Genomic DNA, 57,671 nt, shown 5'->3' with positions numbered 1-57,671 from the left:
ATCAAGTCGACAAAGCCGAATGAATTTATATCCGCAATGGAGCTTTGGCATATCCCGGAATCATTCATCATTCCGGTTTCCGTCGTCTTCCGCTTTGTCCCGACCCTGAGAGAGGAAAACCATTCGATCGGAAACGCCATGCGGATGCGGGGAATTCGTTTCGGAACGGCAAAGTTCTGGAAAAACCCGACGATGATTCTGGAATACAGAGTAATCCCGCTGATGATGTCCGTGGCGAAGATCGGAGATGAACTTTCTGCGGCGGCCCTCTCAAGAGGACTTGGGGGATCCAAGAAAAGGACTTGTCTTTTGGAGCTTCATTTCGGGATTTATGATGCGGGAATCGCGGTTCTGTCAGGTGTTTTGATTCTATGGACGCTGCTGGAAAGAGTGTAGAGATATGATTGCATTAAAGAATGTCTCCTTTGAATACAATAGCATAGAGCGAAGCGCCGGGGTCTATGATATCAATCTGGAGATTCCATCGGGACAAGTTCTCATGCTCTGCGGTGCCTCCGGCTGTGGAAAGACGACGATCACACGGCTGATAAACGGGCTGGCGCCGGCATACTATCCCGGGGATCTGCGGGGGAAGCTCTTGATTGACGGTACAGACTCTTCCGGTCTCAGCCTATATGAGCTTTCACAGAAAATCGGTTCTGTTTTTCAAAATCCGCGCTCTCAGTTTTTCAGCGTGGATTCCAGCAGTGAAATCGCCTTCGGCTGTGAAAATACCGGGGTAGAGCGAGAAGAGATGTATCGGCGGATCGGGCGGGTCGCGAGGGATCTGCACATGGAATCGCTGCTGGATCGGAATCTCTTCGCGCTGTCCGGCGGAGAGAAGCAGAGGATCGCCTGCGCTTCTGTCGCAGCGATGCAGCCGGAAATCTTTATCCTGGATGAGCCCTCCTCCAATCTGGATCTTCGTACGATCGCCGATCTGAAGGAGGTGATCCGGCAGTGGAAAACGCAGGGGAAGACCGTTATCATTGCCGAACATCGCCTGTATTATCTCATGGATCTCATCGATCGGGTGATTTACATGGAGAAGGGAAGAATCATCCGGGACCTGTCTGTAGAAGAATTCCGGAATATGGATGAGAGAGAACTGCATCAGAAGGGACTTCGCTCCCAGAAGCCAATTCACTTCGAGGTGAAAGAGGATAAGCTGTGCGAGGAAGATGTCCTTCGCTTTACCGGACTCTCCTTTTCCTATGGGAAAAACGAGTTTCTGGACATTCCGGAAATGCAGATTCCCTATGGTGCGATCGTCGGAGTCTTAGGATATAACGGCGCGGGGAAGTCGACTCTCGCAAATGTGATCTGCGGACTCGAAAAAGGAGTGAGGGGAAGCCTTCATTATAAGGGAAAGGAATTCTCTGCAAAGAAGCGGCGGAAATGCAGTTATATGGTGATGCAGGATGTGAATCATCAGCTCTTTACGGAGAGTGTGCTGGAGGAAATCCTTCTCAGCATGAAAGAAGAGGGGGAAGCTGCGAAGCAGAGGGCAGGGGAAATTCTTCGCGATCTGAACCTCACGGAGTTTCAGGAGCTGCATCCTATGTCCCTGTCCGGCGGACAGAAGCAGAGGGTGGCGATCGGCAGCGCGATCGCGGCTGACAGGGATCTGCTGCTTTTCGACGAGCCGACGAGCGGGCTGGACTATCTGCACATGCTGGAGGTCTCAGAACTCCTGAAGCGCCTGGGCAGGGAGGGAAAAACCGTGTTTCTCATTACCCATGATCCCGAGCTCCTGCGGGAGTGCTGCAATTATCTGCTTTTTCTGGATAAGGGAAGACTTTCCTGGAGTGGAGCATGGACGAAGGAAAACACGGGCAGAGTCAATCGATTTTTTTCGGCGGAATAGGGAGGGCGCGCTGTCTCTCAAGGAGCGATATCAGCCGGCTCCGGTTATAGCGCTGCATCACAACAAAAATCATGTCAAAGCAGCCGGAGGCAAGCGAACTTAAGACAAAGAACCAGAGCATGCCAAACGGTATCGCACCGAGGAGCGCGCTCACACTGATCAGCACATTGCTCTCGTGGATGATTTCCGCCTGGCACGTCACCTGGGCGAGCTCCTCCAGGCTGTGCTTTCGCAGATTGAAGTATTCCGGGAAGGAAGTGGGCATCTTGTCCTTCCATTTCCTGACGCCGATGCACCGGTAAAACTTTCGTTCCCACGGGCGAATCCGATACCAGCTTCGCATGATATTCGCGCGGTTTTGCTTGGCCTTATCGATGAAGATCCCAAGAACGAGCCGCACGAAGAAGTGGTAAAAGATAGTGCCAAAGACGATGGCCAGTATCCTGAAGATATCGCTCATCGTCAAATGATACAGCAGCAATGCACTTGCCAGAGCGATAAAGCTGGCGGCAGATACGGTCTTCATAATCTTGAGTGGTGTCATTTCTTATCCCTGTTCTTTCGATTTCTTTCCGTGAAATCTCATTATTCTCTGCAAAAATCTTATCATTCTCTGCATCCGAAGCTCAGCGCGTGAGACTGCTCTTTAAGCGAAAAATTCCTGAAACAAAGCGTGTTTTCAGCATACTTCGTTTCCGGCAAAAAAACAATTTCTTTTTACTCTGTGTAGATGCAGCCCTTTCTCAACGGAAGCTTCGTTTACATCGCCTTATAGGTTGAATTTAACCTATTTATCCGTTACAATAAAAATCATCAAATACTAAGGGAGGTCGTATCAATGAATGTCAATACTGAAAACCTTGTTTCCATCACGGAAGCAAACCAGAACTTTTCCCGCGTCGCACGCATGGTTGATGAGAAGGGCGCTGTTGTTATTCTGAAGAACAATTCTCCTCGTTACCTGCTGATTGAGTTCAGTGCTGTCGAGCAGGGGCAGAACGCCGACACGGAAGATGTTCTCACAGTGTCCAGGCGACTGATCGCCAAGAACCGGAAAGCCTATGAGATACTTGCCAAATGATTGTTCTTTCCAGGGAGCAGATCATTGTGCTCCATTCCCAACTGATCCAAGAGACAGGCGGGACAGAAGGTATCCGGGATGAGGGTCTGCTGGACTCTGCGCTGGCCGCGCCGTTCCAGTCATTTGCTGACACAGAGGTTTTCCCATCTATTCAGCAAAAGGCCGCTCGTCTTGGATATGGTTTAGTCAAAAATCACGCCTTCATTGATGGCAATAAACGGATTGGGGCGCATGCGATGCTGGTGTTTCTTGCGCTCAATAAGATTGAACTCGACTACACGCAGGATGAACTGTCCGATGCATTTTTGAGGATTGCCACCGGAGAAATTTCGCAGGATGATCTTCTCCAATGGATTATCATCCATCAATAGACTAATGATTGTCCCTCTCCACACCGCGATCTTTATGAATCTTCTCGTGACATAATGATTTGTTCCTTTACTAAGCTTATTATACTCATTAAGTCACTGGCATTACAACGTTAGTATATCACCTCACTTTTATAGTGCTAAATCCTAAAGACGGGAACGGAAGCTTCGCCTGCATCACCTTAGATCAGCTTGAATTTCCAGGGCTTTGAGCATATATTAAGGGAGAAGTTTAAACTTGGCATTACGCGGATAGAAGAAACTGCACAGAGATATAAAGATAATAATAGAGAGATGATGAGCGGGCGGTGGGCGAATGGATGATTCAAAAATACTGGATAATATCACAGAGACTGTCCGTGATGACCTGCGGGCGGAGATGAAACGTGGGAGCAGGGTTTCGGTCGCGGCGGCCTACTTTTCTATGTATGCCTATGAAGAGTTGAAGAAACAAATGGAAGGTATAGAGGCGTTTCGCTTCATTTTCACGTCCCCAACCTTTGTGAAAGAAAGGACTGAAAAGCAGAAACGCGAGTTTTATATTCCGCGTCTTTCCAGAGAAAGCAGCCTGTATGGGACGGAATTTGAGATTAAGCTCCGAAATGAAATGACTCAGCGCGCCATCGCCAAAGAATGTGCAGAATGGATCCGCAAAAAGGCGAAATTCAAGTCAAATGTCAGCGGTGAAAACATGGCGAGCTTTATGACGGTAGATACCGGTGAGAAACAGATGGCATATACGCCGATCGGCGGCTTCACTACGGTCGACATCGGCTGTGAGCGCGGAAACAACAGCTATAACTTTGTCAATCGTATGGGAGGCTCGCTGGCACAACAGTATATGCAGCTATTTGAAAATCTCTGGGATGAGCAGGAGAAGATGCAGGATGTCACAGAGAACGTCATCGAGAATATCAGCACCGCCTATATTGAAAATTCTCCGGAGTTCATCTACTTCATGATGCTGTACCATGTGTTCAGTGAATTCCTGGATGATCTTTCAGAGGATGAGCTTCCCAATGAGGCAACCGGCTTTAAGCAGAGTAAAATCTGGAGCATGCTCTACGACTTTCAGCGGGATGCTGTCCTGGCTATCATCAACAAGCTTGAAAAATACAATGGATGTATCCTTGCGGACAGTGTGGGACTGGGCAAAACCTTTACGGCGTTGGCTGTTGTGAAATACTATGAGAACCGCAACAAATCGGTACTGGTGCTCTGTCCCAAGAAGCTGGCGGAAAACTGGAACACCTATAAGGACAACTATGTCAACAACCCCATTGCCGCCGACCGTTTGAATTATGATGTACTGTTCCATACAGATCTTTCCCGTAACGGCGGGACATCTAATGGCCTGGATTTAAACCGTCTTAACTGGGGAAACTACGACCTGATCGTCATTGATGAATCCCATAACTTTCGAAATGGTATCGGCACACACAGCAATACTCATGAGAACCGCTATCAAAAGCTGATGGACAAAGTGATTCGCTCCGGTGTCAAGACGAAAGTCCTGATGCTCTCTGCTACGCCGGTCAACAATCGCTTTGTGGATTTGAAGAACCAGCTTGCTATTGCCTATGAGGGAAATTCAGAAAGCCTGGATGAACGTCTCAATACTACAAAAAGCCTGGAAGATATTTTTAAGCAGGCTCAGAAAGCCTTTAATGCGTGGAGTGAGCTCGATCCGGGACGGCGCACAACAGACGCATTGCTTCACATGCTTGATTTTGATTTCTTTGAGCTTTTGGACAGTGTGACCATTGCCCGCTCGCGGAAGCACATCGAAAAATACTATGACACCAACGAGATTGGAAAATTCCCGGAGCGCCTGAAGCCGATCTCGGTCTATCCCAGTTTGACGGATCTGGATGATGCCATTAACTATAATGAGATTTATGAGCAGCTGATGCAGCTCTCCCTGTGCGTCTATACGCCGTCGAATTATATCTTTCCAAGTAAGCTTCAAAAGTACAAAGACCTCACTCACAATAAGGGAGAAAATCTCACACAGATCGGGCGTGAGCGAGGGATCCAGAGGCTGATGAGCATCAATTTACTCAAGCGTCTGGAAAGCTCGGTCAACTCTTTTCAGCTGACTCTGACACGCATTATGGAGCTAATAAGAGGGAGAATTGACGCAATCAATCGCTTTGAGAAAGACGGCTTTACGGACATCGCCATAGATGAAGCGAATGGCGGCGACTGGGACTTGGATGACGAGAATGCAGAATTCTTCACCGTAGGCAGAAAAGTAAAAATTGACCTCGCCGACATGGACTGGAAGAGCTGGCGTGCGGAGCTGCAAAAGGATGCCGATGTGCTGGAGCTTTTGACACTGAAGCTTGCTGATATCACACCGGAGCACGATGTAAAGCTGCAAAAACTGTTCCAATTGCTCGATGAGAAGATCTGTCATCCCATCAATCCCGGAAACAGGAAGGTATTGATTTTCTCCGCCTTTTCGGACACCGCAGAGTACCTGTATGATAATGTCAGCAAATACGTGAAGGCGAAGCATGGATTAGACAGCGCGGTTATCACCGGCTCGATCGATGGGCGTACGACGATAAAAGGCCTTCAGGCAAGTCTTAACAATGTGCTCACGTGCTTTTCGCCGCTTTCCAAAGGCCGTGATGTGCTGATGCCGGACAGCAATGCGGAGATTGACATTCTGATTGCGACGGATTGTATCTCGGAAGGTCAGAATCTCCAGGACTGCGACTATCTCGTCAACTACGATATTCACTGGAATCCTGTGCGCATCATTCAGCGTTTTGGACGTATCGACCGCATCGGGAGTCGGAACCGGGTGATACAGCTTGTAAATTTCTGGCCGGATCTGACGCTGGATGATTATATCAATCTGAAGTCCCGCGTGGAGACTCGTATGCGGATCAGCGTCATGACATCCACCGGGGACGACGATCTGATCAATCCGGAGGAGCGGGGGGACCTTGAATACCGCAAGGCACAGCTTAAGCGTTTACAGGAGGAAGTCGTCGATATTGAAGACATGTCTGACGGTATTTCCATCATGGACCTGGGGCTGAATGAATTTCGCCTGGATCTTTTGGATTACATGAAAAGCAATGGTGACATGGACAAAAAACCGCGCGGGTTGCACGCCGTTGTGCCCGCCACAGACGAGTTGCCAAAAGGCGTAATCTTCGTTCTGAAAAACGTCAATAACAGCGTAAATGTGGATGACCGCAATCGGATTCACCCTTTCTATATGGTCTATATCAGTACGGACGGGGAGATTATCTGCGACTACCTGAATCCCAAAAAGCTGCTGGATGACGTTCGCCTCCTGTGCCGAGGAAAAACAAAGCCTATACCGAAGCTGTATGAACGCTTCAACCGGGAAACGGATGATGGAAGAAACATGGCGGGGACATCGGAACTTTTGAGCGAAGCGATCGATTCCATCATTGATGTCAAGGAAGAAAGCGACATCGACAGTCTGTTCTCTGAAGGAGGGACGTCGGCGCTGATGAGTCCGGTATCCGGACTGGACGATTTTGAATTGATTTGTTTTCTGGTCGTCAAATAGGTTTTTCTCAGGGAGGTGCGGATCTTGCTGGGCTTGCCAAAGTCAACGGAGTTTAACAAACGGATTCCGAAGCAGAAGTTTTATGAAAATTTATCGCTCACACCTGCCATTAGAAAGGCGTTTACAGAGCAGATAAAGATGATTTACTGGAGAAATAAGTTGTCTGCGGCCACGCTGAATCTTGCGTCCGGCGAGAAGGTGACAGAGATTGAGCTGTTCGAGCTAAAGCTTGCCTCGTCTGATCTCGAAGAGAATGTCCTTGGCTTGATTGACCGGGAGATACCGTATCATATTCTGTTTCTCCTGGAAAGAGAGGGAAAACATCAGGCGGTCATGGGATTTAAGGAGGCCGCAGCTTCCGGAAAAATGGCGTTTAAAGTGGAACGCTACTATCATACGGAGTGGATGGACGAGGCGGAATTACCGCTGTATTTGAGGGGGCTGACGCTGGATGCGGTATACGAGAATTTCATCCGGCAGATTGCAGGAAGCTCTCTTGAAAGCAGTGGAAATGTCACACTAAAGGAGAGCATAGAACGACAGAAACAGAGAGAGCAGCTGGAAAAGCAGATCGCCGCGCAGGAGGCAAAAATCCGAAATGAAAAGCAGCCGAAGAAGAAGTTTGAGCTAGTACAGCAATTACATTTACTTCAGGCTCAAAGAAATGTGCCAAAGAGAAGAGGTGAAAAAAATGTACTATTCCCCGCTGAGATATCCGGGAGGTAAAGGGAGGTTAGCGCCTTTCGTGAAACTATTGATAAAAAAAACCGGACATATAAACGGTATATATATAGAACCCTTTGCGGGTGGAGCCGGAATTGCCATTGATTGTTTGCTAAATGAAATAGTCTCGGAGATTGTTATCAATGATTTAGATAAAGGGATATATTCCTTTTGGAGAGCAATATTAGAAGAAACAGATCGGTTTATAGACGATATAATGAATGTGCCTCTAACCATTGTGGAATGGGAGAAGCAACGCCAAGTATACCTAACGAATAATCGGCGATATAGCTATAAACTTGGATTTGCTACGTTTTATTTGAACAGGACAAATCGATCTGGAATAATTAAGGGTGGAGTGATAGGTGGTAAAGAACAAACCGGCAAATGGACGTTAGATGTTAGATTCAACAGAGAGGCATTGGCGTTTAGGATCCGTGATGTGGCTTCGCGCAAAGGCCAGATTCATATATATAACAAGGACATTAGTAGCTTCCTTTCACATTACGTACCAAAGTATGCAGGAAATGCTTTGATTTATTTTGATCCGCCTTACTATGAAAAAGGAAAGGAGCTATATATGAACTTCTTTACTCATAGCGATCATGTTAGAATAAGGACGGAAATCGAGCAGCTGCAGGACATGGACTGGATTATTACATATGATAATTGCCTGGAAATTCTCGACCTGTACAATGAACATATATACCGGTATATGAATTGGAACTATTCTGCTGCAACAAAGAGGACCGTCAATGAAATTATGATTTTTCAAAATGCGGAAATGATTCCAACGGAACAAGAACTAAGGAAAAACATGGTTAAAACCGTGCTTTTTGATGTGGATGAATGTGAGGTGTGATTATGACGCTTAAGTTGGCGAAAATGGAGATTGATTTTTTCCGAAACTTTCACGATGTTCAGTTTGATATTGGACGAAAGATTACTGTAATTAGTGGTCAAAACGGCGTGGGAAAATCTAATATAGTATCTTTGATTGCCTCCGGGTCAGGCTTAAATAAGAAGGGTGAGCTTGGAAGCAATTTTCAACCAGAGTTCTATGATTTCTTCAATGTCGAATCAACGGAGAATTTCACAGAATACAAATTGTTCCTTACGTATAAAGAGGACGGTAGAGATGAAACTGTCTTAAAAAGACTATCATTTAAGGACGATACTGCAACGAATAGAGGTATCCGAATTATTCCTCGAACCTCTAACAGAGATATGCCTGGGGTTGGTTCCAAAGACGCAGAGAAGAGGGCAAAGGATATTTTTGGTGTTGGTGGTGCGGCAAGAGTACCCATCCCTACAATTTATCTGAGCATTTCGCGGCTATATCCTCTTGGAGAAAGAAGAGAAACTGTCACCATTAAAGAGCTTAAAAAGAACAGTAAGCTTTATCAGAACGAGGCTGATGCAAAATTCCGGGAATGGTACAATTCAGTTATTCCCGGCTCAATAAAGAGAGATGCTTCTTTGAGCATAGTCGAGAAAAAAACAAGTTCACGCTCTTCCTTACACATGGATATGGAGCGCACACCAACTCTTTCGCAGTCCGTGGGACAAGATAATATAGGGAATATTATCAGTGCTTTGGTCGATATCTATCTGCTTTCTAAGCAGGAGGATTATGCGGGAGCTATTTTATGTATTGATGAGGTGGAAGTATCTCTTCATCCAGACACTCAAATTCACTTGCTGACATTACTAGAAAAGTTGGCAGATGAGTTAAATATTCAGTTTGTTTTCAGTACTCACTCTTTGACTATACTCAAAGAGTTGCTGAAAAAGCAAATCCGAAATCCTGACGACTATACCGTTGTATATCTGAAAAATCCGTCTTCCCCGATGGTCACAAAGCATAATAAATATGGAATACTTAAGGCGGATTTGCTTGGGAAAACTACATTTGATATCCCAAAAACAAAGATGTATTTTGAGGACGAAGTGGGGCAACATGTATTCCATATGTTGGTTGCTTCTTTGCGGTATCAGTGCAAAGCACTCAAAAGCGGGAATGGTTTAAGAGCCCTTGATGAAGTAACCGATTCGGATAAGCTTCAGGCTGAGTTAGAACGCTTAGAACGCTTTAGTGGAATTCTTCCTGACCTTCAAGAGATTGTAATGCATTTGGGATGCGAAACGTTATTGACGCTGTCTACTCAGGATCGAACATATTTTCAGCGAGTTGTTTTTTTGCTGGACGGCGATGCACGTTATAAAGGGTCAGAAAAACCGCATATTAGGGAGTATCTGGGAAAAGAATATGATTCAACTGGACGGAATGACCGGAAGCATCCTATTAATATCTGTTTTTTGCCAGAACATTTTGCTCCTGAATCGTACCTTTATCGAGTTATATATCAACTTGTGAATAACGAGACTGATCATTCTGTATTCTGGAGAACGCTTGATGACAGCGAAGAAACTGCTCTTTATACGGCGACAAAGATTCGTGACATGTTTTCTGCTTTGCCGCCAGAATTTAACAACGATAATCTGAAGACTGTTTTCAAACAATATCAGCCAGACCCTGAAAACAGCGGAATCTGGAAATTCATAGATAAATCACACATTCTAGATTACTATTACAACGATTACAGAAATGTCGGCAAGCTAATAAATTTCTTTGATGACTTTGAGAAAGCATATGACATAGCTCATGCAAAAACTCTAGAAAACCGGTTTGGATAAGAAGAAGGAAGTAGATAATGGACAAGCTGAAAATGCACAGCCTTGATGGTGTGGAGCGAAATATAGAACAAATCGGCAGATTGTTCCCTAATGCTGTTACGGAAGTGATGCGGGACGGCAGGGTAGAACATGCCATCGATTTTGATGTGCTGCGGCAGGAACTTTCGGATTCCATCGTAGAAGGCCGGGAGGAACGCTACCAGTTTACCTGGCCGGATAAGAAGGAGGCGGTGCTTGCGACGAATGCGCCAATTACAGCTACTCTCCGGCCCATTCCGGAGGACAGTGTCGGAAAGGATGGCACACACGGTGGTTTTGACAGTGAGAACCTTTATATTGAGGGAGACAATCTGAAGGTGCTGAAGCTTTTGCAGGAGACCTATCTTGGAAAGGTCAAGATGATCTATATCGATCCGCCGTATAATACTGGAAATGATTTTGTCTATGAGGATGACTTTTCGCGGAATACTGCTGATTATATGAAGGGCAGCGGGCAGTATGATGAAGTGGGAAACCGCATGGTGACGAATACTGAAAACAATGGACGCTTTCATACGGACTGGCTCAATATGATCTATCCGCGCTTGAGGCTGGCGAAGGATCTGTTGTCGGATGACGGGGTTGTTTTCATCAGTATCGACGACAATGAACAAGAAAATCTGAAAAAATGCTGCGATGAGATTTTTGGTGCAAAAAATTTCATCGCACAACTTATTTGGGAACGGGCTTATGCCCCTAAAAATGATGCAAGATTTATTTCGAATAGTCATGATTATGTATTGATGTTTGCAAGAAATATAAATAATTTTATTATTGGTAGATTACCCAGGACAGCGGAAGCTAATGCTCGCTATCAAAACCCTGACAACGATCCTCGCGGCGTATGGAAACCAAGCGATTTGTCTGTAAAAACATATAATGCTGCATGCGATTATCTTATTACCGCCCCTTCGGGGCGGATAATAGAGCCTCCAGCAGGGCGCTGCTGGAGTCTCTCCAAAAAAGCGTTTTTGGAGAGACTCCAGGATAATAGAATTTATTTTGGTGCAGATGGAAACAGCGTCCCATGCATGAAAAGATTTTTAACGGAACTTAAATTTGACGGGATGGCTCCAACATCTCTACTGTTTTATAAAGATGTCGGACATAGCCAGGAGGGTGCAAAGGAAGTAACCGCTTTAATGGAAGCAGGTGTATTTGATGGACCGAAGCCTGTCAGATTACTAATGCGGCTTCTTACTCTGGCAAATCTTTCGAAAGATTCAATCGTTTTGGATTTCTTCTCGGGGTCCGGGACGACTGCCCATGCTTTGATGCGATACAATGTGGAAAGGGAAAAAAGATGCAGATTCATTGTTGTTCAAGCCCTTGAAGCAACGGAAGAGGCGGGAATAGCCTACAAGGCCGGTTACAGGAACATCTGCGAGATCGGAAAGGAGCGCATCCGCCGCGCCGGGAAGAAGATTAAGGAGGAGGCCGGGCTGGCGGTTCCGGCTGATCTGGATATCGGCTTTCGCTGCCTGCGTCTGGACGAAAGCAATATGGACGATGTGTATTATGCTCCGGAAGAGCTGAGGCAAGAAACTCTGTTCTCTTTGGTGGATAACGTTAAGCCTGACCGAAGTCCGGAGGATTTGCTGTTCCAGGTCATGCTGGATCTGGGAATTTTTCTTTCGAGCCCGATTGAGAGGAAAGAAATCTCAGGGAAGAAGGTGTTCGATGTGGCGGACGGTTTTCTGCTGGCCTGCTTTGACAGGGATATAAGGGATGAAACTGTCAAGGCCATTGCGAAGAGGAAGCCGTATTATGCTGTTTTCCGGGACAGCGGTATGGCAAATGACAGCGTGGCTGCAAACTTCGACCAGATTTTCGAGACCTACAGTCCGGATACGGTGAGGAAGGTGCTGTGATATGGCGGAAAATAAGAGAAAAGAGCTTGATATTCACAGCTCCGCAGCGGAGTATCTGACCTTTGTGGCCTCCACCGGGGAAAGCGACACAAGCTTTGAAATGCGTTATGAGGATGAGAATATCTGGTTGACACAGAAGATGATGGCAGCGCTGTATGATGTATCTAAGCAGGCAATTTCCCAGCATATCAGCCGCATTTATGCAGATGGTGAGCTGACACCGGAGGCAACGGTAAAGAAATACTTGACGGTTCAAACCGAGGGCAGTCGGCAGGTCAGCCGCAATCAGGATCATTATAACCTGCAAATGATTATCGCCGTTGGATTCAAGGTGAATAATCCGCGCGCCGTGCAATTTCGAAAATGGGCCGGGCAGATAGTGAAAGACTACACGATCCAGGGCTGGAGCATGGATGTGGAACGCCTGAAAAAAGGCCACATGTTCACGGATGAATACTTTGAGCGGCAGCTTCAGAAAATCCGCGAGATACGCTTGTCCGAGCGAAAGTTCTATCAGAAAGTCACGGACCTCTACGCAACGGCCTTTGATTATGATAAAAATGCGAAGACGACCCGCCTTTTCTTTCAGGCCGTGCAGAACAAGATGCATTTTGCCGTCCATCGGCATACGGCGGCGGAGCTGATCTTTGAGCGTGCGGACGTCGAAAAGGAGCATATGGGTCTCAGCACATGGGAGAATGCCCCGGATGGAAAGATCCTGAAGGCAGATGTGACGATTGCCAAGAACTACCTGAGCGAGCAGGAGATGCATTATCTGGAAAGAATTGTCTCGCTCTATCTGGACTATGCGGAGCTTCAGGCGGAGAGGAAGATCCCCATGAGCATGGAGGACTGGGCAAAGCGTCTCGACGGCTTCCTTGAGTTTAACGGAAATGAGATCTTGACCGGACCGGGCAAGATCAGCGCGGAGCAGGCCAAGCTCCATGCGGAGACAGAATACGAAAAGTATCGAGTGGTGCAGGATCAGCTTTATGAGAGCGATTTCGATCGTTTTCTCACACTGGAACGGGGGCTGAGGCGCAAGGATGAAGTTTAGTTTTAAAATCCAGCAGTATCAGACGGATGCCGTGGACGCTGTCGCACGGGTTTTTCAGGGACAGCCCTATCATGCGGGGGTATCCTATATGCGGGATGTCGGGACCCGGAAGGAGAGCGGCAGGCAGCTCAGCCTGCTGCTGTCGGAGGAGGATGGAGACCGGCTGGAGCTGCAGGACCCGGGCGATGATTCCGGCTTTAAGAATGAAGCGCTTTTACTGACGGATGAGCAGCTTCTTCAAAATATTCAGACGATTCAGAACGAGAGCGGCATTCATCAGTCCGCTTCGCTCGTCGCTCCGATGGGACGCTGTTCCCTGGATATCGAGATGGAGACCGGCACAGGCAAGACCTATGTCTACATTAAGACCATGTTTGAGCTGAACAAGCGCTATGGCTGGAGTAAGTTCATCGTTGTAGTTCCGAGCATTGCCATCCGCGAGGGCGTAAAAAAGTCCTTCGAGATTACGGCGGATCATTTCATGGAGTGCTATGGCAGGAAGGCCCGCTTCTTCGTCTATAAGAGCAGCAGCCTGAACCAATTGGATTCCTTCTCCGGGAGTTCCGGCATCAATGTCATGATTATCAATACACAGGCCTTTGCCGCCTCCCTGAATGAGGACAAGAATGTAGAAGGCCGCAGGGGTGATGCCGCTGCGAGAATTATCTATAGCAAGCGGGATGAGTTCGGATCTCGAAGGCCGATCGATGTCATCGCCGCGAACAGGCCAATTCTGATACTAGATGAGCCACAGAGGATGGGAAAAGAGGATTCCGCCACACAGAGGGCGCTGAAGAGCTTCCATCCTCTCTTTACTTTGAATTACTCTGCGACTCATAGAAAGCAGCATAATCTGATCTATGTACTGGATGCACTGGATGCGTACAACAAGCGCCTGGTGAAGAAAATCGAGGTCAAGGGCTTTGAGATCAAGAATCTGCGAGGCACCGACCGATATCTCTACCTGGAGAGCATCCTTCTGTCTCCGAAGAATCCTCCTCAGGCGCGGATCGAGCTGGAAACAGCGCACGGCAATGCCGCAAGGCGTGAGTTCAAAAAGCTGAATGTGGGAGATAATCTCTACTATCTCTCCGGGGAGATGGAGCAATATAAGGGCTTTGTCGTCTCGGAGATCGACCCGTTTACCGGCAGTATGAGCTTTACAAACGGCGATACGCTGCGAAAGGGCGATGTGGTCGGCGATGTATCGGAGGAAGATATGCGCCGGGTACAGATCCGGGAGACGATCCTCTCTCACTTTGAGAAGGAGCGGGAGCTCTTTGGGATGGGGATTAAGACGCTGTCCCTCTTCTTCATCGACGAGGTCTCGAAATACCGCCGATATGACGAGGAAGGCAGAGAGCTTACGGGGGAGTATGGGAGAATTTTTGAGCAGGAATACCTCTCTGTGATGAATGAGTACAGGACGCTGCTCGATCCGGCCTATACGGCCTATCTGGATTCGGTCGATGTCCATGAGGTGCATAAGGGCTACTTCAGCATTGACAAAAAGGGGCGTATGGCGAACAGTTCCGTCAAGCGCGGCACGGATCTGTCGGACGATATCTCCGCCTATGATCTGATCCTTAAGAACAAGGAGCGGCTTTTATCCTTTGAAGAGCCGACTCGATTTATCTTCTCTCATTCTGCGCTCCGTGAAGGCTGGGACAACCCGAACGTGTTTCAGATCTGTACCCTGAAGCACAGTGACAGCACGGTGCAGAGGCGCCAGGAGGTGGGGCGCGGTCTGCGCCTTTGTGTAAATCAGAGCGGGAACCGCATGGATGCGGAGGCTCTGGGGGATAAGGTACAGGATGTCAATGTGCTGACTGTCATCGCCAGTGAGAGCTATGCGTCTTTCGTAGACGGTCTCCAAAAGCAGACAGAGGCTGTGCTCTATGAGCGCCCGCGAAAGGCGTCGATTTCGTATTTTTCAGGAAGGACTATCCAGCGGGACGGAAGGTCTGTCAGGGTGGACGAGCATCAGGCGCGGGCGATCTATCAATATCTGGTACGAAATAATTATGTGGATGAGGAAGACAATGTCACCGGGGAATACCGGGAGGATGCCGAGGCCGGGAATCTGGCCCCGCTTCCGGAGATATTGAGATCGATCGAGGTCGGTGTCCACGCGCTGGTACAGGCAATTTATGACGACAGTCTGTTGAAAGCCATGTTCGAGGACGGCAATAAGCCAAAGGTGCTGGAAAATCCGCTGAACGAACGCTTTGAGAAGGCTGAATTCCAAAGGCTCTGGAAGAAAATCAACCATAAATATGCTTATACGGTGGATTTCGATTCGGAGGAGCTGATTCAGAAGGCCATTAAGCACATTGACAGCGAGCTCTATGTCAGTGAGCTGCAATATACCGTGAGATCTGCGGGACAGAGGGAGATGCTGAACGCCGATATGCTCCGGGAGCGCTCCGGCTTCTATGATGCGAAGAGCAGGACCAGTGTCCTGAAGCATGCCAACAGCAGCGGGCTTCGCTATGATCTTCTCGGAAAGATCGCGGAGGCCGCGGTTTTAACCAGGCGCACTGCGGCGGCGATCCTTCAGGGAATTCGCCCGATGACCTTTTCCATGTATCGAAATAATCCGGAGGAATTTATCAAGAAGGTGATCCGGCTTATAAAGGAGCAGAAGGCCGCGATGATCGTGGAGCACATTAGTTACGACACGATTGAGGGACAGTATGACAGCAGCATCTTTACCGTGGAGAAGCATAAGCTGACGATGGACAGGGCTTATCTTTCGAAAAAGGCGATTCAGGACTATGTCTTCACGGACGGCACGGCGGAAAAGAGCGTGGAACGCCGCTTTGCGGAAAGCCTTGACGGGGCGGAGGAGGTGTTTATCTATGCCAAGCTGCCGAGGGGATTCTACATTCCCACACCGCTTGGGCATTATTCTCCCGACTGGGCGATTGTATTCTATGAAGGGAAGGTCAAGCACGTCTATTTCGTCGCCGAGACCAAAGGAAGCATGGAAAGCCTCGATCTGCGCCCGATCGAAAAATCCAAGATCGACTGCGCGAAAAAGCTGTTCGAAAAGCTGTCGGACGGCCTTGTGAGCTATGACCATGTGGACAGCTATCAGGAGCTTCTCAATAAGGTGATGCAGTAGCATCATCTGCCGTCCGGAGGACTTCGTGCCGCTCCGATGAGGATAGAAATAGAGCCAAGTGATATCCGCTCCGGTGGACTCTCCGCCCTTCCTGTGCTATAATATCTCCACGGATGTAAGCGCTTACGGAAACGGCATTTTCCGCCTCTTATGGGGGACTTTCCGGGCCGGGAGCGCGGAACGCGGAGACTGAGAAAGCAAAAATGGAGGGAAGAATGAAGCTGGACCTGAGAGATGCGAAGGATTGTAAATTCGATGCGGTTTCACTGGGGGAGGTAATGCTCCGCCTGGACCCGGGAGAGGGCAGGATCCGCACGGCCCGTTCCTTCCGGGCCTGGGAGGGGGGAGGAGAGTACAATGTCGTCCGCGGTCTCCGCAGGTGCTTCGGTCTTAAGACCGCGGTGATTACCGCTCTTGCGGAGAACGAGATCGGTTATCTCGTGGAGGACTTCATATTACAGGGCGGCGTGGATACCTCTTTGCTTCGCTGGATGCCGACGGACGGCATAGGGCGGGTTTGCAGAAACGGGTTGAATTTCACGGAGAGAGGCTTTGGGATCCGCGGCGCGAAGGGCTGCTCTGACCGCGCAAATACCGCGATTTCCAAGGCGAAGCCGGAGGATTTTGACTTCGATCACATTTTCGGAGAGCTCGGTGTGCGCTGGTTCCACACGGGAGGGATCTATGCGGCTCTCTCCGAGCAGGCCTCGGAGACCGTCATCGCCGCGATCAAGGCGGCGAAAAAATACGGGACCATCGTATCCTATGACCTGAACTACCGTCCCTCCATGTGGTCCGCGATCGGAGGGCAGGAGAAGGCGCAGGAGGTGAACCGCGAGGTCGCGAAGTATGTCGATGTCATGATCGGAAACGAAGAGGATTTCACGGCCTGCCTCGGCTTCCGGATCGAGGGGCAGGACGAGTCCTTAAAGGAGCTCAATATCGAGGGCTACCGGAAGATGATCTCCGAGGCGGCGAAAACCTATCCGAATTTCAAGGCGGTCGCGACGACGCTCCGCACGGTCCGAACGGCGACGGTCAATGACTGGTCCGCACTTTGCTGGGCGGAGGGAAAAATCTATAAGGCAAAGGACTACAAGGGACTGGAGATCATGGACCGTGTCGGCGGGGGGGATTCCTTTGCCTCCGGTCTCATCTACGGCCTTATGACGAGCGGGGACGCGGAGCTTGCCGTAAATTACGGGGCGGCGCACGGTGCCCTGGCCATGACCACACCGGGAGACACCAGCATGGCGAGAAGGAAAGAGGTGGAGGCCGTCATGGGAGGAGCGGGAGCCAGAGTGCAGCGCTGAGTGAATCGGGATAGAAGCGGGATATAATATAGAAGATAAGAGGTCTTCCCGGGGGGAAGCGGACCGCACTGCATAGAAGAGGCCTTGATGAAGAGGTTTTGTTGAAGGGGCTTTAGGAGGAGCTGGAGTGCCGTATATGAGAGAGAAAGGACAGGTGATAAAATGAAGGTTTTGATGATCAATGGGAGTCGGAGGGAAAAGGGCTGCACATACACGGCCCTGACAGAGATCGGGAAGGTCCTCTCGGAGGAGAAGATCGACTCGGAGATCCTCTATATCGGAAAGCGCGCAGTCAATGGGGAGATCGACGAGCTGGTGAGAGAGGCAGCGGAGAAAGCGATGGAGGCCGATGCTCTGATCGTCGGATCCCCGGTCTACTATGCCTCCCCGAGCGGCGAGGTCCTCAGCTTCCTGGACCGCTTTTTCCAGCTCGGAGGAGCGGTGTTAAAGCACAAGCCGGGCGCCGCTGTCACCAGTGCGAGAAGGGCAGGCACCACGGCCTCCCTCGATGTCCTGAATAAGTATTTTCTCATCAATGAGATGCCTCTGGTCTCCTCCTGCTACTGGCCGATGGTCCATGGCAACAGCCCGGAGGAGGTCAGGAAGGATGAGGAGGGAATCTTCGTTATGAGGACGCTTGCCCGGAATCTCTCCTGGCTTCTTAGGCTGATCGAGCTCGGAAGGAAAGAGGGAGTGACGGCGCCGGAGAGCGGGCCGAAGCCAAAGACGAACTTCATCCGCTTCGAGCCTTAGATGGCTGCGCTGTATTTCTGAAGGCATCTTATCATGAATTTGAGCCTCTGCGCCTATGGACGGGAGGCATCTTCCGCCCCGGTGCTTTGCCGCCTCATCCCTCCGCCGCCTTGCAGGCGGGGGTGGGCCATTTGCCGCATCATGAGCGGGACGTTTGCTTCCCCGGCGCTTGGCCGCCTTGTGGGCGGGTACGGGTTATCTGTTGTCCCGGCGCTCAGTGATCCTTTTTTGGGATCGCTGAGCGCCGCGGTTTTTCTCAGATTCTTCCTCCCGTAAGCATCTCATATGCTTCTGCATAGAGAGCGGCGGTTTTGGTGACGACCTCCTCCGGGAGTACGCCGTGGTTTTCCGGATTTTCTTTCAGCCAGTTTCGGACATACTGCTTGTCAAAGGAGGACTGCCCTCTACCCGGCTCATATTCCGAGAGGCGCCAGAAGCGGCTGGAATCCGGCGTGAGCAGCTCGTCGGCGAGAACGACATTTCCCTCCGGATCCAGGCCGAATTCGAATTTCGTGTCCGCGATGATGATGCCGCGGCTTAAGGCGTAGTCCGCGCATTTTTGGTAGATGGAGAGGGAGGCGTCCCGGATCCTTTCCGCGATCCTCTGCCCCTGTCCCGGGAAGCTCTTCTCTAAATGAGGGATGCTCTCCTCATAGCTGATGTTTTCATCGTGCTCCCCGAGCTCCGCCTTTGTGGACGGCGTGTAGAGAGGCTCCGGGAGCTTTTCGCATTCCCTCAGGCCTTCGGGTAGTTTTCTGCCGCAGATTGTGCCGTCTTTTTTGTAATTCTCCCAGCCGGAGCCCGTGATATAGCCCCGGACGATGCATTCGATCGGAATCATCCGGAGCTTCTCACAGAGGGTGGAGCGCCCCTGAAAGTACTGAGCCTGGAAAAACTCCGGCATATCCTTCGGATCGACGGAGATGAAATCATTGGGAAGAAGCTCCCTTGTATAGTCGAACCAGAACCTGGACATCTGGGTCAGGATCCTTCCCTTCCCCGGAATCTCATTTTGGAGAATGATATCAAAGGCAGAGATCCGGTCTGTCGCAACCATGATGAGCCTTGTCTTGGAAAGCTCATAGATTTCCCTCACCTTCCCCGCTCTGACGGCCTTATACTCCCTCATCCTGTTCCTCCTTTCGCATTCCGGCTTCGAAGCGGAGCCGGATTTTTAGCACCGGAATCAGTATATCTTATTTTGGCTTTTCGGAGTAGGGGCTTTTCCTCGCCGGGCTGCGGGACTGTTTCTCCGGAAGAACAAAAAAGGGCTTGACTTATCAGAATTACTGCGCTATGATCTGCCATGTTGATAGTAATTATCAATTTTATTTTTCGGAACTGCAGGAGGTTCGAAAAATAAATCCGGCTTGGAAAGGAAATACGATGAATTATTCGAGACAGCGGGAAGAGGTGCTGGATCAGCTCCGGATGCATAAGGATCATCCCACAGCGGATGTGATCTTCTCGGAGCTCCGGGGCCGCGACCCAAGCATCAGCCTCGCAACAGTTTATCGGAACCTGAAGCTTCTCTCAGAGCTGGGAGAGATCAGGAAGCTCTCCTTTGTTTCGGGGGCGGATCGCTTTGATCCCACGGTCAGTCCGCATTATCATTTTGTGTGTGAGCGCTGCGGCAGGGTACTGGATCTGCCAATGCAGGTGGCGGAAGGACTGGACGCGGAGGCGCAGGATTTTGTCAGCGGCAGGGTGACGGGACATGATCTTGTCTTCCGGGGAGTCTGCGGGCAGTGCAGCGCGGAGGAGAAGGGGGATTTGTCCCCCGGGCAGGAGAAGAGCTGAGAGAGCTTTGTTGAGTCTATCTATATTAAGCCGAGAGGACGGCGGAAAAGGAGATTAGCTTATGAAAACATGGGTTTGTTCTGTCTGTGGTTATGTCTTTGAGGGCGAGCAGCCGCCCGAGAAGTGCCCGGTGTGCAAGGCCCCGGCATCGAAGTTCGTGGAGCAGACCGGAGAGCTCAGCTGGGCAGCGGAGCATGTGATCGGCGTCGCGAAGGATGTCCCGGAGGATATCAAGAATGATCTTCGCGCCAATTTCGAGGGAGAGTGCAGCGAGGTGGGGATGTATCTTGCGATGTCCAGAGCCGCTTACCGGGAGGGCTATCCGGAGATCGGAGACTACTACAAGATCGCCGCGTTCGAGGAAGCGGATCATGCCTCCCGCTTTGCGGAGCTTCTCGGTGAGGTCGTCTCTCCGTCCACAAAGGAGAATCTCACGGTCCGTGTCAAGGCGGAGAACGGCGCAACGGCCGGGAAGACCGATCTGGCAAAGAGAGCGAAGGCTCTGAACCTCGATGCGATCCACGACACGGTTCACGAGATGGCGAGGGATGAGGCGAGACACGGAAAGGCCTTCCAGGGTCTTCTGAAGAGATATTTCAACGCCTGATTATTCAGGTCGGATGATCGGGGGAGCGTCTATGGGGCGGGAGAATTCCCGGGCGCTTTTGGGGAAACGAAAACAGTATAGAGTAGAGTAAAATGGCCTGTCGTGATTGTATTTTTAAAGATCATGACAGGCCCATAGAATGGGTATAGAGTAGAAGAGTCTATTGGGGACCGATGGGGTTAGGTCGGGAAAATAAAATTTCAGGAGGACAGGATTATGGCAGATTACAAGGGGAGCAAGACAGAGAAAAACCTCTGGACCGCGTTTGCAGGGGAGTCTCAGGCAAGGAATAAGTATGAATTCTTCGCCTCCCAGGCACAGAAGGAGGGCTATCAGCAGATTGCGGCGCTCTTTATGGAGACGGCGAACAACGAGAAGGCCCATGGGAAGATGTGGTTTAAGGAGCTCGCGGGGCTCGGCGGCGGAGTCGGCGATACCGCGGCGAATCTGAAGGCAGCTGCTGCCGGCGAGAATTACGAGTGGACGACGATGTATAAGCAGATGGCCAAGGACGCGGAGGAGGAGGGCTTTTCTGCCCTCGCCGCAAAGTTTCGGCTGGTCGCGGAGGTCGAGAAGTCTCACGATGAGAGATACCAGAAGCTGCTCAAAAGAGTAGAGAGCGAGACTGTCTTTAAGGAGGAAAAGCCGACGATCTGGAGATGCAGAAACTGCGGATTTCTCTATGAGGCGGAGGAGGCGCCGGAGAAGTGCCCCTGCTGTGATCATCCGAAGGCCTTCTTCGAGAGAGTGGAAGAGAATTATTGATTTGCCGCGGGGCGGTCATATCTGATGCTTAAGGACCCGGGGGAAGTGCATTTTGCCTTGCGCTTCGCCCGGGGCTTTTTACTTTTTTCTTTGTAAGGACTTTATCATTTATGCTTCATCCGCCGCGGATTTCCGCCTTTCCCGGTTGACGGGTCAGATTTTGTGATTTACTATAAGTCAGTGGACTTTTCCTGTGCCGATTATTATGCTTTGAGCGGCGGGGATCCGGCGCTCAAACGGGAGTCTGAATCACTTTCGGCGCCGGAATCCTATATTTTATCTTGCTGCATTTCCAAATTCACGGAGAGGAAAGGGGTTACGCGATGAAGCATCTTGAGATCGAGAAGGTAATCGGAAGAGAGATCGTCGATTCCAGAGGAAATCCGACAGTGGAGGCAGAGGTCTATCTCAGCTGCGGCACGGTGGGGAGGGGGGCTGCCCCCAGCGGCGCGTCCACCGGGGAATTTGAGGCGCTGGAGCTTCGGGACGGAGACAAGAGCCGCTACGGCGGGAAGGGCGTTCTGAAGGCTGTCGAGAATATCAATACCGTCATCAACGCGGCAGTAAGAGGCATGGATCCCCAGGATGTCTACGCGGTGGATGGGGCGATGCTCGCAGCGGATGGGACGAAGGATAAGTCGAAGCTCGGAGCCAATGCGATTCTTGCGGTTTCCATTGCCAGCGCAAATGCCGCGGCGAAGGCGCTCGGCATCCCGCTCTACCGCTTTCTGGGCGGCGTGAACGGAAACCGCCTCCCGGTTCCGATGATGAATATTCTGAATGGCGGCGCGCACGCGACAAACTCCGTGGATACGCAGGAATTTATGATTATGCCGGCGGGAGCTCCCTCCTTCCGCGAGGGACTCCGCTGGTGTACGGAGGTCTTCCACGCTCTCCAGAAGCTCCTGAAGGCGGAGGGGAATACCACCGCGGTCGGAGATGAGGGCGGATTCGCTCCGAATCTGGACTCCGACGAGGATACCATCGAGCATATCCTGAAGGCAATCCGGGAGGCGGGATACGAGCCGGGGAAGGATTTCGTCCTCGCGATGGACGCCGCCTCCTCCGAGTGGAAGAGCGAGAAGGGCAAGGGCTTCTATCATCAGCCGAAGTCCGGCCGGGACTTCACCTCCGATCAGCTGATCGAGCACTGGAGGTCCCTGATCGATAAGTATCCGATCTACTCCATCGAGGACGGCCTCGATGAAGAGGATTGGGAGGGCTGGAAGAAGATGACGAAGGAGCTCGGAGACAGAGTGCAGCTCGTCGGAGATGACCTCTTTGTGACCAATACAGAGAGACTGAAGAAGGGGATCGACAACGGCTGCGCGAACTCCATCCTCATCAAGCTGAACCAGATCGGCTCTGTGTCGGAGACGCTGGAGGCCATTAAGATGGCGCACAAGGCCGGCTACACGGCGATCGCTTCCCACCGTTCCGGAGAGACGGAGGACACCACGATCGCGGATCTCGCGGTGGCGCTGAATACCTGCCAGATCAAGACCGGAGCGCCGAGCCGTTCCGAGCGGGTCGCGAAGTACAATCAGCTCCTCCGGATCGAGGAGGAGCTCGGGAATGCCGCTCAATATCCGGGGAAGGCTGCGTTCAACAGAAAGTAAGGATCTGTCCGTAAATCGACGGTTCTCCGGAGACTGCAAAAGGACGGATCGCCGGGCGGCGGGGCATTGGGCGGCCTGCAGAGCCGCCCGTCCCTGCAGGGGAAGAGTCGATACCTCGAAAAAAGCATAGAGAGATTCCGATGCCCGCGCAGGCAGCTTTGCCTGCGCGGGCATTTTTCGTTCCGGCCATACGGGAAAGAAGTGCGAAGTGAAAACTTTCCCTTTTTTGCAAAAAAAGAGTAAAAAAATTCCGAAATCTGTGCTACACTGTAGCGAAATGGAAATATTTCATTTAAGATGAGTCGGCACGAACGGTCAAAATCCATGGATTTTACTGTGCGCTTGCCTCGCCGAAGAGCGGGGAGGGGGGCTTGCAGGACAGGGAGTCCGCTGCTTCCGGGAGGTCATTTATGAATTCTTTACTTTACTTGGTTCCGCTCTTCGGGGCCGCGGCTCTCGCTTTCGCGTTTTTTCAGGCGCAGCGGGTTATCGGTGCTCAGACAGGCAACGAGCGGATGCAGGAGATTGCGAGCGCGATTTCCGAGGGCGCTCATGCCTTCCTTTTCTCGGAATACCGGATTCTTCTTCTTTTCGTGGCGATTCTTTTCCTTTTGATCGGGATCGGAACGGGAAGCCGGAGCTGGGTGAGTGCGCTCGCCTTTGTGTTTGGAGCGCTTCTGTCCACTCTGGCGGGATACTTCGGCATGAGCACCGCGACGAAGGCCAATGTCCGCACGGCCGCGGCAGCCGAGAGGAGCGGGATGAATCAGGCCCTGCAGCTTGCATTTGCGGGCGGCTCCGTCATGGGGATGTGCGTCGCGGGCTTCGGTGTTTTGGGAGTCAGCCTGGTCTTTCTTATCACAAAGGATGTGAATGTGCTCTCCGGCTTTTCCCTCGGAGCTTCCTCCATCGCGCTTTTTGCGAGGGTTGGCGGAGGAATCTATACCAAGGCCGCCGATGTCGGAGCGGACCTGGTCGGAAAGGTCGAGGCGGGGATTCCGGAGGATGATCCGAGAAATCCCGCTGTGATCGCGGATAATGTCGGCGATAATGTCGGTGATGTCGCCGGCATGGGGGCGGATCTTTTCGAGTCCTATGTCGGGGCGCTGGTCTCTGCCCTGACGCTGGGAGCGGTTTATTTTCAGGATGCGGGGGTGCTCTATCCTCTGCTTCTTGCGGCCTTCGGTCTGCTCGCCTGTATTATCGGAAGCTTTTTCATCCGCGGTGGGAATGAGCCTCAGAAGGCTCTTAAGCTTGCAAGCTATGTCTCTGCTCTTGGCGTAATCGTCGCGGCCTTCTTTTTCAGCAATTTTCTCTTCGGGAACTTCCAGGCGGCGCTCGCGGTGGTATCCGGCCTTGTGGCGGGACTCTTGATCGGAGCGGTGACGGAGTTTTACACCTCCGGAGATTATAAGCCGGTGCAGGAGATCGCGCGCCAGTCGGAGACCGGGGCCGGCACCAATATCATCTCCGGCATCGCGGTCGGCATGCGCTCCACGGCGATCCCGATCCTTCTGATCGCGGTCGCGATCTTTATCGCGTATCGGGAGCTCGGCCTTTACGGGATTGCGCTCTCCGCGGTCGGCATGCTCTCCACCACGGCCGTGACGGTCGCCGTCGACGCCTATGGTCCGATCGCGGACAATGCGGGCGGCATCGCGGAGATGTCGGGACTCGAGGAGTCGGTCCGCGGCATCACGGATAAGCTCGACGCGGTGGGAAATACGACGGCTGCCATGGGAAAGGGCTTTGCGATCGGGAGCGCGGCGCTCACGGCTCTCGCGCTTTTTGCGGCCTATGCGGAGGCGGTGCAGCTGCAGAGCATCAATGTCCTGGACAGCCGCGTCACGATCGGGCTTTTGCTCGGAGCGATGCTTCCCTTCCTTTTCTCCGCCTTCACGATGAGCTCTGTCAGCCGCGCGGCCTTTGCGATGATCGAGGAGGTCCGCCGGCAGTTCCGGGAGAAGCCCGGCATTATGCAGGGCACGGAGAGACCGGATTATAAGAGCTGCGTCGCGATCTCTACCAATGCCGCTCTGAAGGAAATGATCGTCCCGGGGCTTCTCGCGGTGGCGGCGCCGCTCGCGGTTGGCCTGCTTCTCGGAGCGGAGGCTCTCGGCGGGCTGCTCGCGGGAGCCCTGGCCTCCGGCGTCATGATGGCGATCTTTATGTCCAATTCCGGCGGCGCCTGGGACAATGCGAAGAAATTCATCGAGGGCGGACATAACGGCGGAAAGGGAAGTGAAGCGCATAAGGCGGCGGTGGTGGGAGACACCGTGGGGGATCCCTTTAAGGATACCTCCGGCCCCTCCATCAACATCCTCATCAAGCTGATGACTGTCATCTCCCTCGTCTTTGCCCCCCTCTTCCTCTCCCTCGGCGGAATACTATAAAAAGCTGCGAAGCCGCTCGGGAATGATCAAGCGGAGAATGCCCTTACGCGGGGCGTTCTCCGCTTTTAAGCGGAGGCAAAGCCGCGCCATCTTTTGTTTTACAAGGTCCGGATTTTTCGCTATACTGTGACGCGGGAGAAGAGAGATATGAACGTCTTTAATATTATCGGGCCGATCATGATCGGCCCTTCCAGCTCTCATACAGCCGGCGCGGTGCGGCTCGGAAGAGTGGTGAACAAGCTTTCCGGCGGAGCGGATTTTCAGGAACTCACGATCGAGCTCTCCGGCTCCTTCGCCCGCACCTACCGGGGGCACGGCACGGATCGAGCGCTCCTTGCGGGGATCATGGGATTTCACAGCTATTCGGAAGAGATTCGTGACGCGCTGGATATCGCGAAAAAACGCGGCATTCCCTACCGCTTCGTCGAGACGGATATCCCGGATGCGCATCCGAATACCGCGAGAATTCATTTTCTCACAAGGGACGGCGCCGAGGGGAGCGTGCAGGGAGCCAGCATCGGAGGGGGAAATATCCGAGTGGATTTCGTAAATGGGCTCCGGGTGGACTTTACGGGGGAGAACAATACGATCCTGGTCCTGCATCGGGACCGGCCCGGCCTCATCGCCTCCGTCACGAATCTGATCTATGAGGAATATCGGGATATCAATATCGGGAATTTCCGCCTGAGCCGCCGGGAGAGAGGGGGGCTTGCGCTCATGACGATCGAGATCGACCAGGTCCCTCCCGATCGGATGGTAGAGGAGATCCAGAACCTTCGGGATGTGGAGAAGGCGCTTTTGATCCGGGCGAGCTAGGGGGAGGGATATGCTTCGATATGATTCCATTCAGAGCCTGATCGATGCCGCGGAGCGGGATGGGATAAGGCTCAGCGAGCTTTGCCTGAGGGATCAGGCGGAGGAGCTGGAGAAGCCGGAGGAAGAGCTTTACGCCAGGATGGAGGAAAGCTTTGATGTGATGTGCGAGTCCGTTCGAAAGGGCAGTACAGCGGGACTTCGCTCCACCTCGGGCCTGACCGGCGGAGAGGGAGAGAGGATGCTCCGCTATGCTGAGGAGCGGCGGGGCGGACTGTGCGGAAGCTTCCTCACGAGAGCTCTCGGAAGGGCGCTGTCTGTCTCGAACTGCAACGCGGCGATGGGGCGGATCGTGGCGACTCCGACCGCGGGAAGCTGCGGCATCCTCCCCGGCTGCCTGGTCTCCATGTACGAGGACAGGGATATCCCGAAGAGGGAGGTCGTCATGTCCATCTTCACGGCGGGGGCCTTCGGCATGGTCATCGCGAATACGGCGTCCATCGCCGGGGCGTCGGGGGGCTGTCAGGCGGAGTGCGGCTCCGCCTCCGGTATGGCGGCAGCGGCTCTTGTGGAGCTTTCCGGAGGGACGCCGACACAGTGCGGCTATGCGCTTGGCATGGCGATCGTGAATCAGCTGGGGCTGGTCTGCGATCCGGTGGCGGGGCTCGTGGAAATCCCCTGCATCAAGAGGAATGCCTCCGGTGTCATGATTGCCTTCTCCTCCGCGGACATGGCGCTCTCCGGCATTGATCTGAAGATTCCGGTCGATGAGTGTATCGCGGCGATGAAGGCGGTGGGGGACAGCATGGCTCCGGCGTTGAAGGAGACGGCGCTCGGCGGCCTTGCGGCGAGTCCCACCGGGATCCGGCTTCGGAAGCAGGTCTTCGGGAAGTAGGGAGAGGGATACGATAAGCGTTCTTGTGAAAGCCCATGGAAGAGAAAAAGCCTTTTCCATCGGGCTAGTACAATCTGCCTATAAAATATAAATTATATCGAAATAAAATATTGAAGAAACATAGACTTTGTGCTAGAGTGGGAAAGGCGATGAGTCAGGTCTGTGCCGGGCTTTCTGTCCTTTCCGCAGACGCTGATCCGGAGGAAACAGCTTTTCGAAAGGCCGCCTTGCGCGGCGAGAAGGGGGGTTCATGGAAACTACTGTCACAAAGAGAAAGGGGGGCGCGGGATTCTGGGTTTGCAATTTCGCGTTCACATTTGAGCGCTTCGCCTATTACGCGGCGAAGTGGCTGATCTTTCAGTTCATTGTCGCAACGGCGATGGAGGGCGGGCTCGGAGCCCATAAGGATGCCGCGGCCAGCTATCAGTCCTTTTTTGTCGCCTTCACTTATCTTGCGCCGCTGCTGGGCTCCTATATCTCGGATCACCTGATCGGCGCCAAGTATCTGGTTCCGGTCGGAATGGTTTTGATGGGGATCGGCTACCTCCTCGGCTGGCAGGCACACAGCCTCACCGGCGTCGCGATCATGATCGCTCTTGTCTCCGTGGGAACCGGCCTCTTCAAGCCGCAGACAAACTCCATCACGGGGCGTCTCTTCTCGGATCCCAGGGATCTCGACAAGGCGTTTTCCACGCAGTATTCCATGGTCAATATCGGCTCCTTCCTCGGAACCACCTTTATCGGCATCCTCGCGGGAACGCAGGGCTACCGGATCTGCTTCCTGGTCTGTGCGGTTGCGATGTTCATTGATGCCGTGATGTTCTTCTCGGGCTGGGGCGTGCTGGGAGAAGCCGGTGCGAAGCCGTTTAAGCTCACGGAGAACAGTGCCAAGGCTGCCCAGACGGAGAAGAAGGAAGCGGGAGAGGCGCGTCCTCTCACCAGAATCGAGAAGCAGAGGGTCGCGGCGATCATCGCGGTCTCCGCTTTCTCCGCCATCTTCTGGATCTTCTGGTACCTGGCCTACCTCCCCGTCTACGATTACTGGGCGAGCGCGGACGAGGTCCGCATGAACTGGATGCTCTTTGGCTATAAGATCCCGACCTCCTTCTTCGATTCGGAGAACGGACTGCTCTGTATCCTTCTGGGACCGGTGCTCGGCTCCATCTGGGCGAAGGATGCGAGGAGACCGGGCGGCGGCCTGAGCATTTTCAAGCATACGGCGCTCGGCATGGGAATCCTCGGCATCGCCTTTGCGATCTTTGCCCTTGCGGATGTGACGAGGGGCGGAGGACAGGCGAGCCTGATCTGGGTCGTGCTCTTCGGCATCGCGCTTTCCACCGGTGAGATGACCTTCTCTCCGCTGGGGAACTCCTTCATCTCGAAGTTTGCCCCGGCGAGGATGCTCTCCGCCATGATGGCGGTCTGGACGCTCGCGATCTTCATCGCGGGGCTCTCCTATGGTCCGCTCTACAACCTGATCTCAAAGTTTCCCTTCGCAGGTGCGAACTTCGGCATCGCGGCGCTCCTGATCGTCCTCGCGGCGGTTCTCTGGGCACTGGACCATAAATTGAACAGTCTGGTCATTGACGAAAAGAAGTAAAGAGAGTATAAGATAGGAGCAGGATTTTCCCGGACAGGGAAATCTGAGAGAGGAAATGTCGCTGCAGCGGCATTTCCTCTTTTCCGGCGGCGGGGAATTTGCGGGATCTGTCTCTGAAGGAGAGGGAGCCCGGGAAGTACGGGACATCAATATGGAAGAGTTTTTCAAGAAGTATCACGGGCTGATCAATATTCTGCAAATCATCGCGGGCTGCCTGATCACGTCTTTTGCCATCAACTGCATCCTGATTCCGAATCAGCTCTCCACAAGCGGAGTGACCGGAATCTCGCAGATGATCGAGAAATTCACCGGGATCAATTACAGCTATATCTACTATGTCTTCAGCCTGACGATCCTTCTGGTCGCGTTCCTGACCCTGAAGCGGGCGGAGTTTGCGAAGATCATCTTTGTGTCGATCCTGTACCCGGCGCTTCTGATCGCGACGAGGCAGCTGCATTTCGTCTTCGTGGAGGGCGAGATGTTTCTGGTCTGCATCTATTTTTCGCTCTTCTACGGCTTTGGCTCCGGCCTTGTGCTCCGGGCGGGCGTCACCTTCGGGGGGACCGATACCATTGCCCGCATCCTGAACCGGAGAGTCCTTCGGAAGCTGCCGCTCAGCCGCATTATGCTGGTTCTGGACGGCTGCATCATCATTATGCTGGGCCTGGTCTTCGGTAAGGATGTGGCGCTCTACGCTCTTGTAAATCATGTGATCTCCATTTATATTATGGACTACATGCTCTTTGGATTCCGCCAGAAGCTCTACAAGGTCTCCATCATCAGCAAGGACCCGAAGAGCAGCGGAGAGATCGCGGATTTCATCATGTCAAAGGGCAGGGGAGTGACGGTGCACAGGGTGGTCGGTGCCTATACGAAGGAGGAGAAGCAGATGCTCACCACGATCTGCTCCCCCAGTCAGTCCGCCGTCTTCCGGAACTATCTCGCGGGCTCTCATCCGGATGTATTTATGGAAGTCTCTCCCATCGTGACGGTCTACGGCGTCGGCGCGCGCTTTGTGAGGATCAAGGAGGAGGAGAATTGATATCCTGAAATCTTAAAAGAATCAGATTTATTCCGTAAGAAACTTTAGATTGTTTTTAGATCGAGTTTTTATTTTGGCCATATTTGCGCCATATCCTTTATCCCATCCACTGGACAGTTGCAGTGCGTTTTCTGCGCGGAAAGGAAGGATAAGCATGGTTTCAGGAGAAAGAGGTTGTCGATGAAGAAAACGATACACCTGCTTTTCGCAGGAAGGGATGCCGGAAAGCGGAGCAGAGTATGGAAGAGGATCTATCGCAGTGCAGTTTCCGCGATGATCGGAGCGGGCGCGCTTTTTGCCGCGGTTATGCCTGCCTATGCAGACACTGCGGAGGATAACGCAGCCGCCCTGGTATATGAGGCGGATTCTGATCCGATGTCGATCGACAGCGCGAATGCGCAGGGCAGTGGAAGTGCACAGAGCACTGCGGCAAAGCAGGGAGATCTTCTTTCCTTTGAGAATGCGGACCCGCTTTCTCATACGGCGCAGGAGGGAAATGTCATTCAGGCGAGCACGGAGCCGCTTCTGATCTTTTCCGACAACGGGATGTTCTATAATGAGGACGGCTCCGCTGCGGATACGCAGAACTATGACAGCAATGCTCCGCTTGCGAGCCAGATCGTGAGCTTTGCCTCCCAGTATATCGGGCGTCCCTACCGCTACGGCGGAGCGAGCCTTCAAAACGGTGCGGACTGCTCCGGCTTTGTCATGGCGGTGTACGGGCATTTCGGGATCTCCCTTCCGCATTATTCCGGTGCGCTCGCCGGTGTGGGGAAGAAGGTGGAAAGTCTCGCGCAGGCGGTTCCGGGCGATATCCTCGCGTATTCCGGCCATGTCGGAATCTACCTCGGAAACGGGAGGATGCTGAGTGCGCTCAGTACCAAGAGAGGAATCACGGTGGTTTCCGCGACATATAAGCCGATCCGGGCGATTCGGAGAGTAGTTTGATTTCGTCATCTCCCGCGGCTTTTAGGAGGAAAGGGGCGGCTGCACAGCAGCCGCCCCTTTCGGCGGCACAAAAATCAGGATCCTGAGAAATGACAGAAAAGGACATTGGACAGGGAATAGGATAGGGATAAGGAAAGGAAGAAAAGAGAGATGGAAGAGAGCATCGCGGATCGGATCGATCATACTATTTTAAGGGCGGACGCCCGGGAGGAGGATGTGAGGCGCTGCTGCAGGGAGGCGAGGGACTTTCATTTTCACTCGGTCTGTGTGAATTCCTGCCATGCGGCGCTGGTCTCGGAGGAGCTCAAGGGAAGCGGCGTGCTCTGCTGCTGCGTCGTGGGCTTTCCACTCGGAGCGGCGCTTTCGGAGGCGAAGGCCCTGGAGGCGAAGAGAGCGGTGGAGGCCGGTGCGGCGGAGATCGATATGGTCCTGAATGTCGGAGCGCTGAAGGACGGAAGGGACGATTATGTAAGAGAGGATATCCGGGGCGTGGTGGAGGCCGCGAGGCCCGGAATCGTGAAGGTGATTCTTGAGACCTGCCTTCTCTCTGAGGAGGAAAAGAGGCGGGCCTGCCTTCTTTCCGAGGAGGCGGGAGCGGCTTTTGTGAAGACCTCGACGGGATTTTCCGGAGGCGGGGCGACGATAGAGGATGTGAAGCTTATGAAGGCTGCTGTAGGAGGCCGGCTCAGGGTGAAGGCCTCGGGGGGAATCCGTGATCCGAGGTTTGCGCGGGAGCTGATCGATGCAGGAGCGGATCGGCTTGGTGCAAGCGATGGAAGGAAGCTGCTCTGATCCGTTTTTCAGGGGAAGAGGAAGAGTGCTTTCTTTTTTCTGACGATTCATTACAGTTGGGGAAAGCCTATTGATTCGGCATATTTTAGCTGATAAGCTCCTCCTGTACAAAGAAGAAGAGAGGATAAACCATGCGAAGAAATCAAAGAGCGCTCTGCCTCCTTTCCCTGGGGCTTTGCTTGAGCGCGGCATTTCCCGGAAGAGGCTTTGCGGACGGTCCTTCGCCTTCCGGCGGGCCGGGAGTTTTGATGGGACCGACGCAGGGGGGTGAGAATGCGGCAATCCCCGCGGAGGGCGGCGCGGCATCGGATCAGAGCAGCGCGTCACCGCCTCAGAGCGGAGCATCCGTTCAGAGCAGTGCTTCTCCGCCTCAGAATGGCGCATCCGTTCAGAGCAGTGTGTCGCCTCCTCAGAGCCAGGGCGCGGTATCGGATCAGAGCGGCGCGATTTCCGCTCAGGGCACTCCCGATGCGGCGGCTTCTTCTGCCGAGGGCGTCCCCTCCGGGACGAACGGGGGCGGGAGCACAAAGTCGGATGCGGATGCCTTTTCGAACCCGTGGCTTGGCTACAGCAATGAGGACGGCTCGGATCTCATCTATCTGGAGAAGGGCACAGAGGTTTCGAAGTTTCAAAATGACAATGGCGCGATCGACTGGGAGGCGGCAAAGGCGGACGGTCTGGACTTCGTCATTGTCCGTCTGGCCTACGGCCTGAAGGAGGACCCCTATTTCGATCAGAACGTGAAGGGGGCTCAGGCGGCCGGGCTGAAGGTCGGCGCCTATCTCTGCTCCACGGCGAAAAATATGGACGAAGCGGTGGCCGAGGCGAATCTCACGATCCGGAAGATTAAAAAGTATAAGCTGCAGTATCCGGTCGCCTATGACGCGGAGGTCAATGATATGCTCTCCGAGGGGGCGACGCCGGAGATCCTCACCGCCATGGCGAACAAGTACTGCGCGATGGTGAAGGCAGCGGGCTATACGCCCATCGTCTATGCGAACCGGACCTGGCTCACGGAGTATATGAATATCGCGGATATCCCCTATGATATCTGGTTTGCGGCCTATCCGCAGGACAGGGTCTACCGCCCGGTGAAAGGATCGAATACAACGATCTGGCAATCCGGAGAGGCGGGAACGGTCAAGGGCATCAAGGGAAATGTCACGACGGAGTTTTCCTGGAAGGCCTACGGAGGGGGCAGTCCCTCGAGAAAGAACGCGGGGAGCGGCGGCTCCGCGAAGAAGGGGAGCCTTCCGGCCACGGGGAGCAACAGCGGATCGGGCAAGGTCTCCGGGAATTCCGGGGGAGGAAGCGCCGCCAACACGAATAATAAGGCGGACGGCAATGGAGTCTCCGACGGCTGGACGCAGAAAAACGGCAAGTGGTATTATTATGAGAAGCGAAAAAAGGTGAGCGGCTGGAAGCAGGTCTCGAAGTTTTGGTACTATATGGACGGGGACGGCGTGATGCAGACGGGCTGGGTCAGAGACGGTGGAAACTGGTATTTTCTGAAGCCAAACGGCGTGATGGCGACGAACTGGGCCAATGTCGGGGGCAGGTGGTTTTACCTTGGTTCCGACGGGCGGATGGTGAGCGGCTGGACCAAGCTCGATAAGAAGTGGTACTATCTGGGGGATGACGGCGCGATGGCGACCGGCTGGAAGACGATATCCGGAAACTGGTACTACCTGGGGGATGACGGCGTGATGGCCGCAGACGGCACGAAAAAGATCGACGGCACAAATTACCGCTTTGATAAGTCCGGTGTCTGGCTCGCCTGAACCGACATCGGAGAGGAAAGCTGTTTTTGAGAGAGATGAGCGGAACTCGGAAGGGAGAGTTTATGAAGTTCGGAAAGGTTTTGATCGCGGCGGCGATGCTCGGAGTTTTTTCCGCGATGCCCGCCTTCGCGGAGAATATTGAAATGGTGAAGCTTGACGTGAGCCCCTCGGGGGATGAGGATATCCAGCCGGGGCAGTCCTATGGGAGGCAGGAGCCGAAGCCGCTGGATGCGAGCTATAAGGTCGCAAGCTATGGCACAGAGAATGTGAAGGAGAACAGCAGCACCGTCGGAGGCACGCAGCAAAAGAGCGGAAAGAAAAATCAGAAGAACCAGAATCTGAAGACGCCCTTTACCTATACGATCGAGCTCACTCCGACGGAGGGAAACAGCTTCTCCGACAATGTGGTCGCGGAGGTGAAGGGCTCCTATGAGGTCAGCATCGAGTCGAAGGCTCCGGATAAGCTGAAGATCAAGGCGAAGGCCTATCCCTTCTATGTGCTGAAGAATGTGAGCGGGATCGAGCAGAGCGGCAAGAGCTATAAGTGGAGCAAGGTGGACAATGCGGCGAGCTATGATGTCGTCATCTACTACGCTTCGAAGGACGGAGACGAGAAGACGGCGAAGAAGAATGTGACGACGCCGAAGATCTCGGTCTCATCCTATCAAAACGGCGGCAAGGAGGTCGATCATATCTCCGTCCGCGCAAAGCACGGCGGGGATAAGCAGGGGCATTATGTCGCAAACAGCCAGTATGTGGAGAGTGACGGCAGTACGGACGCGAACTTCGATGACACGATCCGCTTTGACCTGGTCACGGCCCGCTCCAATGGGGCCGCCGTATCGAGCGACGGGACGAGCGCGAATTCTTCCGCAGCGGGTCCTGCGAGCGGAGACGGCTGGAAAAAGGTCGGTGAGGACTGGAGCTATCTGAAGGGAAATCAGAAGCAGACCGGCTGGATCAATCCGGAGGGGGATGACTGGTATCTCCTGGACCAAAACGGAAAGATGCTCACCGGCTGGAATCAGATCGACGGCAAATGGTATTATCTTGATACGGATGCGACGCAGAAGCTGGGCAGGATGCTCAGCGGCTGGAGAAATATCGGCGGGAGCTGGTATTATCTGAATCCTGAGCGGGGTTCCTCTCTTCCCTTTGGGGCGATGTATGCGGATACGCAGACTCCGGACGGCTATCATGTGAACGCGAACGGTGTCTGGCAGTAAGAGCAGGAGGTAAAGAATAGATGAAGAAAATGACGGGAAGACTTCTTTCGATCAGCGCAGCGCTCCTTCTCCTCACAAATTCCGTGACGGCGTTTGCGGAGCAGGGCAGCGCGAATATCGTCTCTGCAAGCTCCGTGCCGGAGAGTGCCCAGAGCGCCCAGGCGGGCTCGGGAGGGAGCGCATCGGAGGGAACGACGGAGAAGAAGTCCGCTCCGATCATCATGAATCAGGGGGTTCGGCAGAACAGCTACGAGCTCGGTCTCGGGGGAGCCACTGTCACCATGATTAAGGGAAAGGAGAGCGGACAGCAGCTCGCCATCGTGGTGAAGTCCAATGACGGGAGGATCATCGTCGTGGACGGCGGCTTCAAGACGAACGCCCCCTATCTCGGGGAGTATATCAAGGCAAACGGCGGAAAGGTCGCCGTCTGGCTTTTAACCCATCCCCATGTGGATCATGTGGGGGCACTGGATGTCATGCTGGAGCAGCAGAGGAGCGGAAACCCGAAGGACTTCGCGAAGATCGACCTCGGGGAGATCTACTACAGCTTCGCGCCGATGGATTTCTATAAGGCACATGAGCAGGAGTACCGGCTCCCGGTTATCCAGGAGAGCTATGACGATATCGCGGCTTATGACCAGAGCAAGGTCCACTACAATTCTCCCGCCGGCACAAGCTTCGATATCGGAAATGTCAACGTTCAGATCCTGAATCAGCCCTATCTCTTTGATATCGATACCGGGAACAACAGCTCGATCTGCTATATGCTCACGATCAACGGGAAGAAGATTCTCATCACCGGGGACCTCCCCTATGAGGCGGCGGAGCAGCTTCTGAAGGACCGCGGGGCCGCGGCTTTGAAGGCCGATGTCGTGCAGCTGGCTCATCACGGGCAGCACGGCGGCTCCTTCGCCTTCTACAGCGCAGTGGGAGCAAAGTACGCCCTCTGGCCGACACCGCAGTCCCTCTGGGATAAGCGGGACGAGGCCTTTACGGAGGACCAGCAGACCTATACCATCGCGCTGACCCGCCACTGGATGAATAAGCTCTCCGTAGAGCAGAACTTCGTCATGGCAGACGGCGACTGGACCTTCCGATAAAGGGACGCCCGATCCCGGGCCTATCCTCTTCTGACTGCGGCGCTCGAAGAGCTCTCTGCCGGGCCGAACTAAGCGGGAGAATCGGAAGTCGGAAAGGGCAGAGGAAGAAGACAGAAGGAGAAGAAAGAGCATACAGAGAAAGCCTCCCCGAAGCGGGGAGGCTTTTTGCCGGCTAAAAGAGAGAGCGGGGATCCGGCGTCATGCCCCTTCGGCGCTTTCGTCAGATGGACAAATCCGCTGAATTCAGCTATACTTTTCTCGAATACGAACTGCTTCCCGGCAGAGCACAGGGAGTTATCGGAAGGTCTTTCAAGGAGGATAGGATGAAGAAGACAGCACTTGTTATTATGGCGGCGGGGATCGGCTCCCGTTTCGGAGGCGGAATCAAGCAGCTTGCCAGACTGGGCCCCTCGGGGGAGATCATCATGGACTACTCTGTGCATGACGCTCTGGAGGCGGGCTTTGACAGGATCATCTTTATCATCCGAAAGGAGATTGAGAAGGACTTCCGGGAGATCATAGGGGACCGGATCGCGAAGGCAGCGGACTGCAGCTATGCCTTTCAGGAGACGACGATGCTTCCCGAGGGTTTTTCCCTCCCGGAGGGGAGGACGAAGCCCTGGGGGACCGCGCACGCCCTGATCCAGGTCCGGGAGCAGATCGACTGTCCCTTTGCCGTGATCAACGCGGATGACTTCTACGGCAGAGAGGGCTTTCACCTGATTCATGATTATCTCGTGGAGGAGATGGACGAGACGAAGCCCTATGCGGATATCTGCATGGCGGGCTATATCATCGGAAATACGCTCTCTGAGAACGGAAGCGTAAACCGCGGCATCTGCAAAATGGGGGCGGGCTCTTATCTCTCCGAGATTCAGGAGACCTATGACATCAAAAAGGGAGAGGACGGCGTGATCCGGGGCATCGATTTTGCGGGGAAGGAGGTCCTCGTTCCGGAGAAGGCCATCGTATCGATGAATATGTTCGGACTGCCGGAGAAATTCCTGGATACTCTGATCCGGAACTTCCCGGACTGGCTCCGGGAGCACGGGCAGGAGATGAAGTCGGAGTATCTTCTCCCGCAGGAGATCGACAGGCTGATGAGAGAGGGGAAGGCGAAGGTCCGCGTGCTGGAGGACCATGACCGCTGGTTCGGCGTGACCTACGCGGAGGACAAGGCGCTGGTTGAGCGCTCGATCCGGGAACTGGTAGAGGCCGGGGTATATCCGAGAGCGCTGTATCAGAACTAAGCGGGGGAAGAATCGCCTATGGCGGAGACGAACAGGGAGCGGAGAAAGCAGGAGCTTCGCAGGAGGATGCTGGACTTTGCGGCGCTGGAGGAGAGGGACCGGCAGAAGGAGTCCAGGGATAAGGAGAAGCGGAGGCAGCTGGCCGCGGGGGAGCGGAGATTTCGCGCGGTATGCTTTTTCTTTCTGGGACTTGTCCTTTTCCTTATCCTGCTGCTTTTTCTCCACTTTCTCCTCTATCGCTGCTACCGCCGAAGCTCTGTAAACTGGAGCAGGGATTTCCGGGCGGAGCGCCGGGATACGGACAATAATTATGAGAGCTATCTGCCCTATGGCGAGGGGATGCTCAGGATCACGAGGGATGGAGCGAGCTATCTCGGACTAAAGGGAAAGCAGCATTGGAATCAGGCCTTCGAAATGAATCAGCCCTTTGTCTCGGTAAACGGTGACTTTGCCGCAGTGGCGGAGCAGGGCGGAAATGCCATTTATATCATGGCCAAGTCCGGCCCCACGGGCTCCGCGAAGACGAGCCTTCCGATCACAAAGCTGACGGTCTCCGGGAAGGGCGTGGTCTACGCGGTCCTGGAGGACCGGAACGCAAGCTATATCAGCGTCTTTACGAAGGAGGGAAGAGCGCTCGACATCAGCATCAAGTCCGTATTGAAGGGGGACGGCTATCCTCTGGATCTCTCGGTCTCGCCGGACGGTACGGAGCTCATGGTTTCCTATGTTTTCCTGGAAAACGGCAGCCTGAAAAACAAGATCGTCTTTTATAATCTCTCGGAGGCCGGGAGGGACGCCGGCTCAAGCCGTGTGGTCGGAGGCTTTACGAACGGCCTCGAGGGACACCTTGCGGGGAGGGTTCATTTCTCCGATGCGGGACATGCGGAGGCCTTCCACGACGGCGGCATCCTCTTCTATTCGACAAAGCAGCCGTCCAGTCCGGTGGAGAAGGCCTCGGTGCAGGAGGAATCCACGATCCGGGCGATTGCCTGGGGGGACAGGGCGCTTGCGCTGATCACGGACAGCGGAAGATCCGAAGCGGAGAGCAGTGAGGAGAGCACGGATCCCTCTCAGGAGGAGAGCGGGACCCCGCAGGGAGAGGAAAGCAGCGCGGCGGAGACAGAGGGAAAGACGAAGGAAAGGGAAAAAGAGAAAGAAAAGGAAAAGAAGAAAAAGACGGAGCCCTATCGCCTGAAGGTCTATGATCTCGAGGGCAGGGAGCTTTTGGACCGGGGCGTTTCCCTCGGCGCCGAGGGGCTCTCCATAGACGGGGACAAGGTCTTTCTCTACCATGACACGGCGCTTTTGATCTATGATATCCACGGCAGGCTGCGCTTCCGGGGGGAGCTGGATCTCCCGATCGAGAGCGTGCGCGCGACATCCTCCTTCGGGCCCTTTGGAGGCAGCATTTTGGTGGGGAGCGACGGAATCCTGAAAAGCGTTCGGCTCCGTTGACGGCTTTTCGGGAGAGAGGGAGCGGACAAAGAGTATGAGAGAGGCGGATCATTTCGAGCAGATCGGAGAGGGTCTATGAATCAGTATTGTGTCGGAATCGATGTGGGGGGGACCACGGTAAAGTGCGGGATTTTCACCTATAACGGGCTTCTTCTGGATAAGTGGGAGGTACCCAGCCGAAAGGCGGAGAACGGCCGCTATATCCTCCCGGATGTGGCGGATGAGCTGAAGAAGCATCTCTCGGAAAAGACCATCGAGGAAGAAGATATCGCGGGGATCGGGATCGGTGTGCCGGGGCCGGTCGAGCCAAACGGATATGTGCATATCTGCGTGAATCTGGGCTGGGAGGACCGCTGGCCCGCGAAGGAGCTCAGAGAGCTTATGGGCGGGAGGATTCCCTGTGCCTGCGGGAATGACGCCAATGTGGCGGCGCTCGGGGAGATGTGGCAGGGCGGCGGCAGAGGGCACGAGAACCTACTCATGGTGACGCTCGGAACCGGAGTCGGAGGGGGACTTATCATGAACGGCCGCATCGTGACCGGGGCGCACGGCGCCGGGGGAGAGATCGGCCATATCCATGTGAGAGAGGAAGAGGAGGAGAGCTGCAACTGCGGAGGACGGGGCTGTCTGGAACAGGTCGCGAGCGCGACAGGCATCGTCCATGAGGCCCAGCGGAGGCTTTCCCGCCGGAAGGATCACTCAAAGCTCCGGGTCTACGGGAAGGCGCTCAGCGCGAAGGATGTCTTCGACTGCGCAAAGGAAGGGGACATCATCGCCCGGGAGACGGTGGAGTGCAGCATGCGCTATCTCGGCATCGTCCTCGCCCAGGTCTCGATGATCGCGGACCCCGAGGTCTATGTCATCGGAGGCGGCGTCTCGAAGGCGGGGAATTTCCTGCTCGAAATGCTCAGAAAGTATTACGAGGAGTATACGCCGATTCTGAAGCCCGAGCAGAAGGCGGAGATCATGCTGGCGACGCTCGGAAACGACGCCGGGATCTATGGCTGTGCCCGTCTGATGCTGGAAAACGATTAGGGAATCGGGCTGTGCCTTGCGGCTTTTGTTTGTTTGAACAGACTTCTCCGGCTTCTTTAAAGGAGAAGAGATATTGGGAGAAGGGATATCGCCGGAAAGAGCGGAATGAACGAAAAGGTATATCGGACACTGGAATTTCATAAGATTCTCTCGGCTCTCTCGGAAAGGGCGGACTCCGGGGAGGGAAAGAAGCTTGCGGAGGGACTTCGCCCCGCTTCGGAGTCTTCGGAGATCGAGAGCAGGCTGCAGGAGACGGAGGACGCGCTGGATCGGATCCGGCTCTATGGCCCTTTCCGCTTCTCCGGGCTCAGAGAGCTCTCCGCCTCTCTTAAGCGCCTGGAGATCGCGTCCTCCCTCTCGATCCCGGAGCTTTTGCAGTTTTCCGCGCTTTTGGATCTTACGGAAAGGGCGAGGAGCTACGGTAGAGCAGAGGAGAAGGCGGAAGAGAAAAGGGAAGAGAAGCGAAGCGGGAGCAGGGGACATTATACGAGAAATGCCGCAGAGAGAGCGGCGGAGGAGAGGGAGAAGAGGCAGCGGGAGGACAGCCTGATCGGATATTTCCGGGCCCTTCTTCCGCTTTCTCCGGAGAATCGGGAGCTCAAGAGATGCATCCTCTCGGAGGAGCAGATCGCGGATGACGCCAGCGCGGGACTTTCCTCCGTGAGGAGACGGATCCGCTCTTTGGAGGAGCAGATTCATTCTCAGCTTTCCTCCCTCCTTGCGAGCTCGCAGAAGATGCTCCAGGACTCCGTCATTACGATGCGGGACGGAAGATACTGCCTTCCGGTGAAGGCGGAATACAAGAGCTCCTTCCCCGGCATGATCCACGATCAAAGCTCGACCGGAGCGACGCTTTTCATCGAGCCTCAGAGCATCGTGAGGCGGAATAATGAGATCCGGGAGCTAAGGGCGGAGGAGAAGAGGGAGATCGAGAAGCTGCTGGAGAGGCTCTCTGCCTCCTTAAGCCCGCATACGGAGGGCCTTTCGGAGAATATTCGGCTTCTCTCGCATCTTGACTTCGTATTTGCAAAGGCAAAGCTTTCTCTGGGGATGAAGGCCGTGAGGCCGCACTTTTCCGAAAAGCGCGCTCTCTCCCTCCGGGAGGCGAGACATCCCTTGATCCCGGAGGACAGGGTCGTGCCGATCACGATCCGACTGGGCTCGGACTTCACGATGCTTGTGATCACGGGACCGAATACGGGAGGAAAGACAGTCTGCTTAAAGACGGCAGGGCTTCTCCAGCTCATGGGGCAGGCGGGGCTTTTCATCCCGGCGGCAGAGGGCTCGGAGCTCGCGCTTTTCCGGGAGATCTTCGCCGATATCGGGGATGAGCAGAGCATTGAGCAGAGCCTGTCCACCTTTTCCGCCCATATGAGCAATACGGTCCGCATCCTGCGGGAGGCGGATGAGGAGAGCCTCTGCCTCTTCGATGAGCTCGGCGCGGGGACGGATCCCACAGAGGGAGCGGCGCTCGCGATGGCGATCCTCCACTCTCTTCATGAGAGAGGGATCCGGAGCATTGCGACGACGCACTACGCGGAGATCAAGGTCTATGCCCTCTCTACGCCCGGCGTGGAAAATGCAGGCTGCGAGTTTGACTTAAACAGTCTGAGCCCTACCTACCGGCTCCTGATCGGTGTGCCGGGAAAATCCAATGCCTTTGCGATTTCCCGGAAGCTCGGACTCCCGGAGGAGATCATCGCGGACGCCGGGAGACGCCTGGAAGCGGGGGATGTGAAGCTTGAGGATGTGATCGCGAGCCTGGAGGAGAGCCGCATCACCGCAGAGCGGGAGAGGCAGGAGATTGAGCGCTACCGCGAGGAGATCGCAGAGTACAAGCGGAGGGCGAGAGAGTCCTCAAAGGGCGTCGAAAAGGGCCGGGACAAGATCTTAAACCGCGCGAGGGAGGAGGCCGCTTCGATCCTCGCGGAGGCGAAGGAGACGGCGGACTCCATCGTGAAGGAGCTCAGGAAGAGAGAGCAAAGCGGCGGCTCCACGCTGGAGGCGGAGAGGCTCCGATCCGGACTGAAGCAGGAGCTTCGGGAGCTGCAGGGCGAGCTCGGGAAGACGGAGAGAGCGAGGGGGCCGGCGAGGCCGCTCTCTAAAAATAAGATCAGGATCGGAGACATCGTGCGGGTGCTTCCCCTGAATCTGACGGCGCGGGTCTCCACTCTCCCGGACCGGGATGAGATGCTCTTTGTGACGGCGGGCATCATCCGGACGAAGGTCGCCCTGAAGGATCTGGAGCTTTTGCAGCGGGCCCCGGCTCTGCAGACGGAGTCCGGACAGAGAGGAGGACAGAAATCCTCCGGAGGGATGAGGGTGCAGAAGGCTCTTCGGATCTCTCCGGAGATCAAGCTGATCGGGAAAATGACGGCGGAAGCCATGCCGGAGCTCTCCAAGTATCTGGACGATGCCTGCCTCGCCCATCTCCCGGAGGTCCGCATCGTCCATGGGAGGGGAACGGGTGCCCTTCGGAATATGGTGCACAGCATGCTCCGGAAGGATCCGCATATCGAATCCTTCCGCCTCGGGGAGTACGGGGAGGGCTCGGACGGGGTGACGGTCGCCTATTTTAAGAAGTAGGGAGGATCGGAGGCGCGCTTTTTGCGAGAGAGGAGAGAAGCTTGACGGAGAAGCAGAGGATATTGATCGTGGATGATGACAGCTCTATTTCGGAGCTGATCTCCCTCTATCTGGAGAAGGAGTGCTTCGACACCCGCATGGTGGAGGATGGGGAGGAAGCGCTCCGGATCGTTCCCGAGTACCGGCCGGACCTCATCATCCTGGATCTGATGCTGCCCGGCATCGACGGATACGAGGTTTGCAGGAGGCTTCGTATGAGGTCCTCTGTGCCGGTCATCATGCTCTCCGCCAAGGGAGAGACCTTCGACAAGGTTCTGGGGCTTGAGCTCGGGGCGGACGACTATATGATAAAGCCCTTTGACTCCAAGGAGCTGGTGGCCAGGGTGAAGGCGGTGCTTCGGCGCTGCCCGAAGAAAAGAGGAGACGCCGCCCTCCCCGGGGAGAGCGCGGAGACCGTCCGAAGGGCGGAGCCGGAGGGAGGGCTTCGGAGCGGAAATTATATCGAGTACCCCGAGCTTATTATCAATCAGAGCAATTATTCCGTATTCTACCGGGGGAAGCCGGTGGAGATGCCTCCGAAGGAGCTGGAGCTCCTCTACTTTCTCGCGAGCTCTCCGAACCAGGTCTTTACGAGGGAACAGCTCCTGGACCATATCTGGGGCTATGAGTTCGCCGGAGATTCCCGCACGGTGGATGTCCACATCAAGCGCCTCCGGGAGAAGATCTCCGGAAACGGCGCCTGGGAGATCGCGACGGTCTGGGGGATCGGCTACAAATTCAGGACAGCGCAGGCATGAAGAGATCCTTCTACCTCAAATTTCTGCTCACCTACCTGGTCTTCGGGCTTCTGAGCTTTCTGATCAGCGCGCTCGCGGCCTCCCCGATGACGAAGCGCTATCTCTTCCGGGAGCAGGCGAACAACCTCTACTCGGAGGCGACGCTGATCGCGACCACCTATTCGGATCAGAACAAGGCGGGACTCTCCGAGGAGCTCATCAATGAGCAGATGAAGGCGGTCGCGGCCTTTCTCCGGGTGGACATCTGGCTTGTGGACAGGAAGGGACGGATCATCTCGGACTCTGACTCGGAGAAGCGGAAGGATCAGCAGATTCCGGATTTCGATGAGGCGATCCCGGGGGGAAGGCGCTGGACCATCGGGGACTACCGCGGGATGTTTTCTGAGGAGGTGCTCAGTGTGGCGGCCCCGATCACGAGGGAATATTTCACCGGAGGCTATGTGCTCATCCACCTCCCCTCCCGGGAGCTTCGGCGCTCGGAATCGGAGATTCTCGCGATCATCTACCGGACCAGTCTGATTCTCTTTCTGCTCTCCCTCCTCATCCTCCTCGTCTTTTACTTCATCGTATTCCGGCCGCTCCGCTCCATCACCACGGGAGCCATGAAATACGCCGCGGGGGATTACGCCTACCGGATCGAGGTGAAATCCCGGGACGAGATGGGGTATCTCGCGGAGACACTGAACTTTATGTCGGAGGAGATCGGAAAGGCAGACGAGTATCAGAGGCAGTTTATCGCCAATGTGAGCCATGATTTCCGCTCTCCGCTCACCTCCATCAAGGGCTATCTGGAGGCGATTCTCGACGGGACCATCCCGCCGGAGATGGAGCGGAAATATCTGCAGCGCCTGATCGTGGAGACGGAGAGACTGGAGAAGCTCACGGGCTCCCTCCTCTCCCTGAATTCCGTGGAGCAGAAGGGCTTTCTGATCCGGAGCAGCTTCGATGTCAATCAGGTCATAAAGTCAGTCTGCGAGAGCTTTGAGATGAGCTGTCAGAAGAAGAGGATCACCTTCGAGCTCACCTTCTCGGAGAAGCGGGAGCCGGTCTATGCGGACCACGCCAGGATACAGCAGGTGCTCTATAATCTGATCGACAACGCGCTGAAGTTCTCCGGGGAGAACTCCGTGATCGGGATTCGGAGCGGGCTTCGGGGCACAAAGGTCTTCGTCTCCGTGAAGGACAGCGGAATCGGGATTCCGAAGAAGGATCTGACGAAGATCTGGGATCGTTTTTATAAGACAGATCTCTCCCGGGGAAGGGACAAGCAGGGCACGGGGCTCGGACTTTCCATCGTAAAGTCCATCATTCACGCGCACGGCGAAAATATCGACTGTGTCTCTACGGAGGGGGTCGGGACGGAATTCACCTTCACGCTGACGGCGGCGGACCATGAGGACGGAGAATCATGAAAGAGAAAGACTTCATCAGGGAGAAAATCGTGGGTCGGAGAGCGGGGCGGGGAAAGCGCCTTCTCCGCCTTCTCATGCTCCTTTGCTCGGCCCTTTTGTTCGGCTTTGTCGCGGCCCTGGCCTTTGCGCTCTCGGAGCCCCGCCTCGCAAAGCTCTTTCGAACGGAGACTCCGGAGTCCGTAGAGCTGCAGTCGGAGGAGTCGAGTGAGGAGAGCAGGGAGGAGTCGAGCGAGGAGAGCAGGGAGGAGACGGAATCGGAGGCTCTGGAGAAGAGGATACGCACGGAGATCGAAAGCTATGATTTCCCGGTCTCCGCCTATGAGAGGATGATTTCCAATCTGAAAAAGGTCTCCTCGGATGCCGAGAAATCCCTGGCGGAGGTCCGAAGGAGGGAGAGCGGGACGGATTTCCTCGGGGAGAGCATGGATTCGGAGAACAGCTGGGCCGGCATCATCCTCGCAAAGACCGGAGATGAGCTCCTGGTCCTCTGCCCGATCGACGCGGTGCGGGAGGGAGGAAATCTGAGCATCTCCGTGCTCCGGGAGGAGGGGCATGAGGCCTCCGTGAAGGCGAGGGACAGGACGGATCGTCTCGCGATCCTCTCCGTTCCGATCGCTTCTCTGAGTGAAAAGGAACGGGAGGAGACAAAGGCGATCCCCCTCGGAAACTCCAGGCTCCTGCAAAGGGGAGACACTCTCCTCGCCATCGGAGCGCCCTCCGGCTTCCTCTATTCCTCCGCCCGGGGCCTGGTTTCCTACCTCTCCTACGACTATCCCTCGACAGACAGGACGGTGGAAAACATTCAGCTCAATCTGGAGCAGGAGGAGAAGCTCGGGACCTATCTCTTAAACAGCTCCGGAGAGCTCGTGGGGATCCTCTTCCCGGAGGGAGAGGGAGGAGGCGGCTACCATGAGATCCTCGGAATCTCGGATCTTGTGGGAAGCCTGGAGCGTCTCAGCAATGGAGAGCAGCTCCCCTACCTCGGCCTGAAGCTCCAGAAGGTGACGCCGGAGATGGAGCAAAGGGGGATCCCGAAGGGAATTTATATCAGAGGCTGCGAGGAGGGCTCCCCCGCCTTCCTCGCCGGGATACAGTCGGGCGATATCCTCTCGAAGCTGAATGAGGGAGGGATCGAATCCCCGCAGGACCTCCAGAAGATGATGAAGGAGCTTCACCCGGGAGAGAATGCGGAGCTTACCGTACTCCGCCAGAAGGGGCAGGGCTACCGCGAGATTTCCTTTCCGCTCTCTCTCGGGGAGCGCTGAAGCGGATGAGCCGTTAGGGAAGAGGATAAGAAATGAGATGGATTGAGAACTTTCACGATGGACTCCGTGTCTCCGATATCTACCTGGTGAAGGCGCGGAATGCGGCCCTGACAAAGAGCGGGAGAGAGTACCTGAACGTGACGCTCCAGGACCGGAGCGGGACGATCGACGCGAAGATCTGGGAGCCGAATTCCCCCGGGATCCATGAGTTTGAGATCATGGACTATGTGCATGTAGAGGGGAATGTCACCATCTATAACGGCGTGAATCAGCTCAGCATCCAAAGGCTCTCCGTCGCGGAGGAGGGCCAGTACGACCCGAGGGACTATCTTCCGGTCTCCGGGAGGGGGCTGAAGGAGATGCAGCAGGAGCTGATTCGATACATTCACTCTCTCCGGGAGCCCAGGCTCCGGGAACTTCTGGAGACGCTCTTCCTGAAGGATGCGGCCTTTCTCCGGGAATTCACTCTGCATTCTGCGGCGAAGGCGGTGCACCACGGCTATGTGGGGGGGCTCATCGAGCACACGCTCTCCGTCGCCTCCATCTGCGACTTCTACGCGGGGCATTATCCGGATCTGAACCGGGACCTCCTCGTGAGCGCGGCGCTCTGCCACGACATCGGAAAGGTGCGGGAGCTCACGCCCTTCCCCAGAAATGATTACTCCGATGAGGGGCAGCTGCTCGGGCACATCGTCATCGGCTATGAGATGGTGATGCGGGCCGCCCGGAGCATAGAGGATTTCCCGGAGCCCCTTCTGACGGAGCTTGGACACTGCATCCTCTCTCACCACGGGGAGCTCGCCTATGGCTCTCCCAAAAAGCCCGCGCTCATGGAGGCGCTCGCGCTCTCCTTCGCCGATAATGCGGACGCGAAGCTGGAGACTATGCGGGAGGCTCTGGATGCGGCGGAAAAGTCCGGAAAGAGTACGGAGGGCGGGGGCTGGATCGGCTACAACCGCTTTCTCGAGACGAACCTTCGGCGGACAAAGCCGTGAAGAGGAAGCTGTCCGCGCCGCCGGATTTTGCCATAGGAAAGTTTTAGAACGCCGGGGGCTTTCCTTTTTGCCGGCTTTGTCGTATAGTAGGGAGGCAGGAGAGAAACACAATATATAGAGCTGATTGACAGAAATATCACTATATTTTGTAAGAATGCGAGCTCGAAATCCTGCGGGGACGCGGGGTTTCGGGCTTTTTGCCGCTCCGGGATATTCCCGGAGGAAAAGGAAAAAAGGGACAGAGCAGGAAAGAATCAGGAGGGAAGGGCAAATGGCAGCGGAGCTTTTGATCAGGACAAATGTCATCAAGAGAAACGGGCAGGAGGTCAAATTCGATATCCAAAAGATTGTGAATGCGATTCAGAAGGCGAATCACGAGGTGGCTCCGGTCCATCAGATGAACGAGTATCAGATTCGCGGCGCCGCGGAGAAGGTCGCGGGCCAGATCGGAAGCTCGAAGCACGCCGTGAATGTCGAGGACATCCAGGATATGGTGGAGACCGCCATTATGGAGATGCGCGGCTATGAGGTCGCGCAGAAGTATGTCCGCTACCGCTATAAGAGGGAGCTTGCGAGAAAGTCCAATACGACGGACGATGAGATCCTCTCCCTGATCGATCAGGCCAATGAAGAGCTGAAGCAGGAGAACTCGAACAAAAATCCGGTCATCAATTCCACGCAGAGAGACTATATGGCGGGGGAGGTCTCCCGGGATCTCACGAAGCGGCTCCTGCTTCCGGAGGACATCGTAAAGGCGCACGAGGAGGGCGTGATCCACTTCCACGACTCCGATTACTACGCGCAGAAGGAGCATAACTGCGATCTCATCGACCTGGAGGATATGCTGCAGAACGGGACGGTAATCAGTGAGACCATGATCGAGAAGCCCCACAGCTTCTTCACGGCCTGCAATGTGACGACGCAGATCGTCGCCCAGGTCGCTTCGAATCAGTACGGCGGGCAGTCCTTCACACTCGCGCATCTTGCGCCCTTTGTAGATGTCTCCCGCAGGAAGATCCGCGCCTCGGTGATCGCCGAGCGGACGGACTGCGGGGAGCCCCTGACGGAGAGCATCATCGAAAAGATCGTGGAGCGGAGACTCTCCGAGGAGATCAAGAGCGGGATTCAGACCATCCAGTATCAGCTGATTACATTGATGACCTGCAACGGGCAGGCGCCGTTTGTCACGATGTTTATGTATCTGGATGAAGCGCCGGAGGGAAAGACCAGGGATGATCTCGCCCTCATCATCCGGGAGGTGCTTTTACAGAGGATGCAGGGTGTAAAGAACGAGAGGGGGGTCTGGATCACGCCGGCCTTCCCGAAGCTCATCTATGTGCTGGACGAGGACAATATCTCCGAGAGCTCCCCCTACTGGGAGCTGACCCGGCTCGCCGCCCGCTGCACGGCAAAGCGCATGGTGCCGGACTATATTTCGGCGAAGAAGATGAAGGAGTATAAAGGCGGCGATGTCTATCCCTGCATGGGCTGCCGCTCCTTCCTGACACCGGATACGGAGGGACTCGGGAAGGATGGAAAGCACAAGTATTACGGGAGATTCAACCAGGGCGTCGTCACCCTGAACCTCGTGGATGTCGCCTGCTCCGCCCAGGGCGAGATGGATCGCTTCTGGGAGCTTCTGGATGAGCGCCTGGAGCTTTGCCACCGGGCACTCCGTCTCCGCCACGAGAGACTGCTCGGGACCCTCTCCGATGTCGCGCCGATCCTCTGGCAGCACGGCGCGCTCGCGAGACTGAAGAAGGGGGAGACGATCGACAGACTCCTCTTCGGAAATTATTCCACAATCTCTCTGGGCTATGCGGGACTCTATGAGATGTGCGTCCGCATGCTCGGAAAATCCCATACCACGGAGGAGGGGAGAGAGTTCGGGCTCAAGGTCATGCAGAGGCTCAATGACAAGTGCAGCGAATGGAGAGAGGCGGAGAACATCAGCTACTCGGTCTACGGCACGCCGATGGAGTCCACGACCTATAAGTTCGCGAAGGCATTGCAGAAGCGCTTCGGACATATTCTGGGCGTCACCGACAAAAACTATATTACGAACAGCTATCACGTCCATGTCTCGGAGAAGATCGACGCTTTCTCGAAGCTCAAATTCGAGGCGGATTTCCAGAAGCTCTCCCCGGGCGGCGCGATCAGCTATGTCGAGGTCCCGAACATGCAGAACAATATCCCGGCGGTGCTCTCGCTCATGAGATTTATCTATGAAAATATCATGTATGCGGAGCTCAATACCAAGTCGGACTACTGCGCCTGCTGCGGCTATGACGGGGAGATCCGGATCATCGAGGACAGCTACGGGAAGCTGATCTGGGAGTGCCCGAACTGCGGAAACCGGGATCAGGAGAGGATGTCCGTCGCGAGGAGGACCTGCGGCTATATTGGGACACAGTTTTGGAATCAGGGGAGGACCCAGGAGATCAAGGACAGGGTGCTGCACCTGTGAGCGGAATCGGGCGGAATCAGGCCGTTTTCCCTTGATAAAATCCGGAAAAATGGATAGAATCAAGGGGACGGGTGAGGAGTGAGACCGGAGGCGGGATGAATTACGCGGGGATCAAGGAGTTTGATATCGCGGACGGGCCGGGAGTCCGGCTCAGTCTCTTCGTCTCGGGCTGCCCGCATCACTGCCCCGGCTGCTTCAACGAGGAGACCTGGGATGAGAACTTCGGGAAGCCCTTTACGGAAAAGACGAAGGAGCATATCCTGACTGCCCTCGAAAATCCGGTCTATCAGGGGCTCACGCTCCTCGGGGGAGAGCCTCTCTATCCCAAAAACCAGACGGGGCTTCTTCCGCTCGTCCGGGACTTTAAGAGGCGCTTCCCGGAGAAGGATCTTTGGTGCTTTACGGGCTACCTCTACGATCGGGATATCCTCGGTTGGATGTGGGAGGAACTCCCGGAGACAAAGGAGCTCCTCCGGGCGATCGATGTGCTGGTGGACGGGCCCTTTATCCTTGCGAAAAAGGATCTCTCCCTCCTCTTTAAGGGCTCCTCCAATCAAAGGACGATCGATGTGAGAAAATCCCTTGCGGAGGGGCGGATCGTGTGCTGGGACCCGGGGGAGACCTCCATGGCGGGGAAGACAGGGATCCCGGGGAAGCCCGCTTCAGACGGGGAAGGAGAATCATCATGAGAAAGAGACGGTCCATATTCCGGTTTTTATCTGTTCTGGCCGCATCCTCCCTTTTGCTTTGCTCCCTTTCCTGCGGGAAACGGGAGACAGGGAAGGATGAGACGGCCTCTTCTTCTGTGACAGAAGCTTCGAAAGAGGGAGGAGAGAGCGCTGTGTCAGAAAGCGGGGGAGAGGAATCCTCTGCGGGCTCGGAAAAGGCATCCGCTCCCGCCGAGGAGAGCCGGAAGCCGGAGGGGAAGAGCATCAGCGGCACGGTGCGGGACGGCTCCATGAACAGCGTCGTGATCGACGGCGAGGATGGAAAAAGCTATAATTTATCGCTGGATGATGATACGGACAGGAGCGCTCTCTCAGAGGGCATTGTGATCGGAAAGCGAATCCGCGCCGTTCTCTCGAAAGAGGGGCGCGTGGAAAAGCTGGAGGATATCAATTAGCTAGGAGGAAGGCATGATACGGATTCCCAAGCGCCTTATGCGCCTTATTTTCGGGGGGATTGCCGCAGCGCTCCTCCTGCTTCTTTTCTTTTTCCTGATCTGTCCCCTCGCAAATGACGGGGCGGCGAAGCGGAATCTCCGGAAGGTGGAGGCGCTTCCTCTCCCGGAGGGGGCGGAGAAGCTGGAGAGCTACAGCGCCTCCGGTCATCTTCTCGGGAGGGGCAACGGCATGCAGTATCTCGGCCTCATCCTTCTCAGAAGCGCGCAGAGCGAAGAGGAGCTGAAGCTCTATTACGCCGCCCTCTCAAAGACGGGGGAGCAGTACAATGTCGCCGCGCAGACGGGGAGAGAGCTTGCGATCCTCCCCGGGAGGAAGCATCATTTCAAGACGGATATCTCCGGAGGGGACTGCTATATCGTCTATCTCTGGGGAGGGCGAAACGGCATCTTCGAGGCGCTGGATCCGAGGTAGAATATCAGGGTAGTCCGATTGGGAGCTTTAGGCCGATACGGAGCGAAGGGATATAGAAACGGAGTCGGAAGGGATGGAAATCTATCTGATACGGCATGGGGAGACGGAGTGGAACCGGAGGAGGCGTCTGCAGGGGAGGTCCGACATCCCTCTCAATGATACCGGACTTGCGGAGGCGAGGAAGGCGGAGAGGAATATCCGGGAGCTTTCCTTTGACCGGATTATCCACAGCCCCCTTCTTCGCGCAAAGCGGACGGCGGAGATTCTCCGGGGGGAGCGGAGCTGTCCCATCGAGGCGAACAGGCTTTTGACGGAGCTTTCCTTCGGGATCGGAGAGGGGATTCAGCTCTACGAGACGAAGCGGGGCTTTCCCGGGGAGAGGCTTGAGAGATCGGAGGCGGAGGAACGGGACTGGCGGGAAAAGAAGGAGCTTCGGGAGCGCCTGCTCGGCTTTTTCGAGGAGCCCGAAAACTATATTCCGGTCGAGGGCGCGGAATCGATCGCTGCGATCAAGGAGAGGGCCGCTTCCTTTCTCGAGGAGGAGATCCTGCCGAGAGAGGGGATGGAGGAGCGCCTCATGCTGGTCTCCCACGGAGGCATGATCCGGGCCTTTCTCTCCGTCCTTCTGGACCTTTCGGACAAGGACTTTTGGAATGGAAGGGTTTCTCCGAACTGCGGGGCCACGATCCTGGAGCTTCAGAACGGGAAATTCACATTGAGAGAGCGGAGAAATCTCGTCACGGGGGAGATCCTTCCGCTTTGAAATACAAAAGAGGAGAGAAGAGTCTCTGCCCTTGCATCGATGCAGGGGCAGAGGCTTTTTTTATTTTTATCCGGCTCTCAGAGGAAATTCCCGGGGGCTGCTTTTGAGATAATGCTTGACAGCGGCGCAGGATGTGATATGATTTGCTTCGAAAAATTTATTTAAAAAATTTTAAGTGATATTCCGAAAAGGGAGAGTCTTCACTTAATCAGGCGGGCCGGGAATCGGCCCGGAGGAGAAGAATATGGACTTTGAGAGATTAAAGGAAATCATCGTGGATACGCTGGCCTGTGATGAGGATAAGGTGAAGCCGGAGGCGGATCTGATCAAGGATCTGGAGATCGACTCCCTCTCCCTGGTAGAGCTTCACATGGCGCTGGAGGATGAGCTCGGGGTCTCCATCCCGGATGGAGAGATCGGAAAGCTCCACACCGTGCAGGATGTTTACGACTATCTCCAGAAGGCGAAGGCATAAGGTTCGGAGGAAGCGAAGGAATGGGCGCGCGCTTTGCGGCGCCCATTCCTGAATCTTGCGGTTTGGTCCGCTTCTCAGGAGGCAATATGAAATCACCCATTACTTCCCTATATGAGCTGGTCAAGGACAGGGAGCTCAGAAACCGCGCGTATAAGGACACGATCAGCGCGTCCCAGTCGGTGAAGATTCCGGCGGGCTTCATCAGCTGCAGAAAGTGCAGCAGGAGATCTCTGAGAAGCCGCTGGGAGGAGAACTTTTATATCTGCCCGATCTGCGGCTCCTACAGCCCGATCGGCGCCTATTACCGGCTGAAGCTCATCCTCGATCCCGGGAGCTTTCATGAGCTGGACAAGGATCTTTGCGCGGGAGATCCGCTGGACTTTCCGGACTACGGGGAGAAGATCGCGGCACAGGAGAAGAAGACCGGTCTGAAGGAGGCTGTCGTCTCCTGCTGTGGGAAGATCGGCGGCATCGATCTGACCGCGGTCGTTCTGGACAGCCGCTTTTTCATGGGATCCATGTCCCGCGCCGTCGGGGAGAAGGTGACCCGGGCAGTGGAACACGCGGATCAAAAGGGGCAGCCGCTCATCATTTTCTCCGCGAGCGGCGGGGCGAGGATGCAGGAGGGGATCTACAGTCTCATGCAGATGGCGAAGACCTCCGCTGCGATCGAGCGCTTCTCGGAGCACGGCGGCTTCTACATCAGCTTCCTGACGCACCCAACGACCGGGGGAGTGACGGCGAGCTTTGCGACGCTGGGGGATATCACGCTCGCGGAGCCGGGCGCCCTGATCGGCTTTGCGGGGCCGAGGGTCATAGAGCAGACCATCAATGCGAAGCTCCCAAAGGGCTTTCAGCGGAGTGAATACCTGCTGGAGCATGGCTTTTTAGACAGGATCGTGGAGCGGAGGGAGATGAGGGAGATACTGCTTCGGCTCTTAGAGCTCCACAGAGCGGAGGGAGCGCAGGGGGGTGAGAAGGCATGATGATAAAGGACATTCTCAGCGAGCTGGAGCGGACGGAGCGGGAGCTCGAGACCCTCTCGGAGCGGAAGGAAGGAGAGAGCGGGGAGGAGATGCGGAGTCTCGGGACCTCGAGGGAGGAGCTTCTTCAGAAGCTGAAGAGGCTTGAGCCCGGGGATCGGGTCTTCCTCGCGAGGCATCCGAAGCGCCCCCATATCGAGGACTTCATCGCGGCGCTTTTTACGGATTTTTTTGAGCAAAGAGGAGATCATCTCTTTGACGAGGACCGGGCGGTCTATGGCGGCATCGCCCGCTTCCACGGGCGGCCCGTGACGGTGCTCGGCACGCGGAAGGGGCGGACGGTCCAGGAGAATATGGAGTGCAATTTCGGCATGCCTCGGCCGGAGGGCTACCGGAAGGCGCTTCGCATCATGCGCCAGGCGGAGAAGTTCGGGCGCCCGATCTTAAGCTTCATCGATACGCCGGGGGCCTATCCCGGACTGGAGGCAGAAGCACACGGGCAGGGAGAGGCGATCGCGAAGAATCTCGCGGCCATGAGCTCCTTCCACGTCCCCATCCTCTCCCTCGTCACGGGGGAAGGGAACTCGGGAGGGGCTCTCGGGATCGGGGTCTCGAACAAGATCCTCATGCTGGAAAATGCGGTCTACTCCGTTCTGAGCCCGGAGGGCTTTGCGACGATTCTCTGGAAGGATGCCTCCCTCTCCGGGGAGGCCGCGAAGGTGATGAAGCTCACGGCGGAGGATCTCCTCCGGGCCGGGGTCGCGGACAGTGTCATCCCGGAGCCCGTCGGAGGGGCGCAGCGCGACCCGGAGCAGCTCTACCAGAGCATGGACAGGGCGATCTCTCAGGCACTCTCTTCCTTCCGGGGGATGAGTCCCTCGGAGATCCGGGAGCAAAGATTTGAGAAGTACAGGGCGATCTGATGCGGAGACGGAAGACAGAGGAGAGGGGACAGAAGAGGACGGAATGGACGGACTGAAGATAATAGCGCTCGGCTCCGCACTGCCGGGTCGGCTCGTCTCAAATGATGAGCTCTCGCATTATGCGGACACGAGCGATGAGTGGATTTTTCCGAGGACCGGCATCCACGACCGGTATTTCTGTGAAAAGGAGGAGAGCGCGATGACGCTCGCCGGCCGGGCGGCGCGGGCGGCCCTCGGAAGATCCGGCATCGATCCCTCGGAGCTCGGCGCTGTCGTGGTGGCGACGATGTCCGCGGACTTTGCGACACCGAGCCTCGCCTGCCTTGTGGCGCGGGAGCTGGGGTGCCCGGAGACGATCCCGGCCCTGGATCTCAATGCCGCCTGCAGCGGCTTTGTCTATGGACTCGAGGTCGCAAGGGGACTGCTTCTCGGAAACGGGGGCCGTTATGCGCTTTTGATCGGGACGGAGCAGCTCTCCCGTCTCTTAGATCTCTCTGACCGGACGACCTCCATCCTCTTCGGGGATGGTGCGGGGGCCGCGGTCCTCGAGCGGAGCGCGGCCTCGGTCTATGAGAGCTTCCTCGGATCCCGGGGGGATGCGTCGATCCTCGCGCCGGGGACCTATACGGGGGCCTTCGACGGCTTTTATTCCGACGGGACGGAGGATGAGAGCGTGCTTGGGAGCGGAGTCACCGCGGGGAAGCATCAGAAGGTAGATCACATGCTGATGGACGGGAAGTCGGTCTTCCTCTTCGCGATCGATATCGTGCCCCGCTGCATCGAGGAGATCCTGAAAAAGAGCGGGAGGACGATGGAGGAGATCGCCCATGTGGTCTGCCATCAGGCCAACAGCCGCATCATACGAAATGTCGTCCGCCATATGAAGGCGGATTCCGGAAAGTTCTTTGAGGATATGGAGCACTACGGGAATACCAGCGGGGCCTCGATTCCGCTCGCGCTGGATGACATGAGAGAGAGGGGCCTGCTTCAAAGAGGGGAAGAGCTCATCCTCGTGGGCTTTGGCGGAGGGCTCACCTGGGCTTCTGCGATCCTTTGCTATGAACCTCCGCTGCCGAAGGATCCAAAAGGGGAGACGGGAACAGAAAGGAAATAGAAAAGGAATATGGAAAAGAAACGCTTAAATGAGATACTCGGGATTCGCTATCCCATCATTCAGGGCGGCATGGCCAATATCGCAACCGGGGAATTCGCGGCGGTCTGTTCTGAGGCAGGGGCACTGGGGCTGATCGGCTCCGGCGGAATCCGGAGCGCGGAGGAGCTCAGGAGGCAGATCCATATTCTGAGAGAGAGGACGAAGAAGCCCTTCGGCGTCAATCTGATGCTCATGAATCCGGAGACGGAGAAGATGGTGGATATCGTCTGCGAGGAGAAGGTCCCGGTGGTCACGACCGGCGCGGGAAATCCGGGAGCCTATATGGAGAGATTCAAGGCCGCCGGAATCCTGGTGATTCCGGTCGTGGCGGCTCCGATTCTCGCAAAGCACCTGGAGCGGATCGGGGCGGACGCGGTCATTGCGGAGGGCTGTGAGAGCGGAGGGCACATCGGAGAGATGACGACGATGACCCTGATCCCGCAGACGGTCGATGCGGTGGATATCCCGGTCATAGCGGCGGGCGGCATCGCGGATCATCGGCAGATGCAGGCCGTTCTCACGCTTGGGGCCTGCGGGGCGCAGATCGGCACCGCACTTCTTGCGGCAGAGGAATGTCCGATTCATGAAAACTATAAGGAAGCGGTTCTGAAGGCGCAGGGCTCCGATACCATCGTGACCGGGAGAATCGGGGGGACACCGGTGCGGGTTCTCAAGAATCAGATGAGCCGCGAGTATGTGAAGAGGGAGAAGGCCGGAGAGGACAGGATGGAGCTCGAGAAATTCACGCTTGGCTCTCTCCGAAGGGCGGTCTTCGAGGGCGATACGAAGAACGGATCGCTCATGGCGGGACAGAGCTGCGGACAGCTGAAGGAGATCCGACCGGTGTCAGAGATCCTGGCGGAGATCTGCCGGGGGATTTGAGTGAGAGCGCGCTATCAGGCGGCGGGGACAGAGGAGGAGAGAGATGAGCATCGCATTTTTATACGCCGGGCAGGGCAGTCAGCACGCGGGGATGGGAAAGGACCTCTATGAGAGCTATCCGGAATTTCGGGAGGTCTATGAGGGCATAGAGCTACCATTCGACCTTCGCCGCCTCTCCTTTGAGGACCCGGAGGGACTCATTCATGAGACGAAGTATACGCAGCCGGCCCTCGTCGCCTTCGCCTGCGGCGTGACGGCGATCCTCCGCGGCATGGATTTTCGCGCGGATTATGCGGCAGGGCTCTCCCTCGGGGAATATTCCGCTCTCAGCTATGCGGGATCCATTGACGCAAGGACCGCGGTTCAGCTTGCGGCCTTTCGGGGAGATGCGATGCAGAGGGCCTCGCAGGGCCTCGCCTGCGGGATGAGCGCGGTCCTCGGCCTTCCGGAGGAGAAGCTTTCGGAGGCCTGTGAAAGGGCCTCCGAAAAGGGACTGGTCTCTATCTGCAATTATAACTGCCCGGGGCAGCTTGTGATCGGCGGAGAGAGCGAGGCCGTGGAGGAGGCGGGACGGATCGCCCTGGAGCTCGGGGCAAAGAGAGTAATCCCTCTCAAGGTCTCCGGCCCCTTTCACACCGCTCTTATGAAGAGCGCGGGGGATGCGCTCTCTGAATATTTCAAAAAGATCCATTTTAAGACGCCGGAATGCACGGTCCTCTACAATTTTCTCGGAAGAGAGAGGAGGGAAGGCGATCCGGAGATACCGGAGCTTCTCATCGAGCAGGTGCAAAAGCCGGTCCGAATGGAGAGCATTCTTCGGGAGCTCCTCGGAAAGGGAGTCCGGAGCTTCTATGAGATCGGCCCGGGGAAGACCCTCTCCGGCTTTGTGAAAAAGACCGCAAAGGCCATGGAGATCGAAGGGGTCGAGATTACTTCGCTGGAGACCGCGGAGGAGATCGAAGCGCTGAGAGAAAGGATGAGGGGATAAGGAGAAGATGGAGCAAAGAGAAGAGAGGCGGAAGCTCAGCCTTGTGAGCGGTGCGAGCTCCGGGATCGGGAGAGCGATCGCGGTCCGCGAGGCGAGGGCGGGAAGAAATCTGCTGATAAACTATGCGGGAAATGAGGAGGGGGCGAAGGAGACGGAGCGCCTCATTCATGAGGCTGCGCCGGAGGCAGAGGTCCTGCTCTTTCGGGCGGATGTCTCGGAGGAAGAGGCGGTTAAGGAGATGGTCGATGCGGCGGTCGAACGCTTCGGTGCGATCGATGTCCTCGTGAACAATGCCGGAATCACAAGAGATAATCTCCTTCTTCGGATGAGCGCGGAGGACTTCGACAGCGTCCTTCGCATCAATCTCCGGAGCGTCTTTCTCCTCTCTAAATATGCCGGGAAATACATGCTGAAGAAAAGAAGCGGCCGGATCATAAATATCTCCAGCGTCGTCGGCCTCCATGGAAATATCGGACAGGTCAACTATGCCGCGTCCAAGGCGGGGATCATCGGCATCACGAAGACTCTTGCGAGGGAATACGCCGGGAGAAATATCACAGTCAACGCCGTGGCCCCCGGTTTCATCGAAACCCGCATGACCGAGACACTGCCGGAAAAGATCAAAGAAAGCATGCTCTCGGAAATCCCCCTCGGACGCTTCGGAAAACCGGAAGACATCGCAAACGCCGTCAACTTCCTCGCCTCCGACGAAAGCTCCTACATCACCGGCCAGATACTCCTGATCGACGGTGGAATGAGAGCGTAGGCGTTTTTCTTTCAGAAAAACGCCGGAGCGAGTTGGCACAGTGCTAAG

The 57,671-nt window shown here is 55.2% G+C and carries 49 protein-coding genes (1 of these 49 running past the window's edge); 47 read left to right on the top strand and 2 right to left on the bottom strand.

Features of this window, described 5'->3' with window-relative positions:
• Both HMPREF1986_RS05125 and HMPREF1986_RS05120 read left to right on the top strand, forming a co-directional pair.
• Positions 1–396 carry the 3' portion of an energy-coupling factor transporter transmembrane component T family protein gene (locus tag HMPREF1986_RS05125; protein ID WP_021773715.1) on the top strand. 339 nt of this gene lie to the left of the window's left edge, so 396 of the gene's 735 nt are visible here — the last part of the coding sequence; its start codon lies beyond the left edge, outside the window; it ends in the stop codon at positions 394–396.
• Between the two features lie 4 nt (positions 397–400).
• Complete coding sequence (locus tag HMPREF1986_RS05120) at positions 401–1,867, top strand: ABC transporter ATP-binding protein (protein WP_021773714.1); 1,467 nt, start codon at positions 401–403, stop codon at positions 1,865–1,867.
• On the opposite strand, the gene HMPREF1986_RS05115 is transcribed toward HMPREF1986_RS05120, so the two are convergent.
• Positions 1,842–2,411: a hypothetical protein gene (locus tag HMPREF1986_RS05115; protein WP_021773713.1), complete on the bottom strand. Its 570-nt coding sequence runs from the start codon at positions 2,409–2,411 to the stop codon at positions 1,842–1,844. The two genes, HMPREF1986_RS05120 and HMPREF1986_RS05115, sit on opposite strands and share 26 nt — an antisense overlap.
• 294 nt (positions 2,412–2,705) lie before the next feature.
• On the opposite strand from HMPREF1986_RS05115, the gene HMPREF1986_RS05110 reads away from it, so the two are divergent.
• From HMPREF1986_RS05110 to HMPREF1986_RS05060, 11 genes are all read left to right on the top strand, one after another.
• Entirely contained in the window at positions 2,706–2,948 is a 243-nt protein-coding gene (locus HMPREF1986_RS05110; RefSeq protein WP_021773711.1) for a type II toxin-antitoxin system Phd/YefM family antitoxin, read from the top strand.
• Positions 2,945–3,319, top strand: a complete 375-nt coding sequence (locus HMPREF1986_RS05105) for a type II toxin-antitoxin system death-on-curing family toxin (RefSeq protein WP_021773710.1) — start codon at positions 2,945–2,947, stop codon at positions 3,317–3,319. Before HMPREF1986_RS05110 ends, HMPREF1986_RS05105 begins: the two co-directional genes overlap by 4 nt.
• Positions 3,320–3,632: 313 nt before the next feature.
• Positions 3,633–6,872 (top strand): helicase-related protein, encoded by a 3,240-nt coding sequence (locus tag HMPREF1986_RS05100; protein WP_021773708.1) that lies wholly within the window; start codon positions 3,633–3,635, stop codon positions 6,870–6,872.
• A gap of 24 nt (positions 6,873–6,896) precedes the next feature.
• A complete protein-coding gene (locus tag HMPREF1986_RS05095) occupies positions 6,897–7,598 on the top strand; it encodes a DUF4391 domain-containing protein (RefSeq protein ID WP_081688441.1) in 702 nt (233 codons plus the stop codon).
• On the top strand, positions 7,564–8,457 hold the full coding sequence (locus HMPREF1986_RS05090) for a DNA adenine methylase (protein WP_036599388.1): 894 nt from the start codon (positions 7,564–7,566) through the stop codon (positions 8,455–8,457). Before HMPREF1986_RS05095 ends, HMPREF1986_RS05090 begins: the two co-directional genes overlap by 35 nt.
• Positions 8,458–8,459: 2 nt before the next feature.
• A complete protein-coding gene (locus HMPREF1986_RS05085; RefSeq protein ID WP_036599387.1) occupies positions 8,460–10,292 on the top strand; it encodes an ATP-binding protein in 1,833 nt (610 codons plus the stop codon).
• A gap of 17 nt (positions 10,293–10,309) precedes the next feature.
• Positions 10,310–12,202, top strand: a complete 1,893-nt coding sequence (locus HMPREF1986_RS05080) for a site-specific DNA-methyltransferase (protein WP_021773704.1) — start codon at positions 10,310–10,312, stop codon at positions 12,200–12,202.
• Between the two features lies 1 nt (position 12,203).
• Entirely contained in the window at positions 12,204–13,259 is a 1,056-nt protein-coding gene (locus HMPREF1986_RS05075; RefSeq protein ID WP_021773703.1) for a virulence RhuM family protein, read from the top strand.
• Positions 13,249–16,386: a type III restriction-modification system endonuclease gene (locus HMPREF1986_RS05070; protein ID WP_021773702.1), complete on the top strand. Its 3,138-nt coding sequence runs from the start codon at positions 13,249–13,251 to the stop codon at positions 16,384–16,386. Before HMPREF1986_RS05075 ends, HMPREF1986_RS05070 begins: the two co-directional genes overlap by 11 nt.
• A gap of 215 nt (positions 16,387–16,601) precedes the next feature.
• Positions 16,602–17,699 carry a sugar kinase gene (locus HMPREF1986_RS05065; protein ID WP_036599414.1) on the top strand — a complete coding sequence of 366 codons (1,098 nt, stop codon included), beginning with the start codon at positions 16,602–16,604 and terminating at the stop codon, positions 17,697–17,699.
• Between the two features lie 162 nt (positions 17,700–17,861).
• Positions 17,862–18,452: a flavodoxin family protein gene (locus HMPREF1986_RS05060; protein WP_021773699.1), complete on the top strand. Its 591-nt coding sequence runs from the start codon at positions 17,862–17,864 to the stop codon at positions 18,450–18,452.
• Positions 18,453–18,708: 256 nt separating this feature from the next.
• On the opposite strand, the gene HMPREF1986_RS05055 is transcribed toward HMPREF1986_RS05060, so the two are convergent.
• Positions 18,709–19,581 carry a phosphoribosylaminoimidazolesuccinocarboxamide synthase gene (locus HMPREF1986_RS05055; protein ID WP_021773698.1) on the bottom strand — a complete coding sequence of 291 codons (873 nt, stop codon included), beginning with the start codon at positions 19,579–19,581 and terminating at the stop codon, positions 18,709–18,711.
• Between the two features lie 257 nt (positions 19,582–19,838).
• Here HMPREF1986_RS05055 and HMPREF1986_RS05050 point away from each other — a divergent pair, with 257 nt between their 5' ends.
• The 34 genes from HMPREF1986_RS05050 (at position 19,839) to fabG (ending at position 57,623) form a co-directional block, all read left to right on the top strand.
• On the top strand, positions 19,839–20,252 hold the full coding sequence (locus HMPREF1986_RS05050; RefSeq protein ID WP_036599384.1) for a Fur family transcriptional regulator: 414 nt from the start codon (positions 19,839–19,841) through the stop codon (positions 20,250–20,252).
• A 61-nt stretch (positions 20,253–20,313) separates the two neighbouring features.
• Positions 20,314–20,859, top strand: coding sequence for an NADH peroxidase (locus HMPREF1986_RS05045; RefSeq protein ID WP_009213845.1), 546 nt, complete (start codon positions 20,314–20,316; stop codon positions 20,857–20,859).
• A 216-nt stretch (positions 20,860–21,075) separates the two neighbouring features.
• On the top strand, positions 21,076–21,624 hold the full coding sequence (rbr, locus tag HMPREF1986_RS05040) for a rubrerythrin (RefSeq protein ID WP_021773695.1): 549 nt from the start codon (positions 21,076–21,078) through the stop codon (positions 21,622–21,624).
• A gap of 323 nt (positions 21,625–21,947) precedes the next feature.
• Complete coding sequence (gene eno, locus HMPREF1986_RS05035; RefSeq protein ID WP_021773693.1) at positions 21,948–23,243, top strand: phosphopyruvate hydratase; 1,296 nt, start codon at positions 21,948–21,950, stop codon at positions 23,241–23,243.
• Positions 23,244–23,653: 410 nt separating this feature from the next.
• Complete coding sequence (locus HMPREF1986_RS05030; protein WP_021773691.1) at positions 23,654–25,636, top strand: sodium-translocating pyrophosphatase; 1,983 nt, start codon at positions 23,654–23,656, stop codon at positions 25,634–25,636.
• Positions 25,637–25,783: 147 nt separating this feature from the next.
• On the top strand, positions 25,784–26,452 hold the full coding sequence (gene sdaAB, locus HMPREF1986_RS05025; protein WP_036599413.1) for an L-serine ammonia-lyase, iron-sulfur-dependent subunit beta: 669 nt from the start codon (positions 25,784–25,786) through the stop codon (positions 26,450–26,452).
• Between the two features lie 10 nt (positions 26,453–26,462).
• On the top strand, positions 26,463–27,344 hold the full coding sequence (gene sdaAA, locus HMPREF1986_RS05020; protein WP_009213852.1) for an L-serine ammonia-lyase, iron-sulfur-dependent, subunit alpha: 882 nt from the start codon (positions 26,463–26,465) through the stop codon (positions 27,342–27,344).
• Positions 27,345–27,594: 250 nt separating this feature from the next.
• Positions 27,595–28,944 carry a peptide MFS transporter gene (locus tag HMPREF1986_RS05015; protein WP_021773689.1) on the top strand — a complete coding sequence of 450 codons (1,350 nt, stop codon included), beginning with the start codon at positions 27,595–27,597 and terminating at the stop codon, positions 28,942–28,944.
• Positions 28,945–29,095: 151 nt separating this feature from the next.
• Positions 29,096–29,986, top strand: coding sequence for a YitT family protein (locus tag HMPREF1986_RS05010; RefSeq protein WP_036599411.1), 891 nt, complete (start codon positions 29,096–29,098; stop codon positions 29,984–29,986).
• Between the two features lie 180 nt (positions 29,987–30,166).
• On the top strand, positions 30,167–30,934 hold the full coding sequence (locus tag HMPREF1986_RS12555; RefSeq protein ID WP_021773686.1) for a C40 family peptidase: 768 nt from the start codon (positions 30,167–30,169) through the stop codon (positions 30,932–30,934).
• Positions 30,935–31,084: 150 nt separating this feature from the next.
• Positions 31,085–31,726: a deoxyribose-phosphate aldolase gene (gene deoC, locus HMPREF1986_RS05000; RefSeq protein WP_021773685.1), complete on the top strand. Its 642-nt coding sequence runs from the start codon at positions 31,085–31,087 to the stop codon at positions 31,724–31,726.
• 131 nt (positions 31,727–31,857) lie between these two features.
• Positions 31,858–33,507, top strand: coding sequence for a glycoside hydrolase family 25 protein (locus HMPREF1986_RS04995; protein WP_242837354.1), 1,650 nt, complete (start codon positions 31,858–31,860; stop codon positions 33,505–33,507).
• Between the two features lie 62 nt (positions 33,508–33,569).
• Positions 33,570–34,733, top strand: coding sequence for a hypothetical protein (locus HMPREF1986_RS04990; protein WP_242651590.1), 1,164 nt, complete (start codon positions 33,570–33,572; stop codon positions 34,731–34,733).
• A gap of 20 nt (positions 34,734–34,753) precedes the next feature.
• Positions 34,754–35,833: a ComEC/Rec2 family competence protein gene (locus HMPREF1986_RS04985; RefSeq protein WP_021773683.1), complete on the top strand. Its 1,080-nt coding sequence runs from the start codon at positions 34,754–34,756 to the stop codon at positions 35,831–35,833.
• Positions 35,834–36,156: 323 nt separating this feature from the next.
• Entirely contained in the window at positions 36,157–37,083 is a 927-nt protein-coding gene (locus HMPREF1986_RS04980; RefSeq protein ID WP_036599406.1) for a sugar phosphate nucleotidyltransferase, read from the top strand.
• Positions 37,084–37,101: 18 nt separating this feature from the next.
• Positions 37,102–38,538 (top strand): DUF5711 family protein, encoded by a 1,437-nt coding sequence (locus HMPREF1986_RS04975; RefSeq protein WP_021773681.1) that lies wholly within the window; start codon positions 37,102–37,104, stop codon positions 38,536–38,538.
• 75 nt (positions 38,539–38,613) lie between these two features.
• Positions 38,614–39,573, top strand: a complete 960-nt coding sequence (locus HMPREF1986_RS04970) for an ROK family glucokinase (RefSeq protein ID WP_009213865.1) — start codon at positions 38,614–38,616, stop codon at positions 39,571–39,573.
• A 105-nt stretch (positions 39,574–39,678) separates the two neighbouring features.
• Positions 39,679–42,159, top strand: a complete 2,481-nt coding sequence (locus tag HMPREF1986_RS04965) for an endonuclease MutS2 (protein WP_021773680.1) — start codon at positions 39,679–39,681, stop codon at positions 42,157–42,159.
• Between the two features lie 41 nt (positions 42,160–42,200).
• On the top strand, positions 42,201–42,956 hold the full coding sequence (locus tag HMPREF1986_RS04960) for a response regulator transcription factor (RefSeq protein ID WP_009213867.1): 756 nt from the start codon (positions 42,201–42,203) through the stop codon (positions 42,954–42,956).
• Complete coding sequence (locus HMPREF1986_RS04955; RefSeq protein ID WP_021773679.1) at positions 42,953–44,368, top strand: ATP-binding protein; 1,416 nt, start codon at positions 42,953–42,955, stop codon at positions 44,366–44,368. Before HMPREF1986_RS04960 ends, HMPREF1986_RS04955 begins: the two co-directional genes overlap by 4 nt.
• The gene (locus HMPREF1986_RS04950) at positions 44,365–45,633 is read left to right on the top strand and encodes a S1C family serine protease (RefSeq protein ID WP_021773678.1); all 1,269 of its coding nucleotides are present in this window, start codon (positions 44,365–44,367) and stop codon (positions 45,631–45,633) included. The genes HMPREF1986_RS04955 and HMPREF1986_RS04950 overlap by 4 nt, the downstream gene beginning before the upstream one ends.
• A 32-nt stretch (positions 45,634–45,665) precedes the next feature.
• Entirely contained in the window at positions 45,666–46,628 is a 963-nt protein-coding gene (locus HMPREF1986_RS04945; protein WP_009213870.1) for a 3'-5' exoribonuclease YhaM family protein, read from the top strand.
• Between the two features lie 271 nt (positions 46,629–46,899).
• Positions 46,900–49,095: an anaerobic ribonucleoside-triphosphate reductase gene (gene nrdD / locus HMPREF1986_RS04940; RefSeq protein WP_036599403.1), complete on the top strand. Its 2,196-nt coding sequence runs from the start codon at positions 46,900–46,902 to the stop codon at positions 49,093–49,095.
• 95 nt (positions 49,096–49,190) lie between these two features.
• Positions 49,191–49,784, top strand: coding sequence for an anaerobic ribonucleoside-triphosphate reductase activating protein (gene nrdG / locus HMPREF1986_RS04935; RefSeq protein ID WP_021773676.1), 594 nt, complete (start codon positions 49,191–49,193; stop codon positions 49,782–49,784).
• On the top strand, positions 49,781–50,218 hold the full coding sequence (locus tag HMPREF1986_RS12550) for a hypothetical protein (RefSeq protein WP_021773675.1): 438 nt from the start codon (positions 49,781–49,783) through the stop codon (positions 50,216–50,218). The genes nrdG and HMPREF1986_RS12550 overlap by 4 nt, the downstream gene beginning before the upstream one ends.
• Before the next feature lie 13 nt (positions 50,219–50,231).
• Complete coding sequence (locus HMPREF1986_RS04925; protein WP_021773674.1) at positions 50,232–50,690, top strand: hypothetical protein; 459 nt, start codon at positions 50,232–50,234, stop codon at positions 50,688–50,690.
• A gap of 73 nt (positions 50,691–50,763) precedes the next feature.
• Entirely contained in the window at positions 50,764–51,453 is a 690-nt protein-coding gene (locus tag HMPREF1986_RS04920) for a histidine phosphatase family protein (RefSeq protein WP_021773673.1), read from the top strand.
• A gap of 244 nt (positions 51,454–51,697) precedes the next feature.
• Positions 51,698–51,928 carry an acyl carrier protein gene (gene acpP / locus HMPREF1986_RS04915; protein WP_009213882.1) on the top strand — a complete coding sequence of 77 codons (231 nt, stop codon included), beginning with the start codon at positions 51,698–51,700 and terminating at the stop codon, positions 51,926–51,928.
• A gap of 86 nt (positions 51,929–52,014) precedes the next feature.
• On the top strand, positions 52,015–52,914 hold the full coding sequence (accD, locus tag HMPREF1986_RS04910) for an acetyl-CoA carboxylase, carboxyltransferase subunit beta (RefSeq protein ID WP_021773671.1): 900 nt from the start codon (positions 52,015–52,017) through the stop codon (positions 52,912–52,914).
• Positions 52,911–53,834 carry an acetyl-CoA carboxylase carboxyltransferase subunit alpha gene (locus tag HMPREF1986_RS04905; protein WP_021773670.1) on the top strand — a complete coding sequence of 308 codons (924 nt, stop codon included), beginning with the start codon at positions 52,911–52,913 and terminating at the stop codon, positions 53,832–53,834. Before accD ends, HMPREF1986_RS04905 begins: the two co-directional genes overlap by 4 nt.
• Before the next feature lie 43 nt (positions 53,835–53,877).
• Entirely contained in the window at positions 53,878–54,948 is a 1,071-nt protein-coding gene (locus HMPREF1986_RS04900) for a 3-oxoacyl-ACP synthase III family protein (RefSeq protein ID WP_021773669.1), read from the top strand.
• Between the two features lie 9 nt (positions 54,949–54,957).
• Positions 54,958–55,869, top strand: coding sequence for a nitronate monooxygenase (locus HMPREF1986_RS04895; protein ID WP_021773668.1), 912 nt, complete (start codon positions 54,958–54,960; stop codon positions 55,867–55,869).
• Between the two features lie 43 nt (positions 55,870–55,912).
• Positions 55,913–56,857 carry an ACP S-malonyltransferase gene (locus tag HMPREF1986_RS04890; protein ID WP_021773667.1) on the top strand — a complete coding sequence of 315 codons (945 nt, stop codon included), beginning with the start codon at positions 55,913–55,915 and terminating at the stop codon, positions 56,855–56,857.
• Positions 56,858–56,864: 7 nt separating this feature from the next.
• On the top strand, positions 56,865–57,623 hold the full coding sequence (fabG, locus tag HMPREF1986_RS04885) for a 3-oxoacyl-[acyl-carrier-protein] reductase (protein WP_021773666.1): 759 nt from the start codon (positions 56,865–56,867) through the stop codon (positions 57,621–57,623).
• Positions 57,624–57,671 lie beyond the last annotated feature (48 nt).

Source organism: Oribacterium sp. oral taxon 078 str. F0263 (assembly GCF_000469565.1).
Lineage (GTDB): Bacteria > Bacillota > Clostridia > Lachnospirales > Lachnospiraceae > Oribacterium.
This window is presented reverse-complemented; position numbering and strand designations above follow the sequence as displayed.

Coding starts and splice junctions, on each gene's coding strand:
- eno (WP_021773693.1), top strand. CDS start 21,948: ATGAAGCATCTTGAGATCGAGAAGGTAATCGGAAGAGAGATCGTCGAT.
- rbr (WP_021773695.1), top strand. CDS start 21,076: ATGGCAGATTACAAGGGGAGCAAGACAGAGAAAAACCTCTGGACCGCG.
- HMPREF1986_RS05105 (WP_021773710.1), top strand. CDS start 2,945: ATGATTGTTCTTTCCAGGGAGCAGATCATTGTGCTCCATTCCCAACTG.
- HMPREF1986_RS04990 (WP_242651590.1), top strand. CDS start 33,570: ATGAAGTTCGGAAAGGTTTTGATCGCGGCGGCGATGCTCGGAGTTTTT.
- HMPREF1986_RS12555 (WP_021773686.1), top strand. CDS start 30,167: ATGAAGAAAACGATACACCTGCTTTTCGCAGGAAGGGATGCCGGAAAG.
- HMPREF1986_RS05010 (WP_036599411.1), top strand. CDS start 29,096: ATGGAAGAGTTTTTCAAGAAGTATCACGGGCTGATCAATATTCTGCAA.
- HMPREF1986_RS04905 (WP_021773670.1), top strand. CDS start 52,911: ATGATGATAAAGGACATTCTCAGCGAGCTGGAGCGGACGGAGCGGGAG.
- accD (WP_021773671.1), top strand. CDS start 52,015: ATGAAATCACCCATTACTTCCCTATATGAGCTGGTCAAGGACAGGGAG.
- HMPREF1986_RS05030 (WP_021773691.1), top strand. CDS start 23,654: ATGAATTCTTTACTTTACTTGGTTCCGCTCTTCGGGGCCGCGGCTCTC.
- HMPREF1986_RS04890 (WP_021773667.1), top strand. CDS start 55,913: ATGAGCATCGCATTTTTATACGCCGGGCAGGGCAGTCAGCACGCGGGG.
- HMPREF1986_RS05115 (WP_021773713.1), bottom strand. CDS start 2,411: ATGACACCACTCAAGATTATGAAGACCGTATCTGCCGCCAGCTTTATC.
- HMPREF1986_RS04995 (WP_242837354.1), top strand. CDS start 31,858: ATGCGAAGAAATCAAAGAGCGCTCTGCCTCCTTTCCCTGGGGCTTTGC.
- HMPREF1986_RS05070 (WP_021773702.1), top strand. CDS start 13,249: ATGAAGTTTAGTTTTAAAATCCAGCAGTATCAGACGGATGCCGTGGAC.
- HMPREF1986_RS04970 (WP_009213865.1), top strand. CDS start 38,614: ATGAATCAGTATTGTGTCGGAATCGATGTGGGGGGGACCACGGTAAAG.
- HMPREF1986_RS04925 (WP_021773674.1), top strand. CDS start 50,232: ATGATACGGATTCCCAAGCGCCTTATGCGCCTTATTTTCGGGGGGATT.
- HMPREF1986_RS05065 (WP_036599414.1), top strand. CDS start 16,602: ATGAAGCTGGACCTGAGAGATGCGAAGGATTGTAAATTCGATGCGGTT.
- HMPREF1986_RS05055 (WP_021773698.1), bottom strand. CDS start 19,581: ATGAGGGAGTATAAGGCCGTCAGAGCGGGGAAGGTGAGGGAAATCTAT.
- HMPREF1986_RS04980 (WP_036599406.1), top strand. CDS start 36,157: ATGAAGAAGACAGCACTTGTTATTATGGCGGCGGGGATCGGCTCCCGT.
- HMPREF1986_RS12550 (WP_021773675.1), top strand. CDS start 49,781: ATGAGAAAGAGACGGTCCATATTCCGGTTTTTATCTGTTCTGGCCGCA.
- acpP (WP_009213882.1), top strand. CDS start 51,698: ATGGACTTTGAGAGATTAAAGGAAATCATCGTGGATACGCTGGCCTGT.
- HMPREF1986_RS04900 (WP_021773669.1), top strand. CDS start 53,878: ATGGACGGACTGAAGATAATAGCGCTCGGCTCCGCACTGCCGGGTCGG.
- HMPREF1986_RS04975 (WP_021773681.1), top strand. CDS start 37,102: ATGGCGGAGACGAACAGGGAGCGGAGAAAGCAGGAGCTTCGCAGGAGG.
- HMPREF1986_RS04895 (WP_021773668.1), top strand. CDS start 54,958: ATGGAAAAGAAACGCTTAAATGAGATACTCGGGATTCGCTATCCCATC.
- HMPREF1986_RS04965 (WP_021773680.1), top strand. CDS start 39,679: ATGAACGAAAAGGTATATCGGACACTGGAATTTCATAAGATTCTCTCG.
- HMPREF1986_RS05100 (WP_021773708.1), top strand. CDS start 3,633: ATGGATGATTCAAAAATACTGGATAATATCACAGAGACTGTCCGTGAT.
- HMPREF1986_RS04920 (WP_021773673.1), top strand. CDS start 50,764: ATGGAAATCTATCTGATACGGCATGGGGAGACGGAGTGGAACCGGAGG.
- nrdG (WP_021773676.1), top strand. CDS start 49,191: ATGAATTACGCGGGGATCAAGGAGTTTGATATCGCGGACGGGCCGGGA.
- fabG (WP_021773666.1), top strand. CDS start 56,865: ATGGAGCAAAGAGAAGAGAGGCGGAAGCTCAGCCTTGTGAGCGGTGCG.
- HMPREF1986_RS05075 (WP_021773703.1), top strand. CDS start 12,204: ATGGCGGAAAATAAGAGAAAAGAGCTTGATATTCACAGCTCCGCAGCG.
- nrdD (WP_036599403.1), top strand. CDS start 46,900: ATGGCAGCGGAGCTTTTGATCAGGACAAATGTCATCAAGAGAAACGGG.
- HMPREF1986_RS04985 (WP_021773683.1), top strand. CDS start 34,754: ATGAAGAAAATGACGGGAAGACTTCTTTCGATCAGCGCAGCGCTCCTT.
- HMPREF1986_RS05120 (WP_021773714.1), top strand. CDS start 401: ATGATTGCATTAAAGAATGTCTCCTTTGAATACAATAGCATAGAGCGA.
- HMPREF1986_RS05080 (WP_021773704.1), top strand. CDS start 10,310: ATGGACAAGCTGAAAATGCACAGCCTTGATGGTGTGGAGCGAAATATA.
- HMPREF1986_RS04945 (WP_009213870.1), top strand. CDS start 45,666: ATGAGATGGATTGAGAACTTTCACGATGGACTCCGTGTCTCCGATATC.
- HMPREF1986_RS05060 (WP_021773699.1), top strand. CDS start 17,862: ATGAAGGTTTTGATGATCAATGGGAGTCGGAGGGAAAAGGGCTGCACA.
- HMPREF1986_RS05045 (WP_009213845.1), top strand. CDS start 20,314: ATGAAAACATGGGTTTGTTCTGTCTGTGGTTATGTCTTTGAGGGCGAG.
- HMPREF1986_RS04955 (WP_021773679.1), top strand. CDS start 42,953: ATGAAGAGATCCTTCTACCTCAAATTTCTGCTCACCTACCTGGTCTTC.
- HMPREF1986_RS05110 (WP_021773711.1), top strand. CDS start 2,706: ATGAATGTCAATACTGAAAACCTTGTTTCCATCACGGAAGCAAACCAG.
- HMPREF1986_RS05015 (WP_021773689.1), top strand. CDS start 27,595: ATGGAAACTACTGTCACAAAGAGAAAGGGGGGCGCGGGATTCTGGGTT.
- sdaAA (WP_009213852.1), top strand. CDS start 26,463: ATGCTTCGATATGATTCCATTCAGAGCCTGATCGATGCCGCGGAGCGG.
- HMPREF1986_RS05090 (WP_036599388.1), top strand. CDS start 7,564: ATGTACTATTCCCCGCTGAGATATCCGGGAGGTAAAGGGAGGTTAGCG.
- deoC (WP_021773685.1), top strand. CDS start 31,085: ATGGAAGAGAGCATCGCGGATCGGATCGATCATACTATTTTAAGGGCG.
- HMPREF1986_RS04950 (WP_021773678.1), top strand. CDS start 44,365: ATGAAAGAGAAAGACTTCATCAGGGAGAAAATCGTGGGTCGGAGAGCG.
- HMPREF1986_RS05085 (WP_036599387.1), top strand. CDS start 8,460: ATGACGCTTAAGTTGGCGAAAATGGAGATTGATTTTTTCCGAAACTTT.
- HMPREF1986_RS05050 (WP_036599384.1), top strand. CDS start 19,839: ATGAATTATTCGAGACAGCGGGAAGAGGTGCTGGATCAGCTCCGGATG.
- sdaAB (WP_036599413.1), top strand. CDS start 25,784: ATGAACGTCTTTAATATTATCGGGCCGATCATGATCGGCCCTTCCAGC.